Source organism: Pseudomonas sp. Tn43 (genome assembly GCF_014192635.1).
Classification (GTDB): Bacteria; Pseudomonadota; Gammaproteobacteria; order Pseudomonadales; family Pseudomonadaceae; genus Aquipseudomonas.
In genome coordinates this window covers 229,977-287,647 of record NZ_JACHYG010000001.1, presented here as the reverse complement: position 1 = coordinate 287,647, position 57,671 = coordinate 229,977, and the positions used below count along the sequence as shown (strand labels likewise).

The window sequence follows — 57,671 nt, the reverse complement described above, 5'->3', positions numbered from 1 at the left end:
CCCGCGTTTACCGATCTGCGCATTGGCTTCGAAGTGACGATGTATTTCGCCAACCGTTGATTTGATTGCCCGGTCAGCCGTCGCGTTGGCCGGGCCTGCCTTCTGGAGGCATCCATGCACATCCGCGTTCTCGGTTCCGCCGCTGGCGGCGGTTTTCCGCAATGGAACTGCAACTGCCGTCAATGCGCCGCGATGCGCAACGGCAACCTGCGCGCGCAACGCCGCACGCAGTCCTCCATTGCCCTGAGTGACGACGGTGTGGAGTGGGTGCTCTGCAATGCTTCACCGGACATTCGCGCACAACTTGAAAGCTTTCCAGCCATGCAGCCGGCCCGACGCTTGCGTGACACGGCGATTGCCGGTGTCGTGCTGCTGGACAGTCAGATCGACCATTGCACCGGTCTGTTGAGCTTGCGCGAAGGCTGCCCGCATGCGGTCTGGTGCACCGAGCGGGTTCATCAAGACCTGAGCAGCGGCTTTCCCTTGTTCACCATGCTCAAACACTGGAACGGTGGCTTGCAGTGGCAACCCATCGGACTGGATCGCGAGCCGTTCAGTATCGCGGCCTGCCCACACCTGCAATTTCGCGCGATTGCGTTGGTCAGCAATGCACCGCCGTATTCCCCCAACCGCGGCAACCCGCAGCCGGGCGACACCATCGGCCTGTTCATCGAAGACCTGCGCAGTGGTGCATCGGTTTTCTACGCGCCGGGGCTGGGGCAAATCGACGCCGAGGTCTTGAGCTGGATGCAACGCGCCGATTGCCTGCTGCTGGACGGCACGCTGTGGCGCGACGATGAAATGCGCGTGTGCGAAGTCGGCCAGAGCCTGGGCAGCGAAATGGGTCACCTGCCGCAAAGCGGCCCCGGCGGCATGCTTGACGTGCTGGAGGGCTTCAATCGCCAGCGCAAGGTGCTGATCCACATCAACAACACCAACCCGATCCTCGATGAAGACTCGGCCGAGCGCGCGTTGCTGGAGCGGCGCGGGATTGAAGTGGCTTATGACGGCATGAGTATTGAGCTGTAAGCGGATGGCCCCATCGCGGGCAAGCCCGCTCCCACAAGGATCTGCGGTGTACACAAAACCCTGTGGGAGCGGGCTTGCCCGCGATGAGGCCAGACCAGACACCGCAGAACCCAACGGTTATTCCCCGGAGAACCGCAATGACTGACACGCCCATGACCCCCGCCGAGTTCGAACAGGCGTTGCGCGCCAAAGGCGCCTATTACCACATCCATCACCCCTTCCACCAAGCCATGTACGCCGGGCGTGCCACTCGCGAGCAGATTCAGGGTTGGGTCGCCAATCGCTTCTATTACCAAGTGAACATCCCGCTCAAGGATGCCGCCATCCTCGCCAACTGCCCGGACCGCGACGTGCGCCGGGAATGGCTGCAACGGATCCTCGACCATGACGGCATCCCCGGCAGTGAAGGCGGCATCGAAGCGTGGCTACGATTGGGCGAAGCCGTGGGGCTGGGGCGCGAACAAATTCTCTCGCAAGAACTGGTGCTGCCTGGCGTGCGTTTCGCCGTGGACGCCTACGTCAATTTCGCCCGTCGTGCGTGCTGGCAAGAAGCGGCCAGCAGCTCGCTGACCGAACTGTTCGCACCACAGATTCATCAGTCCCGGCTCGACGCCTGGCCCACCCATTACCCATGGATCGACCCGGCCGGTTACGACTATTTCCGTACACGGCTGAGCCAGGCCCGGCGCGATGTCGAGCATGGTTTGCGCATCACCCTGGCGCACTACGTGACGGTCGAAGGCCAGCAACGCATGCTGGAGATTCTGCAGTTCAAGCTCGATGTGCTGTGGAGCATGCTCGACGCGATGAGCATGGCCTACGAACTGGATCGCCCGCCGTATCACACCGTCACCACCGAGCGGGTCTGGCACCGGGGGATCGTCTTGTGAACCCGATCGAACAGCCACCCGGGCCACCGTTGTGGTTGCTGGCGGAGCTGACCTATCGCTGCCCGTTACAATGCCCGTATTGCTCCAACCCGCTGGATTTCGCCCAACAGGGCCAGGAGTTGAGCACAGAAGAATGGATACGGGTGTTCCGCGAGGCGCGGGAGATGGGCGCTGCGCAACTGGGTTTTTCCGGTGGCGAGCCGTTGGTGCGCCAGGACTTGGCCGAGCTGATCAAGGCCGCGCGGGACATGGGCTACTACACCAATCTGATCACTTCGGGTATCGGCCTGACCGAACAGAAGGTCCGCGACTTCAAAGTCGCCGGGCTGGACCATATCCAGATCAGCTTTCAGGCCGCCGACGAACAGGTGAACAATCTGCTCGCCGGCTCGCGCAAGGCCTTCGCCCAGAAACTGGCCATGGCCCGGGCGGTGAAAGCCCAGGGCTACCCGATGGTGCTGAACTTCGTCACCCATCGGCACAACATCGACCAGATCGCGCAAATCATCGAACTGTGCCTGGAATTGGAGGCGGATTTCGTCGAATTGGCCACGTGCCAGTTCTACGGTTGGGCCGAACTCAACCGCATCGGCCTGTTGCCGACCCGCGAACAATTGCAGCGCGCCGAGAGCATTACCAATGAATACCGCCAGCGGCTTGAGGCCGAGGGCCACCCGTGCAAGCTGATTTTCGTCACCCCGGATTACTACGAAGAACGCCCCAAGACCTGCATGAATGGCTGGGCCAACCTGTTTCTCGACATCACCCCGGACGGCACGGCGTTGCCGTGTCATAGCGCCCGCCAGTTGCCGGTGCAGTTTCCCAACGTGCGCGAGCACAGCATCGCGCACATCTGGAACGATTCCTTGGGTTTCAACCGTTTTCGCGGCGATGACTGGATGAAAGAGCCGTGCCGCTCCTGCGATGAAAAGCACAAGGACCTCGGTGGCTGCCGATGCCAGGCGTTCATGCTCACGGGGGACGCAAGTAACGCTGATCCGGTGTGCAGCAAGTCACCGCACCACGACGTTATTCTCAAGGCCCGGGACGAAGCCGACGCACCGGGACAGGGCATGGAACACCTGACCTTGCGCAATGAAAAGGCTTCGCGGCTGATCTATCGCGGATGAGTGATGAACACAAATCCCCTGAGCGAGCTTCTGTGGCAAGGGGGCTTGCCCCCGTTGGGTCGCGAAGCGGCCCCAAAACCAGACGCTCCGGGACTGCTACGCAGTCCAACGGGGGCAAGCCCCCTCGCCACAAAAGCCCGCTCCCACAGGGATTTTCAGTGAATACAGAATTGGAGGAGCAACCCGCGCTCGCTCGCTATCCATTGGTCTGATTGCATTCGCAGCCGGATGCGTTAGTGTGTTCTTTACCTTTCAAAACAATAAAAACAGGCTTCCAATGAGCCAGAATCTCAGCCAGCTGCGTAAATTCGTTTCGCCTGAAATCATCTTCGGTGCCGGCTGTCGGCACAACGTCGGTAACTACGCCAAGACCTTCGGCGCCCGCAAAGTGCTGGTGGTCAGCGACCCCGGTGTGATTGCCGCCGGTTGGGTCGCCGATGTCGAGGCCAGCCTGCAAGCCTTGGGCATTGATTTCTTTGTGTACAGCGACGTTTCGCCCAACCCACGGATCGAAGAAGTCATGCTCGGTGCCGAGCTGTACCGGGAGAATCACTGCGATGTGATCGTGGCGATCGGCGGCGGCAGCCCGATGGACTGCGGCAAGGGCATTGGCATTGTCGTCGCCCACGGGCGCAACATCCTCGAATTCGAGGGCGTGGACATGTTGCGCATGCCCAGCCCGCCGCTGATCCTGATCCCCACCACCGCCGGCACGTCGGCCGATGTGTCGCAGTTCGTGATCATCTCCAATCAGCAAGAACGCATGAAGTTCTCCATCGTCAGCAAAGCCGCAGTGCCGGACGTGTCGCTGATCGATCCGGAAACCACCCTGAGCATGGACCCGTTCCTGTCGGCCTGTACCGGCATCGATGCATTGGTCCACGCCATTGAAGCCTTTGTCTCCACCGGTCACGGGCCGCTCACCGACCCTCATGCGCTGGAGGCGATGCGGCTGATCAACGGCAATCTGGTGCAAATGATCGCCAACCCAGGCGACATCGCCCTGCGCGAGAAAATCATGCTCGGCAGCATGCAGGCCGGGCTGGCGTTCTCCAACGCGATTCTTGGCGCGGTGCACGCCATGTCCCACAGCCTCGGCGGTTTCCTCGATCTGCCCCACGGCCTGTGCAATGCGGTGTTGGTGGAACACGTGGTGGCGTTCAACTACAGCTCGGCGCCGGAGCGCTTCAAGGTGATTGCCGAGACCTTGGGCATCGATTGCCGGGGTCTCAATCACCGGCAGATCTGCGGGCGGCTGGTCGACCACCTGATCGCCCTCAAACACGCCATCGGCTTCCACGAAACCCTCGGCCTGCACGGGGTGAGTACCGCGGATATCCCGTTCCTGTCGCAACACGCCATGCACGACCCGTGCATCCTGACCAACCCGCGCGAATCCAGTCAGCGCGATGTCGAGGTCGTCTATGGCGAAGCCCTCTGACGAGCAACAACGGGCGCTGACCGGGTTACTGGGGTTAGGCAACCATTCGGCGCGCAAGAGTCATTACCCGGAACTGGCTGCGCGCCTGGATGAGCTGGAAACCGAACGCAACCGCTACAAATGGCTGTTCGAAAACGCGGTCCACGGAATCTTCCAGGCCAGCCTGCTGGAGGGCATGCGCGCTGCCAACCCGGCGCTGGCGCGGATGCTCGGCTATCAGAACCCGCAGGAGGTTCTGTTTTCCCTGACGGACCTGGCGGGCACGCTGTTCGTTGGCGGGGCGCAAGAGCTGGAAAACATCGGCGAAATCCTCCAGCGCGAGCGCAGCCTGCTGGGCTATGAAACTCAGCTGCGACGCAAGGACGGCAGCGTTCTCGATGTGTTGATGAACCTGCTGCTCAAACCGGATCAGGAAGGTTTGGTGGAGGGCTTCGTCGCCGACATCACCGAGCGAAAACTGGCTCAGCAGCGCCTGCAACAACTCAATGACGAACTGGAGCAACGGGTCACCGCGCGCACCAACGAATTGCTGGACGCCGCCGAAGCCTTGCGCGATGCCCGTGATGCCGCCGAAGCGGCCAATCGCAGCAAGGACAAATACCTCGCCGCCGCCAGTCACGACTTGCTGCAACCGCTCAACGCCGCGCGTTTGCTGATCTCGACCTTGCGCGAACGCAAACTGCCCGACGTCGAGCAAGTGCTGGTGGAGCGCACGCATCAGGCGCTGGAAGGGGCGGAAGATTTGCTCACCGATCTGCTGGACATTTCCCGCCTCGATCAGGCTGCGGTGAAGCCGGACATTGCCCTGTACCGCCTCGACGAATTGTTCGCGCCGCTGGTCTCGGAATTTCAATCGGTGGCTGCGGCAGCCGGGTTGAAGCTGCGGGTGCACATGGGCGATTACGCCATTCATACCGATTTGCGCCTGATGACCCGAATCCTGCGCAACTTCCTCAGCAATGCCTGCCGCTACACCGACGAAGGCTGCATTCTGCTGGGGGCACGACGCCGGGGGGATGCGCTGCGTATCGAAGTCTGGGACACCGGGCGCGGCATTCCGGCGGATCGTCTTGAATCGATCTTCCTGGAGTTCAACCAACTGGACGTCGGGCGTGCCGCCGATCGCAAGGGCGTGGGCCTTGGACTGGCGATAGTCGAACGCATCGCCAAGATCCTCGACTACAGAATCAAGGTGCATTCGCGCCCGGGGCGCGGTTCGATGTTCAGCATCGAGGTGCCGATTTCTCAGGAGATTCCACTGCCGATCAGTCAGGCCGCGCCGCAACCGAGCACCGGTAACCCGTTGCCGGGCCGGCGGCTGTTGGTACTGGATAATGAAGTCAGCATTCTTGAAAGCATGAGCGCGTTGCTCGGGCAGTGGGGCTGCGAGGTGATTACCGCCACCGACGAAGCCACCGCGCTGGTGGCCTTGCAGGGACAGGCGCCGGAACTGATTCTGGCCGACTATCACCTGGACCACGGCGTGGTGGGTTGTGAAGTGGTTCGGCATTTGCGCGAGCATTTCAGCCAGAGGATTGCGGCGGTGATCATCACCGCCGACCGCACCGACCAGTGCCGGCGCTCATTGCAGCGCCTCGGAGCGCCTTTGCTGAACAAACCGGTGAAGCCCGGCAAGTTACGCGCGGTGCTGACTCAGCTGTTGACGTAGCGATAGCGCAGGCTGAAACCCAGCCCGGCAGATTGACCTTGCTCCAGCAAACGCAACCCGGGCCGCCCCGGCAAGTGATGGGCGTTGACCGGATGGCTCACCGGTTCGATACAGAAAAACTCCAGGCCTGCGGGGCAGTAAAGCAGGTAGTAGTCGCTGCCGGTGGCCTGGCATTCCAGTTCATAACCCAGCTCGGGTTGCTGGATCAGGCAGTGGCCGTCCCAGGCGCAAAAGCCGTTGTCCACCAGTGTTTCGGGTAATGCCCGGGGCTGGCTGAAGTCCCATTCCTCAGGAATCGAACTGAGCCGGGTCGGCAGTTTTGCGCCGTCGCACAACCAGACCTGTCGCGCCTGCGCCTGCAACTGAGTGCCAGCAGTGCGCGGGAAATAAGGGTGCAAACCGAGCCCATGCCAGGCGGGGTGTTCAGCCAGATGGGTGACCTGCAAATCGATGCTCAGCTTGCCCTCGCTCAGATGGAAACGTTGCCTTGCGCGATAAGCGAAGGGCGTGGTGCTATCGAGTTGCAGGACGATTTCATTGCAGGTGTGGGAGACGATCTGCCACGGCTGTTGCCAGGCGCTGCCATGGATCGGCAGCGGATCGCTGAGGCTGTTGGGCGTCAGCGCGAGCCAGCCATTGGGGCATTCGAAACCGCCTTCGGCGATGCGGTTCGACCATGGCGCCAAGGGATAACAGGCGAGTTTGCCGGGCAGGCCGGTGTTCAAGGCGTGCTGGTCAGTGTGGCGCAACAGCGCCTGGCCGGTGCTGCGTACCGTCCAGTTGACGATGCTCGCCCCGAGTTCGGGGGCGAGGGTGAGGCGGGTGAGTTCGTCTTCCAGTTCGAGGGTGTTGAGGGTCATGATTTTCGCCCTGCGTTGAATGGTTGAAAAGATCGCAGCCTGCGGCAGCTCCTACATTGGAATTGCGCACACCCGTGAAATATCGGAGGAACACAAATTCTGTAGGAGCTGCCGAAGGCTGCGATCTTTTGAGGTCACAACACCAAATGCGGCAACCACAGCGAAATGGCGGGAATGTAGGTCACGGCCATCAGTACCAGAAACAGCACGCCGTAGAACGGCAGCAGCGCTTTCACGGTGCTTTCGATGCTGACCTTGCCCACCGCTGAGCCGACAAACAGTACCGCGCCCACCGGCGGCGTGATCAAGCCGATCCCCAGGTTCACCAGCATGATCATGCCGAACTGCACCGGGTCCACGCCAATGCCCAGAATCACCGGCATCAGAATCGGCGTGAGGATCAGGATCAGTGGCGCCATGTCCATCACCGTGCCGAGCAACAGCAGCATCACGTTGATGCACATCAGGATCACGTAACGGTTGTCCGACAGGGTCAGGAACATCGTGGTGATCTTCGCCGGGATCTGCATCAGCGTCATGATATAGCCGAAGCTGGCGGCAAAACCGATCAGGATCATCACGATCGAGATCGTGCGCACCGTGCGGTGCATCAATTTGGGCAGCTCACTCCACTTGTAGTCGCGGTAGATGAACATGGTGACGAAGAATGACCACAGCACCGCGATCGCCGCCGATTCGGTGGCAGTGAAGATGCCCGAGAGAATCCCGCCCAGAATGATGACCATCGCCATCATGCCCCACATCGCTTCACCGCAGATTTTCAGCGCCTGCTTGAGGGGAATGACTTCGCCCTTGGGGTAGTTGCGCTTTCTGGCGAAAATCAGGCACAGCACCATCAGGCACGCGCTCATCATCAGGCCCGGCACTACGCCGGCCATGAACAGCGAAGCGATCGAAACGGTCCCGCCAGCGGCCAGCGAGTACAGCACTGAGTTATGGCTGGGTGGCGTCAGCAGGGCTTGCACTGAACCGCTGACTGTCACGGCGGTGGAGAAGTCCCGCGGATAGCCGCGACGTTCCATTTCCGGAATCAGCACCGAACCGACCGATGCCGTGTCCGCCACCGAAGAGCCGGAAATCGCCCCGAAGAAGGTCGAGGCCATGATGTTCACCAGCGACAAGCCGCCGCGCACGAACCCCACCAGCACCCCGGCAAATGCCACCAGCCTGCGGGACATGCCGCCCTCGGCCATGATCGCGCCGGCGAGCACGAAGAAAGGAATCGCCAGCAACGAGAATTTGTTCACGCCGCCCGCGACCTGAATCATCAGCGCCTGGAACGGAATGTCGATCCACCACGCACCGATCAGGGCGGAAAGCCCCAGGGCGTAGGCGACCGGCATGCCGATCAGGATCAAAGCGATAAAACTGCCGAGCAAAATCAGAGCGTCCATTTAGGCGGCACCTTCGCTTTCTTCAACCAGGTCGAAACGCACGACCCGACGGTTGCTCTGGTCACCGAGCAAGAGTTTTTCCAGCACAAAAATCAGCGTCAGCACACCGCCTACGGGGATCGGCATGTAGGTGATGCCCACGCGCAAGGTAGGCAAGGCGCTCATGAACTGGTTCCAGGTGGACATGCAGAGCTTGGTGCCCCAGATGGCCATGAACAGGCAAATGGTCGCCATCAACAGTTGCGAAATGAGGCTCATGGTTTTGCGCAGTTCGGGGGCCATACGGTCGGTGAGCATGGCCACGGCCATGTGCGCACCGGCGCGATAACTGGCGGCGGCGCCGATGAAAGTGAAGACCATCATCAGCAAGATCGCGGTGGGCTCTGGCCAGCTGGAACCGGTGCCGAGGATGTAACGGGCGAAGACGCCCCAGGGAATGATCAGGGAGATCGCCAGGACCGACAGGCCGGCGACCCAGATGCAGGTCATGTAAATCCTGTCGTTGATGCGCAGCAGCAGATTCTTCATCGGATTTCACCGTAACCGGGCGCCGCTGACGATTCGCTCGTCAACGGTGCCGGGCCTTTCATGAATACAGGGAGGGTTACTGAACCGCTTCGATGCGCTTGATCAGGTCGGCGTAAGGTGCGCCGTATTTTTCCCGCACCGACGCCGTGGCTTCATGGAAAGGTTTTTTGTCGACGGTAATGAACTCGACGCCGGCAGCCTTGAGTTTTTCTTCGCTGCTGGCCGACTTCGCATCCCACAGAATGCGTTCCTGGGCCTGTGCGGCTTTGGCGGCTTTCTTCACCAGCACTTGCTGGTCGGGGCTGAGTTTTTCCCAGGTGATTTTCGACATCACGATTGGCTCGGGCAGGATCAGGTGCCCGGTCAGGCTGTAGAACTTGGCGTTCTGGTAGTGGTTGTGTTCGAGCAGGGTCGGCGGGTTGTTTTCCGCGCCGTCGATGACCCCGGTCTGCAAGGCACTGAAGATCTCGCCGGTGTCCATCGCGATGCCATTGCCGCCCATGGCATTGATGGTGTCGATGAACATCGGGTTACCTTGCACGCGGATCTTCATGCCTTTGAGGTCGGCGAGGCTGCGTACCGGTTTCTTGGTGTAGATATTGCGCGTGCCGCCGTCCATCCAGGCCAGGGCGACCAGGTTGAATTCGGAGTGGGTGATCTTGTCGAGGATCTCGTCGCCAATCTCACCGTCGATGACTTTGCGCATGTGCGCCTGGTCGCGGAACACGAACGGCATGTTGAACACGTTTACATCCGGCACCACCGGCCCGACGATGCCAAGGCTGACCCGGGCCATCTGAATGGCGCCGACCTGAGCCTGTTCGATGACTTCTTTTTCCGAACCGAGCACACCGCCAGCGAACATCTTGAAAGTCAGCTTGCCGTTGCTGTCGGTGACCAGGGTTTTACCCAGCTGTTCTTCAGCGACCACGGTCGGGTAACCGGCGGGATGAATGTCGGCGAATTTGATTTCCAGCGCCTGGGCGGCGCTGCTGAGGGTGAAGCTGAGTGCTGCAGTAATGGGAAGTGCAGCGGCGAGCAAGGTGCGTTTGAAAGCCATGGGTTGCGTCTCCAGTCTTGTTGTTTTTATTCAAGGCACAGCGATGCAGCAGAGGGTTTACGGCAATACGTTGAACACCGGTTCCGGCAAGCCTTTGGCGCCGGGGGCGAGGGCGAACACGCCGCCGGCCAGCGACTGTTCGTCATGGTCGTCAGCGGGGCGGATCGAGGTCACAAACAGGGTGTCGAGCTGGCTGCCACCGAAGGCGCACATGGTCGGTTTCTTCACCGGCACGGGAAGCGAACGATCCAGTCGGCCATCGGGGGTGAAGCGGTGAATCAGCCCGGCGTCGTTAGCGCAGATCCAATAGCAACCGTCGGCATCCACTGCCGCGCCATCGGGGCGGCCAAGGAAGTGATGCATGTCGACGAACAGCCGACGGTTGGACGGCATGCCGCTGTCGATGTCGTAATCGAAGGCCCAGATCTGCTGCACGTTCGGGTGTGAATCGGAGAGGTACATCGTCTTGCCGTCCGGGCTGAAAGCCAGGCCGTTGGGCACGATGAAACCGCTGAGCCAGGCATCGAGCGGCCCGGCCTGTCCAGCGCTGTAGCGATAAAGCCTGCCGTCGGCGGCGTTGGCGCCCATGTCCAGCACCATGCTGCCGGCCCAGAAACGACCCTGACGATCACAACGGCCATCGTTCAGGCGCATGCCGGGGCGGGCATGATCGACGGGGGCCAATAGTTCGCTGTCGAGGCTGCCATCGTTGTGCGGTTGCAGGTGAAAGAACCCGCTTTCCATGCCGGCGACCCAGCCACCCGCGCTGTGACGAGCGACACAGGCGAGCATTTGCGGGGCTTTCCAGGCGTGAACGTGCCCGCTGTCGGCGCTCCAGCGCTGTAGCCCGCCAGCTGGAATATCGACCCAGTACAGGGCGTTTTCCTCGGGGACCCACACCGGGCTTTCACCGACCGCATTGCGGGCATCGACAATCAATTCGGCTTGCATGGCAACGCATTCCCTTGGTTTGTTAGGGGGATTGGCGAGGGCTCAGTCGCCGAACGGCCCGGCCGCGACAAAGGCGCCACCCTGATAAACCCGGGCCGGATCATCCTCGGCAGGCATGGGTTGGGCTTCGATTTTTTCGCGGAAGACTTCGGACGTGTCCTGTGGCGCAAAAACCAGGTGTGCGGCGAAACGGTTGTCCCACCAGATGGTCTTGTTGTCGGACATGCCGTACACCACGGTGTGGCCGACATTGGGGGTGTACAACGCGCGTTCGAGCAGTCGGGTCATGTCGTCGAAGCTCAGCCAGGTGCTCATCATTCGACGGTTCTGTGGTTCCGGGAACGAAGAGCCGATGCGGATGCTGACGGTTTCGATGCCATAGCGATCGAAGTAGAAACTGGCCATGTCTTCGCCATAGGACTTGGACAAACCGTAATAGCCATCCGGGCGGCGAGGGGAGTGGGCGTCGAGGGTTTCGTCCTGCTTGTAAAAGCCGATGACGTGGTTGGAACTGGCGAAAATCACCCGCTTCACGCCGTGACGGCGGGCCGCTTCGTAGATATGGAACACGCCGCAGATGTTGGCGCCGAGAATCTCCTCGAACGGACGTTCTACCGACACGCCGCCGAAGTGCAGGATGGCGTCCACGCCTTCCACCAGTTGATGCACCGCTTGCTTGTCGGCAAGGTCGCAGGGCACGACTTCTTCGCGATCATCCATGGCTGGCGCCATGTCGGCGATATCCGACAGGCGGAGGACGTTGGCGTAAGGTCGCAGGCGCTCGCGCAGGACTTTACCGAGGCCACCGGCGGCACCGGTCAGGAGCAGGCGATTGAAGGGGGATGTGATCGTCATGTAATTACCTGAACAGAAAATTTATAGTTATTGGTTGTTGTAGGTTGTCGTATGACTTGGTGGAATATTGTTGGGCTTTCTGGCGCTTGTCAACGCGACTTTGGTTGAAATTGACGGAGGGTCATGTTCATCCAGTGAGTGCATTTCGCGACACTCTTTTGTAGCAGCTGGCGAAGCCTGCGTTCGGCTGCGCAGCAGCCGTAAAATCAGGCACTGCGGTCCGTCAGACACACCGATGCATTCAGGGTTTGCGACTGCTTCGCAGCCGAACGCAGCCTCGCGAGCTCGACAGCTGCTACAGCTGAACGCAGGCGTCGCGCCTTACAACAACGAAATCGGGTAACTGATAAAGATGCGGTTCTCATCGAATTCATTGGTACTGAAATCGCGGCGGATGGTCGCGTTGCGCCATTTGACGTTGAGGCTCTTCAGCGCGCCGCTTTGCACGGTGTAGGCCAGTTCCGATTCACGGCCCCATTCCTTGCCATCGCTGATCGCCCCGGTGTGCACGTTATCGCCGCTGATGTAGCGGTTCATCAGCGTCAGGCCGGGAATGCCGAGGGCGACGAAGTTGTAGTCATGGCGCACCTGCCAGGAGCGTTCCCTGGCGTTGTCATAGCTGGCGTTGTAGCTGTCGTTGGCCAACGTGCCGCCGCTGGTGCCGTTGACGCGCATCCAGGCGCTGTCACCGCTGAGTTTTTGCAGGCCGACATAGAAGGTGTTGCCGCCGTATTTGGCCGAGAGCAAGGCAAACGCGGTTTTGTTGTCGAGGTCACCGGCCAGGGCGTTGCCGTCTTCCTTGCCGATGAAGTAACCGAGGTTGGCGCCCAGGGTCCAGTCGCCGAGGGGCTGGCTGTGGCTCAGGTTGAAATACTGCTGCTGATAAATGTCGCTGAGTTCCGCGTACCAGACACCGACCTGAGTGCGCTTTTCATTGAACGCATATTCGCCGCCGCCAAAGTTGAAGCGATCGGAGGTGAACGCGCCTCTGCCGTTCATCGACATATCTTCCATGCTCGCGTCATTGCGCGGGCTGTTGCCGCGGAACTGGCCGCCGTAGAGCGTCAGGCCGCTGAGTTCGGTGGAGGTGACCTGGCCGCCGCGAAAGGTTTGCGGCAGCGAGCGACCATCATCGGAGCGCAGGATCGGCAGCACCGGCATCCATTCCCCGACCTTCAATTCGGTTTTCGACACCTTGGCTTTCAGCGCCACGCCCAGACGGCCGAAATTGTCCGCGGGGCGGCCGTCATCATGAATCGGCAACAACTGCGTACCGCCCGTACCCTTACCGCCGTCGAGCTTCTGCGAGTACAGACCGAGCACATCCACGCCGAAACCGACGGGGCCGGGGGTGAATCCGGATCTGGCGTCGAGGATGAAGTTTTGCGTCCACTCTTCAGCCTTGCCCTGGGCATTGTTCGGGTTGGTGAAGTTGCGATTGATGTAAGCGTTACGCAGGTTCAGCGTGGCCTTGGCGTCATCGACGAAACCTTCGGCCTGGCTAGTCATGGGCAGGACGAAGGCCAGGCTGCTGCAACCGATCAGGCTGAGCGTATGGCGACGGACGAAGGTGGGGCGAGGGGTGCTGGCGAAGGAATTGCGGGCGAGTCTGCTCACGATAACGCTCCGTTGTTTTTTTGTTGTTTTTATTTTTGTTATACGTCGTCGTACAACATTGGCGGCGATTATTTGCGAGGCGTTGAGGGAATGTCAATCACAAGTTATACGATGACTTGTCCCTTCAGTATTGACTGTCACCAAGCCGCAAGACGACCGTAGGAAGTTTCGTTTTCCCCTGTCGCCCCGATCCAGAGCGGATGCTAGTCTTGAGCAACGCTGTTGTCAGGGAGCCCTCATGGGCAATCACAAGATCGAGATTCGTCGCAGTAACGTCGAAAAAATTCTGCTGGGGGCCGAAAAAGTCTTTGCCGAAAAAGGTTTCGGCAGCACGGCCATGGCCGACATCGCTGCCGAAGTGCAATTGCCGCGTTCCAACCTGCATTACTACTTCAGCACCAAGAGCGAGCTGTACAGCGCGGTCTTGCTGGGTTTGCTGGAAGTGTGGAAGCAGGATGCCTTGTGCTTCGAGATGTTCGATGACCCGCGAGTGGTGCTCAGCAGTTACATCCGCGCCAAGATGAACCATTCCCGCAGCCGACCGTACGGCTCGAAAGTCTGGGCCAACGAAATCATCCACGGTGCGCCGACGCTGGGTGAGAAACTGGACGCCAGCCTGTACGACTGGGCCAAGATGAAAGAAGCGAAAATTCGCCAGTGGGTGGAGGACAAACGCATCCTGCCGGTGGAGCCTTCCTGCCTGCTGTACATGATCTGGGCCTCGACCCAGCATTACGCCGACTTTGATCACCAAGTGAATATTCTTAATGATCACCAGCCGCTGTCGGACTTGCAGTTCGAGCGGGCGGTGCAGACGGTGACCAGCGTGATCTTGCGAGGGATCGGGTTGGAGCCGTAACCAGATCGTTCCCACGCTCTGCGTGGGAATGCCTCAATGGACGCTCTGCGTCCGCTCTTGGGACGCGGAGCGTCCCGGGCTGCATTCCCGCGGAGCATGGGAACGATCGGTTAGACGGTGGTGTGGTACGGATTCCTCGGATCATGGTTCCAGTCCAGAAACGGCTTGCCGTTCTCCATCGGCACCATCTCGATGCAATCTTGCACCGGGCACGTGATCTGGCACAGATTGCAGCCCACGCACTCATCATCGATCACTTCATATTTATGCGTCCCGTCCGCCTGCTTAAGGCTCGCAATCGCCTGGTGCGAGGTGTCTTCGCAAGCGATGTGGCAGCGTCCGCAGCCGATACACGCTTGCTGATCAATCTTCGCAATCACCTGGTAGTTGATGTCCAGGTACTTCCAGTCCGTGGTATTGCCCACCGCTCGCCCGGAAAATTCCGACACGCTGGCGTAGCCCTGACTGTCCATCCAGCGGGACAAACCGTCTTTCATCTCCTCGACAATCCGGAAACCATGCAGCATCGCCGCTGTGCACACCTGCACCGAACCGCTGCCCAATGCGATGAATTCCGCCGCATCGCGCCAGCTGCCGATGCCACCGATACCCGAGATCGGCAGGCCCTGGGTCTGTGGATCGCGAGCGATTTCGGCGACCATGTTCAAGGCAATCGGCTTGACCGCCGAGCCGCAATAGCCCCCATGGGTGCTTTGGCTGCCCACGACAGGGTTGGCGACCATGCGTTCCAGATTGACGCTGGTGATCGAGTTGATGGTGTTGATCAGCGACACCGCATCGGCCCCGCCCCGGTAAGCGGCACGGGCGGCGACACGGATGTCGGTGATGTTCGGCGTGAGTTTGACGATCACCGGCAATGAGCAATACGTCTTGCACCAGCGGGTGACCTGTTCGACATACTCCGGCACCTGGCCGACCGCCGCGCCCATGCCCCGTTCCGGCATGCCGTGGGGGCAGCCGAAATTCAGTTCGATGCCATCGGCTCCGGTGGCTTGCACCAGCGGCAGGATGTTTTTCCACGAGTCTTCGACGCAGGGCACCATCAGCGACACGATCAACGCGCGATCCGGCCAGTCCTTTTTGACCTGGGTGATTTCCCGCAGGTTGATCTCCAGCGAACGGTCGGTGATCAGTTCAATGTTGTTGAAACCAAGCACCTCCCGATTGGCCCCGAAGTGCGCCGAGTAGCGTGACGATACGTTGACCGCCGCCGGGTCTTCACCCAGGGTTTTCCAGACCACACCGCCCCAGCCGGCTTCGAACGCGCGAACCACGTTGTAGGCTTTATCGGTCGGTGGCGCAGAGGCCAGCCAGAACGGATTGGGGGCTTTGATGCCGGCGAAGACAATCGAGAGATCGGCCATTTACGCAGCCTCCACGTTAAGCATGAGTTGGGCGTTGATGGCCTCGGCGGCCAGCTTGCCGTGCTGCACGGCCTGCACGGTGAGGTCCTGATCGAGGCTGGTGCAATCGCCGCCGGCATACACGCCGGGAATGCTGGTGCGCAGCTGTTCGTCGACGAGGATGCGGTCGCCCTGACGCTTGAGTTCACGGGCCAGCGGATCGGCGAGGGCGCTGTTGTCGAAGGTTTGGCCGATGGCTTTGAAGATCGCGTCGGCGGCCAGTTCGAAGGTTTCGCCGGTGGTTTGCAGTCGACCTTCCACCAAACGGGTGCGGGCAAAGCGCATGCCGCGCACCTGGCCTTTCTCATCGAGCAGGACTTCGTCGGGTTGTGCCCACGTCAGCAGCCGCACCTGATTGGCCTTGGCAATGTCCTGTTCGTGCCCGGTGGCGCCCATGTCCTCGACGCCGCGACGGTACACCAGATTCACGTCGCGTGCGCCGAGGCGAGCCATTTGCACGGCCATGTCGATGGCGGTATTGCCGGCACCGAGGACAATGCAGTGCTCGGCCAGCGGCAGTTGCGTCAGGTCATCGGCCTGGCGCAATTCGCGAATGTACTCGGTGGCGGCGAGCAGGCCGGGGGCCTCCTCATGGGCCAGTCCCAATTGTTTGCTGGCGGCCAGGCCGAGGCCGAGGAACACCGCGTCGAATTGCTGATGCAGTTCGCTAAGGGTCAGGTTTTCGCCGAGTTTCTGGCCGTGGCGGATTTCGATCCCGCCAATCCCCATCAGGAATTCGAGCTCCTTCTGCGCGTAATCGTCCACCAGTTTGTACTTGGCGATCCCGTATTCGTTGAGGCCGCCAGCCTTTTCCCGGGCCTCGAAAATCACCACGTCATGGCCGTGCATGGCGCTGCGGTGCGCACACGACAAACCCGCCGGGCCGGCACCGACCACGGCGATGCGCTTGCCGGTCGAGGCGGCACGCTGGAACGGGTGTTCGCTGAAATGGGCATTGTCCACGGCATAGCGTTGCAGCAGGCCGATCAGCACCGGTGCGCATTCCTGGGCGTTGTTGCGCACGCAGGCCTGCTGGCAAAGAATCTCCGTCGGGCAGACCCGGGCGCAACTGCCGCCGAGGATGTTCGCCGAGAGGATTTTTTGCGCCGCGCCCTGCACGTTTTCCTGATGGATATTGCGGATGAACGACGGAATATCGATGTCGCTCGGGCAGGCATTCACGCAGGGCGCGTCGTAGCAATACAGACAGCGCGAGGCTTCCAGATGGGCCTGACGGTCGTTGAGCGGCGGCGCCAGATCGGTGAAATGGCCGGCGAGGGCGGCCGCGTCCTCATGGGGATGCGGGAGGTGGTTCAAAGTCTTGATCACGGTGGTGGCCTCACGGTTATTTGAGGTTCTGCCTCTGATGGGCTGATCGTTCCCACGCTCTGCGTGGGAATGCCTCAAGGGACGCTCCGCGTTCCAATGGGACGCAGAGCGTCCCGGGCTGCATTACCACGCAAAGCGTGGGAACGATCGTGGGTACGGCTCAGCGTTTCACTGCCGTCGGCTTATTCATCTCAGCCCGCTTGCTCAGCAAATCGAACACCGCCGGATACGCCGGCCGTTCGACGTACCGACCGGCACCACGCTCGGCGCGCAAATCGCCATCGGCCCACACCACGCGACCCTGGCTGACGGTGTGGCTCGGCACGCCGCGTACGGTCTTGCCTTCGAAGATGTTGAAGTCGACTTGCTGGTGATGGGTCTTGGCTGAAATCGTCCGCGTACCTTGCGGATCCCACAGCACCAGGTCGGCGTCGGCACCCACACGAATCGCACCCTTGCGCGGGTAGAGGTTGAAGATTTTCGCGGTGTTGGTAGAGGTGAGGGCAACAAAATGCTGCATCGACAAACGCCCGGTGTTGACCCCTTCATCCCAGAGCACCGCCATGCGGTCTTCGATCCCGGCGGTGCCGTTCGGGATTTTGCTGAAGTCGTCACGGCCGGCGGCTTTTTGCTCGGCGCAGAAGCAGCAATGGTCGGTGGCGGTGGTGTGCAGGTTGCCCGCTTGCAGGCCGTGCCAAAGCGCCTCTTGATGGCCGCGAGGACGGAAGGGCGGGCTCATCACGTAACCGGCGGCGGTCTGCCAATCCGGGTGTTGATAAACGCTGTCGTCCAGCAGCAGATGCCCGGCCAGTACTTCGCCATAAACCGGTTGGCCCTTGGCGCGAGCGTAGGTGATTTCGTCGAGGGCTTCCTTGGTCGAGACGTGCACCAGATACAACGGCGTACCGAGGGTTTCGGCGATGCGGATCGCCCGGCTCGCGGCTTCACCTTCCACCTGCGAAGGGCGCGACAGGGGATGCGCTTCCGGCCCGGTCAGGCCCTGGGCCATCAACTTGCGTTGCAGGTGATAGACCAGCTCGCCGTTTTCCGCGTGCACGGTCGGTACTGCACCTAATTCCAGACACCGCTCGAAACTCGCCACCAACGTATCGTCGGCGGCCATGATCGCGTTCTTGTAGGCCATGAAATGCTTGAAGCTGTTGACCCCGTGATGGCTGACCAGCTCGGCCATTTCTTCGCGGACCTGCTCGCTCCACCAAGTGATGGCGACATGGAAACCGTAGTCAGATGCCGACTTTTCGGCCCAGCCGCGCCATTGATGAAAGGCTTCCATCAACGATTGCTGCGGGTTGGGAATCACGAAGTCGATGATCGAGGTGGTACCGCCCGCAAGCCCCGCCGCGGTGCCGCTGAAAAAGTCTTCGCTGGCCACCGTGCCCATGAAGGGCAGCTGCATATGCGTGTGCGGGTCGATGCCGCCGGGCATCAGGTATTGGCCGCTGCCGTCGAGTACTTCGGCATCGGCGGGAACATCGAGGTTTTCACCGATGGCTTTGATCACACCGTCGGCGCAATAGACGTCGGCGCGATAACTTTCATCATGGGTAATAACGGTGGCGCCACGGATCAACAGAGACATTCCGAGTTCCTCGCAGGCATTGACCGACTGATGCCGGTTCTAAATGTTTTATATGAAGCAGACGCCAATCGGTGTATTCCTGTCAGCGCTGTCAAGAATAAACGCTAGCTGCAGTTTGTCGATTGAGCAAGAATATTTTTTATAAGCTTATAGCTTGCTTAACCTATTGAAAATTAATGATTAAAACTGAAAATCACCAAAATGGTGAGGGCTCTCCCCATTTTGACGCACTTGACAGGTTCTAAATATGGTCAAGATTTTCTATGTGAAATCAGCCGCTTGTGGATGGTCTATGGTTGAGGCGCAGTATTGAAAAAAGATCGATGCACCAGATTGAGTCCTGACTGTTCGGACAACTTGCCTGACATTCGGCCTGAGTGACTTGGCAACTTCCGCGGATTCAATGGTTAGATAAATAAAACTGATTAACATCAGTTGGTTAGCGAAAATTTATGGCTCGACCCGATGCGTAAGCGGGGCACCCGGCACGTTTATTGATGCCGCCGCTGACACCTTGGCCGGTCCATGAACGTTGTCAGTTTCTCCGGCCATCGTCGGCTGGCGCACGTTGTGCCAGCCCCTGATGAGCAAAAATAATCAAAAGAACAGTGGAGCGGCCATGCAACAGATCAGATCGCAAGTGACCGAGCGCGACGGCTTGTTTGAGCTTGAAGCCGGCAGCGACGTGCTCGACAGTCCCCGTTACAACCACGACATGGCACCGACCAAGGTGCACGAGCGAACCTGGAACAAATGGCACATCACCGCGCTGTGGGTCGGCATGGCGATCTGCGTGCCGACCTACACCCTCGGCGGCGTGCTCACCGCTTATTTCGGCCTGAGCGTCGGTGAAGCGCTGCTGGCGATACTGTTTGCCAACATCATCGTGCTGATCCCGCTGACCCTGAACGCCTTCCCCGGCACCAAGTACGGGATTCCGTTTCCGGTGTTGCTGCGCTCCTCCTTCGGCATCCTCGGTTCCAACATTCCGTGTCTGATTCGTGCCCTGGTGGCGTGCGGCTGGTTCGGCATTCAAACGATGTTCGGCGGGCTGGCGATTCACCTGTTTCTCGGGTCAGTGTTCGATGACTGGAAAGCCCTCGGCGGCACCGGTGAAGTGATCGGCTTCATGCTGTTCTGGGCCTTGAACCTGTGGGTGGTGATTCGCGGCGCGGACTCAATCAAATGGCTGGAAACCCTTTCGGCACCGTTGTTGGTATTGGTGGGCGTGGGGTTGCTGGTATGGGCGATGCCGAACGTATCGATGAGTGAATTGATGGCGATCCCGGCCAAGCGTCCGGAAGGGGCCAGTGTGGTGAGTTACTTTGCCGCGGGGCTGACCGCCATGGTCGGGTTCTGGGCGACTTTGTCGCTGAACATTCCGGACTTCAGCCGCTACGCGAAAAGCCAGAAGGATCAGATCGTCGGGCAGATTATAGGCTTGCCCCTGACCATGTTCCTGTTCGCCTCCCTTGGTGTGGTGATGACGGCCGCGTCGGTAAAACTGGTGGGCGTCACCGTCTCTGATCCGGTCACCCTGATCGGCCATATCCAGAGCCCGGTCTGGGTCGCACTGGCCATGGCGCTGATCATCATCGCCACGTTGTCGACCAACACCGCGGCTAACATTGTTTCGCCGACCAACGATTTCCAGAACGTTGCGCCCAAGGTCATCAACCGCACCAAAGCGGTGATGCTCACGGGTTTGGTCGGGTTGGCGCTGATGGCTCATGAATTGTTGAAAAAACTGGGGTTGATCGTCTCGGATTTGAGCCTGGAGACGGTGTATTCCAACTGGTTGCTGGGCTATTCGAGCCTGCTGGGCCCGATCGCCGGGATCATGGTGGTGGACTATTTCCTGATCAAGAAACAGCAACTGGATTTGGCCGGCCTCTACCGTGATGACGTTTACCCGGCGTGGAACTGGTTCGGTTTTATCGCGTTCGGCGTGCCAGTGGCGTTGACCCTGCTATCGCTGGGCAGCGATGCGTTCAGCTGGTTCTACAGCTACGGCTGGTTCACCGGCTCGGTCCTGGGTGGGCTGATTTATTACGGATTGAGTGTGATGCGACCGAGTCCGACTGCTGTGAAATCGGCGGTGTGAGTTTGATCGTTCCCACGCTCTGCGTGGGAATGCAGCCCGGGATGCTCCGCGTCCCAGAAGCGGACGCAGAGCGTCCATGGATGAATTCCCACGCAGAGCGTGGGAACTATCAGAAGAAACCTATAACAACTGCCTGAGGAGATCACCATGAACGCGGCCATAGACGTTCTGCAATCCACCCATCAGCACATCAACCGCGACCGTCTGTGGCAGTCGCTCATGGACCTGGCCAAACTAGGTGCCACGGTCAAGGGCGGCGTCTGCCGGCTGGCCCTGACCGATCTCGACCGCCAGGCCCGGGACATCTTCGTGAACTGGTGCGAGGAGGCCGGCTGCACCGTCAGCATCGACGCCGTCGGCAATATCTTCGCCCGCCGTCCGGGCCGCAATCCGAACCTGCCACCGGTAATGACCGGCAGCCACATCGACACCCAACCCACGGGCGGCAAGTTCGATGGCTGCTTTGGCGTACTGGCCGGGGTCGAAGTCTTGCGTACCCTCAATGACTTGGGTGTGGAAACCGAAGCACCGCTGGAAGTGGTGGTCTGGACCAACGAAGAAGGCTCGCGCTTCGCTCCCTGCATGATGGGCTCCGGCGTGTTCGCGGAAAAATTCACCCTCGAAGAAACCCTGGCCAAGGTCGATGCCCAGGGCGTGACCGTCGGCGAAGCCCTGAACGCCATTGGCTATGCCGGGCCGCGCAAGGTCAGCGGCCATGCCGTCGGCGCGTATTTCGAAGCTCACATCGAGCAAGGCCCGATTCTTGAAGACGAGCACAAAACCATTGGCGTAGTGATGGGCGCGCTGGGGCAAAAATGGTTCGACCTGAAACTGCGCGGCGTCGAAGCCCACGCCGGTCCGACGCCAATGCACCTGCGCAAGGACGCTCTGGTCGGCGCCGCGATAATCGTCGGCGCGGTCAATCGCGCCGCCCTCGGCCACCAACCCCACGCCTGCGGCACCGTCGGCTGCCTGCAAGCCTACCCCGGCTCACGCAACGTGATTCCCGGTGAAGTGCGCATGACCCTGGATTTCCGTCATCTGGAGCCGGCTCGACTCGATTCAATGATCGCCGAGGTTCGCGAAGTCATCGAAACCACCTGCGAGGAACACGGCCTGACCTTCGAACTGACCCCCACCGCCGACTTCCCGCCGCTGTACTTCGACAAGGGCTGCGTCGAAGCGGTGCGCGGCGCCGCTCAAGGGTTGGGTTTGTCGCACATGGACATCGTCAGCGGAGCCGGGCACGACGCAATCTTTCTCGCCGAACTCGGCCCGGCCGGGATGATCTTCGTACCTTGCGAGGGCGGCATCAGCCACAACGAAATCGAAAACGCCACCCCCGATGATTTGGCCGCCGGGTGTGCGGTGTTGTTGCGGGCGATGCTGGCGGCTTCGCAGGCGATTGCCAGCGGCAAGCAAGCGGCTTGAGTCATCGGTTGGCGGGATGCTCAACGGCGGGTTTGCAATGCTTTGAACATCAGCATCCCCGCCAGCATGGCGATGACGAATATCCAGGCCTGCCAATGCCCCGTGGGTAGCAACACCAGCGCCGGGCCGGGGCAGATGCCGGCAATGCCCCAACCGACTCCGAAGAGCAGGCTGCCCCCGATCAGACGCCGATCCAGTTCTCGGCTGATGGGCAACTGCATAGGCGCCCCCAGCAAGGACCTCGGCTGTTTCATGGCCCAATGAAACGGCCCCCAGGCCACGGCAATGGCCCCGATCATGACCAGCGCGAGGGATGGATCCCACACACCGGCAATGTCCAGGAAACCCAGCACTTTGGCCGGGTTTGCCATGCCAGCCAGCAACAGGCCGATGCCAAACAGCAGGCCAGCGAGGAATGCGATCAGTTTGCGCATGTTCAAAACCCCAGCAAATGACGCAGGACGAACACCGTCACGAAACCGGCGAACATGAAGCTCAATGTCGCCGCAATGGAGCGTGGCGACAGTCGCGAGATACCGCACACGCCGTGGCCACTGGTGCAGCCGGAGCCATAACGAGTGCCGACGCCGACGCACAATCCGGCGACGATCAGGCCCAGGGCACCGGTTTTGAATTCGATGGCCGGCCACACCTGAAACAAAGCCCACAACAACGGTGCCGCCAATAGGCCGAGCAGGAACAGGGCTTTTTCGCCCCGTCCCGAATCATTGCGCTCAAGCAGGCTGCCGATCAGCCCGCTGATTCCGGCAACGCGTCCGTTGGCCACAACCATGACGCTGGCCGCCAGACCGATCAGTACACCTCCGGCTAAAGCGGACCACGGGGTGAAGTGAAGCGAATCAAGCATCATGGCAACTCTCCAGACGGGCAAAGAACGGCACTAAACCACTCTTTTTTGTTTGAGCATAGGGCTGCTTTTGGGTACCCGCGTCACAAAACCGAATCCTCAATCGTCATCCTGTTGAATCCCTCAAATTACGGAGCAACACGATGTCGTCCAACACCCAACCGGTCAATCTGCTGCAGTCCATTCCTCAGGTTTTCGAAAGCCTGACCCAGGTTCATGCCACCCTTGTCAGACATGACCTGGACCCGACCCTCAAACACCTGCTGCACCTGCGTGCCTCGCAGATTAACCAATGCGGTTTCTGCGTGAAGATGCACACCCGCGAGGCGCGCGAGGCCAATGAAACCAACGAGCGCCTGGATCGCCTGATTGTCTGGCGCCATGTCAGCGATTTCAGCGCCTCGGAACGCGCCGCACTGGCCTGGACCGAAGCCCTGACCGTACTCGATGAGAAGACCGATTACGCCAGCCTGCGCGGCGACTTGCGCGAGCATTTCAACGACGCGCAGATCGGTGCCTTGACGGCCGAGATCGGCATGATCAACCTGTGGAACCGTTTGCAGGTGTCGAGGCACTGATCGATGAACTCCGCTGAAAACGCCGCCGCTGTATTCGAGCAGCGCCGGCCCTTTTTGCTTGGTCTGGCGTATCGCATTCTCGGCTCGCGCACCGAAGCCGAGGATGTGGTGCAAGAGCTGTTCATCAAATGGCTGGAGGCCGATTGGGCTTCCATTGCCACGCCAGCCGCCTGGCTCACCACAGCCTGCACCCGGCACTGCATTGACCTGCTGCGTTCGGCGCACGCGTCACGGGTCGATTACATCGGCACCTGGCTGCCAGAGCCGATTCACACCACCCATCAGCATTCACCCGAGCACCTGCATGAACTGGCCTCGTCATTGTCCACCGCGTTCCTGCTCTTGCTGGAACGGCTGACTCCCAAAGAGCGCGCCGCGTACCTGCTTTACGAAATTTTCGACCTGGATTACGCGCAAGTCGCCGAGACGATCGGGGTTCAGGAAGCGGCTTGTCGCAAATTGGTATCCCGAGCCAAGGCCGGTCTGGGTAACGGGCAAATCCGCTATCAACCGGAGCCGGCGCGTCAGGACCAATTGCTGAGCGCCTTCCGCAGCGCCATCGCCAGCGGCTCAACCGCATCCCTGACCGCGCTGCTGGCCGAAGACGTCGAACTCTACGCCGACGGCGGCGGCAAGGCCTCGGCCATCCGCGAAACCCTTTTGGGCACCAACAGTGTGCTGGATTTCATCGGTCAGTCGCTGCATGCCTACTGGCAGACGTATGAATGGCTGCCCACGCAAATCAATGGCGCTCAAGGCGTGATCATCAAAGCTGACGGCGAACTCGTCGCGTCGCTGAGTTTTGGTTTTGACGCAGCGGGGCAGGTGAACCGGATTTTCATCATGCGTAATCCGGATAAGTTGGCGGGGTTGGAGGCGGGGTTCGACGTGCGGTAATGCATCGACCCGAAAAGATCGCAGCCTGCGGCAGCTCCTACATTGACCGAGTACACCCGTGATCATGCGGATACATGCATTCCCCGTAGGAGCTGGCGAAGCCTGCGATCTTTTGATCTTCCGATTTGTCAGGCGAAAAGATCGCAGCCTGCGGCAGCTCCTACATTGATCGGGTACACCCGTGATCATGCGGATGTACCCAATTCCTGTAGGAGCTGGCGAAGCCTGCGATCTTTTGATCTTGAGCTTTCAAATCCAAATGGCATCCCACAACGGATAATCACCCACCCGTTTCACCAATCCCGCGCGCAAGGGATTCATGATGATGTAACGCGCTGCATCCTTGATGTCTTCATCGCGACGCAAAGCCCGATCGTAATATCCTCGTTGCCATAATCGGCCTTGGCTGCGACGCACAAGATTGATCGATCGGCTGCTTCTGGATTTGATGCGGCACATCAGCTCGGCCAAGGTCCCGTGCTGGAGCTCCAATAACCAATGCAGATGATCCGGCATCACTACCCATGCCAACGAGTTGACCATCGAGGCTTGATCGGCACAGCGCAGTTGGTCGACCAGAAGCCGTCCCATCCGCCAATCTGCGAATACCGGCTCTCGTTGATGAACGACGACGGTCAGTAGATAAATACGACCAGATTCGGAAAATCGAGCCTTGCGCAGGCGACATCCTTTTGCAGCAATAGCCATTCCTTGGCCTCCATGAGGTGTGTTGTCAGATAAACGTTAGTCGTTAGTTTGAGTGGAGCGGATGAAAGCGTTTTCGGAGTATTTCGAAGCCGCCGAAAAGATCGCAGCCTGCGGCAGCTCCTACGTTGACCGAGCACGCACGTCATCACGCGGGTGTACGCAACCGTGACTGGGTACACCGCGTGATCACGCGGATGTACGCCCTCCCGTAGGAGCTGGCGAAGCCTGCGATCTTTTTATCTTCTGGTCCCGACACCCGCTTGATTCGCACTATCAGAGCCACCAATGGTCGTAATCTTCACAGGGCCGCGCGTAACTGCGCCCCCCGCAACCGTGGAGCTCCAATGAGCCAGGACGTCCTGACCACCGAAACCAATCGCCGCCAGTTGCAGCAGATCATCGCCGGTCTTTCCGACGGAGTGATTCTGCTGGAGCTCGACCAGACGATCCTGTGGGCCAATGACGCCGCGCTGACCATGCACGGGGTCAGCCGGATCGGTGAGCTGGGCGCCAATGCCAAGGAATATGCGAAGCGGTTTGCCTTGCGCTATCGCAACCATCATCCGGTTGCGCCGCAGAATTATCCGATCAGCCGCGTTGCCCGCGGCGAGGTGTTCAGCGAAGTACTGGTTGAATTGACGCCAGTCAAAAACGACGAGCGCACGTGGGTCCACAGGGTGCGTAGCATGGTACTGACCGACCGCGTCGGCGAGCCGGAGTCGTTGGTGCTGATCATGAATGACGTCACCGAATGGGCCAGCGCCGAGCAACGTTTCGAAAAGACCTTCAATGCCAACCCGGCCCCGGCGGTGATCTGTCGCCTCAGCGATTTGCGCTACATCAAAGTCAATCAGGGCTTCCTGGAAATGACCGGTTATGCCCGTGAGCAAGTAATCGGCGCTTCGACCTATGAACTGGATGTGCTGGAGCGGGCTGAAAACAAGGAACTGGCCAAGCAGCGTTTGCGTGACGGGGTAACCATTGCGCAAATGCAGGCCGAACTGCAATTGCCCGACGGTGGCAGCAAACAGGTGATCGTTGCCGGGCAACCACTGGAGCTCAACGACGAAGCTTGCATGCTGTTTTCCTTCGTCGACATGGAGCTGCGGCACAAGGCTGAAATTGCCCTGCGCCAGAGTGAGGAACGGTTTGCCAAAGCCTTTCGCCTCACCCCGGTGCCGATCCTGATATGCAGCGCCGACGATCAAGTGGTAATGGATGTTAACGAAGCCTTTCTCGATACCCTCGCGTGCCCGAGTGAAGAGGTGCTCGGCAAAACCGTGGCGCAGCTTGGTTTCATCGATGATGCAGGCGCTCGCACGCAATTGTTTGCGGCCCTGGAGAAAAACGGCAGCGTGGATCGCGTCGATGTCCGAGTGCGCAGGAAAGAGGCCGGGCTGATCGATTGTGCAATTTCGGCAGACACCGTGAACATTCAGGACAGTCTTTGCTACCTGCTGGTGTTGATGGACATCACGGAGCGCAAACGCACCGAGCTGGAATTGGTGTCGGCCATTGAAGAGGTGATGAAAGATGCCTCCTGGTTCAGCCGCACGCTGATCGAAAAACTCGCCAACGTGAAGAATGTCAATTCACCGCAGTTGCCCACGGTGTCGTTCACCCAACTGACCGCGCGAGAGCGCGATGTGCTCGGTTTGATCTGTGAAGGCCTGGCCGACAAGGAAATCGCCGCACGCCTGAAACTGGCGCCTAATACGGTGCGCAATCATGTTTCGACGGTGTATTCCAAACTCGACGTGCACAGCCGCAGTGAGGCGATTGTATGGGCTCGCGAACGGGGTCTGTTCTCCAGCGAGAGGCGGCCCAAGGGGCAACGTTAAGATGCAAATGCACTAGTTGGGATGGTGCATTTTGGTGTTCTGCTCAGGGGCTGTTTTTTTTAGGCTGTGAAGGTGCGATACGTGGCTTCGGGTCGGTATCGCGTCCTCTTCGATGCAGCTAAAGGAACAGCCACATGGGTAAAAACAATTCAAGCATTGAGGCGATTTCAGGTCGTCGCCAAGGTGAAGCGGGATGAATCATCTGGCGCAATTGCGTATGCAACTGGAGCGCAGTTTTTTGCCGTTGGCCTGTGAGTGTGCGCTCACCGGGGATAATTCGTTGACGGTGAAGCTTTATCATCCAGCGACGGGGCAGGTGGATCTGGTGGTCAGCGGGTTGAACATGGCGAACCTCAGGACGCCGGAGGCGGTGACGGCGTTGATTGAAGAGTTACGGTATGAGCTTGAGAGCATTGGCCTGCATCGGTCCAGTGCGTTGTAGGCGCAGGCTTGTTTCCCGCTGCTTTTCCTGGCATTGGCGGCTGGCTGGGCTATAAGGAATGCGAGGTATTTCTTTTCTGTGACGGGGTCGCCTTTGTGCGGTGTGGTTTTTGTGTCGCGGAAAATGTCGATTACTTACCGCGGGTCAGCCTATGAACAGTCTTGGGATACGTATTTTTTCGCCACTGTCACTCTTACTTTGCGCGGCAATTCTGGGTGGTTGCGCGAGTCCGCCGCCACCGCCACCCGCTGCGCCACCACCGCCACCGGTTCGCACCTGTCAGACCTCCGAAAACACCGATGTACAGGGTGACATGAGGGCTGAAGGGCAGGTGACGCGGACCACCACCCTGACCCGTTGCGTCACTCAGTAAGCAATGGCGTGTACCGCCAGTTGCCTATTGCGCGACTGGCGTGTGTGGCCCGAGCGGCGATTCAGACTTCTTCGATCCTGACCCACCGCGACTCGCGCGCCGCCAGACGCATCGCTGTCGCCAGGCGTTCGACTTCCCATGCCTGCTCGAAATCTGTCCCGTCCTGACCGAGGCCGGCCAGCGCCATCACCAACTCATGCACTTCCAAAGTCTTGAGTTCGTTGTAACCCAACTGATGGCCCGGTGCCGGGCTGAAGGCGGCATAACCCGGTAGATCCGGCCCTGCCAGCAGCCGTTGGAAACCACCTTGCCCTGCGCGATACATCCGCAGTTCGTTCAAGCGTTCCTGATCGAACGCCAAAGTGCCCCGGGTGCCGCTGATTTCAAAACTCAGATGATTCTTGTAACCGTGTTTGAGCCAACTGCTGCTGAACGTGCCTCGCGCGCCGTTGGCGAACCGCAGCAACGCGTGGACCTGATCGTCGACCGCGACCTCGCGTCGTTCCTGGCCTCCTAACGTAACGGGGCGTTGCGCATGCACGGTCTGGGTGTCCGCGCACACCGCCTCGATTTCGCCCAGCAGATGACGGGCCATGGCCAGCAAGTGACTGCCCAGGTCCGCCAAGGCACCGCCGGCGTAATCAGCGTCACAACGCCAGGACCAGGGTGAAGCGGGATCGGCCAGGAAGTCTTCGCTGAATTCGCCCTGGAAACTGATGATCTGTCCCAACGCTCCGCTTTGAATCAAATCCCGAGCGAGGCCGATGATCGGGTTGTGTTGATAGTTGTAGCCGACCCGCGTCACCACGCCCGCGGCTTTAGCGGCCAGACGCATGGCGCTGGCCTGTTCGAGGTTCACCGCCAGCGGCTTTTCGCAATACACCGGCTTGCCGGCGGCGAGGGCGGCCATGGCCATGGGGTAGTGCAGATGATTGGGCGTGGTGATGGCGATCAGATTGACCTTGGGGTCATTGATCAGCTGTTGCCAGTCGCTGTGGGCGGCATCGAAGCCCCACGCGTCGGCGCAATGTCGGGCGCGCTGCGGATCGGCGTCGGCGAGGGCGGCGAGATTGAGCTTCAGCGGCAATTCAAAAACGGCGCTGACATTACGAAAGGCCAAGGCGTGGGCGCGGCCCATGAAACCTGTGCCGATAAGTCCGATACCGAGTTCGCGCATAGCCGGGTCCTTTGGGTTTTTATTTTCAGGAGGGCTATTTATGGAATAAATATTCCCGATATGCAAATTATGGAATAAATATTCTTGTGTTGGCTCCGGCACTGCCTGATCCCACTGTAGGAGCTGCCGAAGGCTGCGATCTTTTGATCTTTAACGATTCAACTGACGCCATAGATCAAAAGATCGCAGCCTTCGGCAGCTCCTACACGGGGTTGGTGTGCTCGCGTGAGAAGCAAAAAAGGCAGCCACTTGGCTGCCTTCGGTTTATTCGCAGAACCCAATCAGGACAAAAACCCACCATCCACATTCAACGAAACCCCAGTCGTGTAGCTCGACGCCTCACTGGCCAGGTACAGCACCGCGCCAGCCATTTCACTCGGGTCCGCTACACGCTTGAGCGGAATCTGCTGCAGCGCCGTTTGCAATATGGCGTCGTTTTTCACCAGCGCCGAAGCGAACTTGGTGTCGGTCAGACCCGGCAGCAGGGCATTGCAACGGATGCCGAATGGCGCGCATTCCTTGGCGAAGACTTTGGTCATGTTGATCACCGCTGCCTTGGTCACCGAGTAGATGCCCTGGAAGATCCCCGGCGAAACACCATTGATCGAAGCGACGTTGATGATGCTGCCGCCACCGTGTTCGCGCATCAGCTTGCCGGCTTCCACCGACATGAAGAAGTAGCCGCGAATGTTCACGTCGACGGTTTTCTGGAAGGCGCTCAGGTCGGTGTCCAGTACGTTGCAGAACTGCGGGTTGGTCGCCGCGTTGTTGACCAGAATATCCAGGCGCCCGAACTGTTCGCGGATGCCGGCGAAGACCTGGGTGATCTGCTCCATTTCACCAATGTGGCAGGCGATGGCGGTGGCTTTGCCGCCGGCGGCGATGATCGCGTCGGCAACATGCTGGCAACCGTCGAGCTTGCGGCTCGAAACGATCACATGGGCGCCTTGTTGCGCCAGCAGTTTGGCGATGGCTTCACCGATGCCGCGGCTGGCGCCGGAGACGAAAGCGATCTTGCCGTCGAGGTCGAACAACTGAGTCTTGGACATGATTTTTCCTTGTTATGGAGCCCGATCAGCGGCCGCGATCAGAGGCTGGATTTCTGGATGACTTGCAGGCTCATCTGCTCCAGCAGTTTGTTCATGTGAATGAACTGCGCGAAGCGTTTGTCCTGGGTCTGACCATGGAAGAAGCGGTAGTAGATCTGCTGCACGATGCCGGCCAGACGGAACAGGCCATAGGTGTAGTAGAAGTCGAAATTGTCGATCTGGATGCCCGCGCGTTCGGCGTAGTAATCGACGAATTCACGGCGGGTCAGCATGCCGGGAGCGTGGCTCGGCTGACGGCGCATCAATTGCACCGGCGCCGGGTCGTCGGCTTCGATCCAGTAGGCGAGGGTGTTGCCCAGGTCCATCAGCGGGTCGCCGAGGGTGGTCAGCTCCCAATCCAGCACGCCGATGATCTGCATCGGGTTCTCAGGGTCGAGGATCACATTGTCGAAGCGGTAATCGTTATGGACGATGCTCGACGTCGGGTGGTCGGCCGGCATCTTGTCATTGAGCCAGGCTTTCACCGCTTCCCACTTCGGTGCGTCCGGGGTCAGGGCTTTTTCGTAGCGCTCGCTCCAGCCTTTGATTTGCCGCGCGACGTAACCTTCGGGCTTGCCGAGGTCGCCCAGGCCACAGGCCTTGTAATCGACCCGGTGCAGTTCCACGAATTTGTCGATAAAGCTTTTGCACAGGGCTTCGGTCTTCGCAGAATCAAGGCCCAGTTCCGGTGGCAGTTCGGAGCGCAGGATGATCCCCTTGACCCGTTCCATCACATAAAACTCGGCGCCGATCACTGACTCGTCGGTGCAGTGCACATAGGCTTTGGGGCAATAGGGAAAGCCATCTCGCAGCTGATTGAGAATACGAAATTCGCGGCCCATGTCGTGGGCGGACTTGGCCTTGTGACCGAACGGTGGCCGACGCAGGACGAATTCCTGTTCGGGGTATTCCAGCAGGTAAGTCAGGTTCGACGCACCGCCCGGAAACTGGCTGATTTTCGGCAAGCCGCTCAGGCCCGGAATGTGCGCCTTGAGGTATGGATCGATCAGGCTGGCATCGAGTTCTTCGCCGGAGCGGATACGGGTGGACTGGTCAGTAAGCGCCATGCTTATCCCTTCTGCTTATTTTGGAGGCCAGACATCATTGGCTAATCTAATGGTGCGCCGGGATGGCCACAAGCGCGGCACGGTCTTATAGGTTAGCGTGTTGCCGGACAATCAGCGTTCCTGATGTGCGCGAACCGGCTCGGCGGACTATGGTTCAGGAAAGTCGCTTCCAGGAAGGAGATTCGACATGGGCTGTCCGCAAGTTTGCGCCACCGCGACCCTGCAATGCAGTTTCGGCGCGGCACCGGCGGTACTCAACGTGCTGCCGGTGAATCGCACGCTGACCGGGGGCATGCCGGCGGCGAACATCATGGATCACATCCCGTTGGTGAACATCATGCCGTTCGGTACATGCATGAGCATGGCCAATCCCATGGTTGCGGCCGCCACCGCCGCGGCGCTTGGCGTATTGACGCCGATGCCCTGCATTCCGGCCACCGCCACCCCGTGGATCCCCGGCGGCGCGCCGACCCTGCTGTTGGGCGGCATGCCGGCCATCGATGCCAACAGCACCCTGATGTGCAACTGGGCAGGGGTAATAAAAATCGTGATGCCGGGACAAATGCAGATGCTCATTCCCTGACCGCACACAATCCTTGTAGCAGCTGTCGAGCCGCGGCGAGGCTGCGTTCGGCTGCGGAGCAGTCGTAAAACCAGAGATTGCGGTGCGTCAGGTAGACCGCATTAGCCGGGTTCACGACTGCTCCGCAGCCGAACGCAGCCTCGCTGGGGCTCGACAGCTGCTACAGGGGTCAGGTCTGCTCGGGATAACTCCAGCGCCTGAACCACCAGCGAATCCTGGAAATCGGCTTGCCCTCGGCATCCAGCGGTCGCCCATCGCTGGCAAAACCCTGTTCCGGTTCGAGCAACTGACCATTGAGGTATCGAGCCTCGACGGCGGGTTTGCCGTTGGGATGAAAGCGCTGATACCGGCCCTCGCGCACGCCATCGCGGTAAAACTCCGCCTCCGCCAGTTGCCCGTCGGGAAAGTAATTGAACGCCTCCCCATGCAGCAGCCCTCGGCGGTAGGTCGCCTTGCGCTGCAGCCAGCCTTGCGGCGCATAGAAACTCGCGACCCCCTGCAGCTTGTCCCGGACAAACGGCAACTGCGCCGAGACCTTGCCGTTAGGGTGATAGAGCAGGGTAGTGCCCTGCAGTTCGCCCTGGCTGTAGTGCAAATCGGCCTGCGCGCGCCCGTCATCCTTGATGTGCAACGCACCGTCGAGCTGGCCATCGAGCAAGCGGCCTTTGAGCTGTTTATCGTTCTGCTGCAAATCCAGCGGCGTGATGGCCATGGGTTCTCCTTGTCAGTTGACCTGCACCAGACCACCCTTGATCGTCAGCATGCCGCCACCGTCCACGGTCTGCGACGCGGCGCCTTTGTTGGTCAGGCTGATCCCGGCATCGTTGGTCATGGTCGTGCCCGCCTTGTTCTCCAACGAAGTGCCGGCCTGATTGCTCAGGGACGTACCGGCCTTTTGGCTGATCGAGGTGCTGGCCTCGGCCGCCAGATCCGCGCCACTCTTGATCGCAAAACTGCCACCGCTTTGCAGGGTCAGGGTACCGGTCACCTTGATGGTCAAATTGCCGTCCACCGTCAGGCTGTAATCGCCGGTGACCTTGTGCGTGTAGTTGCCACCGGTGCTATGGGTCTGGTCCGCGCCCACGGTCACCGTGCGACTGTCCTTCACATCCAGAGTGTCGCTGCCCGTCTGAATGGTCACGCTGCGTTTGCCTTTCTCCAGGGTCACGGTCTCGTCGCCTTCTTTCACCGTGCGAGTGCGGGCGTTCTGTACGGTCAGGGTTTCGTCATGGCCGACCGTGGCGGTGGTGTCGTTGAGCACATTGATCTTCAGATCTTTCTGCGCCTGCAGAAACACTTCTTCGGCGTCCTTCTTGTCCTCGAATCGCAGCTCGTTGAAACCGCCACCGCCTTTGGACGATTGAGTCTTGATCCCGGACTGGGTCTGATTCGCTGGCAACGCATAGGGCAGGGCATTGTCGCCGTTGTAGACGCAACCGGTCACCAGCGGCCGATCCGGATCGCCATCGATAAACGTCACGATCACTTCCTGGCCGATCCGTGGCACGAACTGCATGCCAAAACCCTTGCCGCTCCAGGGCAACACCACCCGCACCCAGCAGGAACTGGCTTCGTCGTTCTTGCCATCGCGATCCCACGGGAACTGCAACTTGATCCGGCCGTATTCGTCGGTCCAGATTTCTTCGCCGGACTTGCCGACGACGATGGCGGTTTGCGTGTGCATTCGCGGCTTGGGTGTGGTTCTCACCGGGCGAAAAGGTGTGGCCTTGGGGATGGCTTCGAAGCGATTGCGATAACTGTCATGGCTGGCTTCGTGAGTCACCGCCGTTACCACCCAATCGATATTCAACGTCGAATCATCGTGCCCTGCGAGCGTGAACCAGTGCCCGGGCACCAGCCAGCGGCAGTCGCTTTCGCCGACAAAACGCTTCTCCTGACTGCGCAAGCCGTCGACCCGCTGCTTGGTCAACGCATCACCCCGGGCCTTGGCGTTATAGCCGCCCGGATGCTCGTACATCGAACGCGGCCCGGCCACCGCCTCGGCCTGGCCGTAAAGCGAAGTGGTCGGCGTGGTGAACTCGTAATCCGTTGCCCGGTACACCCCGGCCACCGCCTGCACGCAGACCTGGCCGGAGCGAATGCCGTGCAGTTCTCGCTCAACCAACTGCTGGCCGAGATAGTTCACCTTGGGTCCGTTGGGGATCGGCACAAAGGCATCGTTGCTATCTCCAAGCACCAGTGTGTGCTTGCCGTCCTCGTGGGTGAAAAACCAGAAAATCCCTTCCTCTTCCAGCAACCGTGAAACGAAGGCGAAATCGGTTTCGCCGTACTGCACGCAGTACTCGCGCGGGGTGTAACTGCCGCTGAGTGATAGCTTGAAGTCGGTGAAGGCGTGGGCGTTGAAAATGGTGGTGACGATGTCTGAGGTGCTGAGGTTCTGGAACACCCGGTTGTTGCTGGCCAGGGTCAGCCACCAAAGCCATGGCCGCAGAACAAGCTGATAGCGCTCGGCAGTGGCGTCGGCGGGGAGTTGGCGGATTTCGGCGATCAGCGCGTCCATTGGACGGGTCAGGGCGTCGTTGTGCAGGGTGGCGGTGACGTGGGTGGCGACGGCGGTGGTCAGGGTGAGGGAGGCGCCGTCGTTGAGGCCGTTGAGGGTTTGCGTGCCTAGCGCATTGAGGGCTTCTTCGCCGGACAGCGACTCAGGGTAAAGCGCCGACAGCGAAGTGGCGGTGAGGGAGAGGCTGGTGTTGCTGTCGGTGGTACGGGGCATCGTTTAACCTTGGTTTTTGGTTATTGAAATGCAGCCGTTGAAAAAAATGTTGGTCAGCCAAACGTGCCAAACTCATTAATCGCATGAACTTCATCGGGCTCAGTCGTTGAGATGGATGCCATTTATCCAATAGCCGTAAGTCATTCCGATCCAGGTCTGGCAGTTTGAACAGGGCGGCTTTAGATGAGGCAGATAATTATGGTGCTTCTTGTAGGGGCCGTCGTCTGGATAGAAAGCCATGAGGAACAGCCGATCTACGCGTTCGTCATAGGCCAAGGCGATAGAGACAGCATTTGCTTCCGCGCAGTTAGCCAAGGGCCTCCGCAATGGGTTGTCGCCGCTACTGATGGCTGGACTGGCAATGTATTCGCTCAATCGATGCAAACGCCGATACGCCATTTCTGTATCGAGTGTTTCGTGTTGTTTTTTTTGTTTATCAAGCCGGGTGATACCTCCTGCTTCTCCGTTGTAGCCGAAGTAATAGACTCCAGAGTCCCGTGAGTAAGCGATGCACAAATCAGCATAGGCCCTGACCCAGACGTTGCCTCTATCATTGGTTTGCTCTTTGGCAGGGTCTTCCGCTCGTTGTTGTGCCGCTATATCGATAACGTGAGCTATAAACTGTTCATCCGAATAGTCACTGTGTATAGGCATTTGCTTTCTCCAAAATAGGAGTAAAACGATCGATTTACTCCGGAAAAGGGGACAGATTTTGAGTAAAAATAAATCTGTCCCCTTTTGGTCCTTTTTGTATTTACCAATAGGCGGTAAAGGCCGGAAGCGTGGGGAAACCGGCGGGTGCATCCGCCACATCGCTGCCCGCGACCATTTTCGCTGTCCCGGCAGTGGTGCCTGGGTAATAGAAGGTGTAGGGCACCGTCACTGTTGCTACGCCCAATTTTTTCTTGTGATCCAGACTGTACGAACCTTCGTCGGCCTGAATATTGATAATGACTTTGCACGTCGCGCTATTGGCGATCAGAAAGTCATGACAGGTTTGACAGGGAAATGCGTTTTGCGCCAGGTAGATAATGTTGGCACCTCCTCTTGCATTGAAGGCCAGCATTTCAGCGTGCTCACAGGGCTTTTTTTTATTTCCCGTTCCATAGGTTGTTTTGTCCTGTTTCCAGGTGGGGGGCGTTTTATTTATAGCCGTTAACGTGTGAAGTACCACTTGAACTGTCATGTCTGCTCTCTCGAAATTCAGTGTTCGAAACAGGGGGCTTTTGACTTATTCCAAAACCCACTCCGCCAACTTCCCCGTCACCTGCGTCATCAACACATTCTCAACATCCCTCGCACCCGCCGCACTGCACTTGGCCAACACCGCCTGCACAATCCCGGCATCAAACTCAAACTGTTTCCCGGTCGCGGCCTTATATCGCCCGCGCAATTTTTCCAGTTTCGCCAGCACAATCCCTTCCAGCGTCGCCTCATCCAGCGGCCGATACGCCACCACCGTCATGCGCGCGAGAAACGCTGGCCGAAACGCTTTCAGCAACACTTTGTGCAACGCTTCGTTGAACGTATCGGTGCCCAGTTGCGCGACGGGCGTATCGAGCAGCAACTCAGCGCCAACGTTGCTGGTGGCGAGCATCACAGTGTTCTTGAAGTCCACCACCAGCCCGGTGCCGTCCTCCATCACGCCTTTGTCGAAAACGTTGTAGAAGGCTTCGAGCACATCCGGGTGTGCCTTTTCTATTTCATCCAGCAGCACCACGGAATAGGGTTTGCGCCGCACCGCTTCGGTGAGCACGCCGCCGCTGCCATAACCGACGTAGCCGGGCGGGGCGCCTTTGAGTTGGCTGACGGTGTGGGCTTCCTGGTATTCAGAAAGGTTGATGCTGATGAGGTTGCGTTCGCCGCCGTAGAGCGCGTCGGCCAACGCATAAGCGGTTTCGGTTTTGCCCACGCCTGTAGGGCCGACCAGCAGGAATACGCCGACCGGTTTTTGTGGGTCGGTGAGGCCGGCGCGGTAGGCTTGCAGGCGTTGGGCGATGGTGTTCAGCGCGGTGCTTTGGCCCATGACCCGTTGGCCCATGCGCTGGCCGAGGGTGCGGACGGCGTGGGCTTCGTCGGCGAGCATTTTGCCCACTGGAATGCCGGTCCAGCCGGCGATGACGGCGGCGACGGTTTTGGCGTCGACCTGTTCCGGCACCAGCGGATCGTCCTGGCGAATGGCGTCCAGACCGGCCTCCAGGCGTACCAGTTCAGCGGCCAGATGATCGATGCGGCTGTCGGTGGCTTCGTCCGGTTTGTCGTTATCGGCGCGCTCGCTCAAGGTGAGCAGCTCGCGGCGGGTTTGCAGCAGTTCGCGCACGGCAATCCGTTCTTCGTTCCAACGGGTTTCCAGGTCGCGGATGGCTTGCACGTTACCGACGGATTCGGTTTCCAGCAGGGTGATGCGTTCGCGGTGATCGAGCCCGGTGGCTTGTTCGCGACGCAGGCGTTCGACTTCATCCTTGAGGCTGTTCTGGCGATGGCGCAGGCTTTCCAGCGGCGGTGGTACATCGTGCTGACCGAGGGCGACCCTGGCGCAGGCGGTGTCGAGCACGCTGATGGCCTTGTCCGGCAACTGGCGCCCGGAGATGTAGCGATGGGACAGTTTCACCGCTTCGTGAATCGCCGCGTCGAGCACCTGCACGCCGTGGTGCTGTTCCAGTTTCGCGGCCACGCCACGGAGCATTTCCACGGCGGTGGTTTCGTCCGGTTCCTCGACCTGCACCAACTGAAAACGCCGGGCGAGGGCCGGGTCTTTTTCGAAGTATTTTTTGTACTCAAGCCAGGTTGTGGCGGCGAGGGTGCGCAACTCGCCACGGGCCAGCGCTGGCTTGAGCAGATTGGCTGCGTCGCTTCCGCCTTCCGCGCCGCCCGCGCCAATCAGGGTGTGGGCTTCGTCGATAAACAGAATGATCGGTTTGTCGGCGCTGCGTACCGCATCGATCACGCCTTTGAGCCGCTGTTCGAACTCGCCTTTGACCCCGGCGCCGGCCTGCAACAAACCGAGGTCGAGTACCCGCAGGCTGACGTCCTGCAGCGACGGCGGTACATCGCCAGCGGCAATGCGCAACGCCAGGCCTTCGACCACGGCCGTCTTGCCCACCCCCGGCGCGCCGACCAGGATCGGGTTGTTCTGCCGACGCCTGAGCAGGATGTCGATGCACTGGCGAATCTCGCCGTCGCGCCCGACGATGGGGTCGATGCGCCCGGCGTGGGCGTCGGCGGTAAGGTCCTGGGTGAACTGATCGAGCACCGAATCCTGTTTCGGCTGCGATCTTCCAGCGGCATTGACAGGCCGCGTGCCGCCGACGTGTTCGCGAGAGTTTTCGGTCCACTCCAGCAGGTTACTGCGCAAGGCTTCCCGCGGAATTTTCAATAGCGACGAGGCGCTATTGAGCAGCAGGCTGCGGCGTTCATCGCGGTCGAGCAAGGCCAGCAGCAGCAAGCCGGACCGGATGCTGTCCAGACCGAGCACACTGGCCTGAACCACCGCGTCTTCGAGCAGGCCGATGGTTTGCGCCGAGAGCGCCGGGGTGCGGGTGCTGCCGGATTTGAACAGTTCCAGGGCCTTGTTGATTTCCGCCGTCAGGGCATCACGCTCCAGGCCAAAGCGCGGCAGCAGCCAGGCGAAGTCACCGCCCTCGATATCCAGTAACTCAAGCAGCAGGTGTTCGATTTCGACGTAATGATGACCCCGTTGCAGGCAGCGTTGCGCGGCGCGTTCGAGGGCGCGGCGGTTGTCCGGGTTGAGGCGTCCGATCAGGCTGGCCAGTTCCATGTTCAGGTGATCTCCAGCTGACGAAGGCGGGTTTCGATCTGTTGCACGGCGAGGCTGGCCTGGCGTTGCAGGCCACCGTTCCAGCTGAGCAAGGGCGGGGCCTGGTGCCCGAGTTTCATCGGGCTGGCACCGCGCACCAACAGCACCAGGGTGCAGTCCAGATCGGGGCCGAAATACAGCGCGCTGAGGCTGGCCAGTGCCGGATGGGATTCGCCATCGGGCAGAAACCGCGCCGCCTGCGCCGAGGTCAGCGGGCCGAGGGTCAGGCGGATGCCGGCGTGTTCATCCCAGACCCGGGTGCCGGCCACGGCGCTGCGGCCCAATTGCAGGTTGCGGCCTCCCGGTTGCAGGCGGCTGCGACTGGCAGGCGGGATTTCCCGCCAGGCACCTTCATAGGCGCTGAGTGCCACTGGCAATTCGAAGTGCTCGCGCACGATCGCGGCGAAGCCGGCGAGGGAGCGACGACCGTCGGCAAATAGCGCGCTGCACGCCAGTACGGCGGAATCGGGAAGGGCCTGACGTTCCTGCAAGGCTTTGGGCAACAATCCGGTCAGCGCCCGCAGTTGCGCCTGCACCGGGGACGCGCCGGGGGCCGTGAAGCCAATGGCAATTCGGTGTTTGCGCATCACCTTGTACAGCAGACTGAGCAAGCGATGCTGGAACAGATCGAGGAACTCGGCCGGTGCATGATCCTTGGCGCGTGCCCGTTGTTGCAGCCATTCCTGATAGGCGTAGGGCAGGGGACCGTCGGGTCCGCCAAGACCAAACACCGGTGTGCTGAGCATCGGTGGCTGGCCGGGTTCCTGGGTCAGGCTTTCGATTTGGCTGGCGGAAAAAAGCGCCGTCAACGGCCCGCGCAGGCGCAGGGCTTCCGCTTGAGGCGCGGTGCCGCTGCCCAGGGATTCGGCTTGCGGGTGTTCGCGTTCCAGCAGCAGCAATGCCTGCAACAATTCGAACGCCTGCGGCTCGCGCCGCAGCTTCTGACTCAGGCTCGGACTCAGAGGCTCAGTGGCATGCCGGCTTGGGGTTGCCATGTCTTGACCTCCTTGTCTGACTGGACCAAAACCGTGCGCACAAAGCGATTGGCCGTGGCATAGAGTGAAAAGAACTGCGCCAGCACCGCTGAAAACAACACGGCGCTGCTGCCGACGAAATGCTGCGGATCGAGTCGCAACTGAACTTCCAGCCCATTGCGCCAGCCGCGCCAGGCATCTTCGCCGACATGGGCGATCACCCGTTCACAGCCAAGGCCGAGCAAGCCTTCGATTTGCCGCAGAGCGCTGGCCTCGTCGCGCAGGTTGTGCAACTGGAGGATTTCCTTGAGGGCATCCAGCGCCTGCGGCCCCTCGACCAATGACAAATGATTGAGGGTCAGTTGCGACACCAGCCGCCAGCGGGATTCGCCATCCAGTCGCGGCAAACTCTGTGGGCTGGGCGAATTACGCAGACGAGCCCAGGCCACGGGACCGGGTCGTTCGAAGCCCAGTGGCGTTCCGGCCGGAAGGCTCTGGGCCAGGTGTCGGTTGGTGCACAGCAGTTCGGCGGTCAGGCTGTATTCGGTGGCCTCGGACACTGGGTCGAGCCGGGTGTCCACCAGGCTCACCATCAGGTCGGTGCCCAGACGATTCGCAGTCATGCCGCTGACCCGTCGCGCGTGCCAGTAGCATTGCTTTTCACCGCCGATATGCTGGCTGCCGTAATAAGCGGGAACGCGCAACACACCCTGACTGGAACTGGCACGCATCGCCCGGATGCTGTGAATCTCGACGCTGTTTTCCCGATGACTGTCGGCCACCAGGCGGTACTCGCTGCGGGTGCCGTCCGGGCGCAGGGGCTCCGAGGTTCGTGGAAACAGATTGATCACCGGCGTACAGCCCAAGGCGAAATCGCTGGCCTGAAGGTGCAGGCGGTTGGCCGGGGCGCGGTCGAAGACGATGTACAGGTAAAGCGTCTGGCTGTCGCTGCTGGCGCCGGCCAAGGGGATATCGAAGAAACTGAATTTGTCCGCAAAGGCGAAATATTCGGCGAGCAGGCGCATGCCCGGATGCACGCCGTCTTCGTCCGGCAACAGCATTTCGTCGTTGGCAAAACCGACGATGCCTGGCAGCCCCGCCAACACTTTCGGCACGCTGCCGACGGGGCCGGCCAGCACCTTCACGGCGTGAGCGCCGAGCAGGTCATACAGGCAGGCGTTGATCACCGGGGAGGCGGCAAGATGCACGCGCAGCTGTTGGATCGCCAACGTTGACCATTGGCTTTCACCCAGGCAACGCAGGCTCAGGCGCAGGGCCGAGCGCGCTTGCGCCACACCGGTCAGGGCCTGGGCTTCATCGCTGCCCAGCAACAGCGCTTCATTGATTTCCAGCGGCCACAAGCGAACCGCGGCGCTGGTGCGAAAATGGATGCTTTCACCTTTGCTTGTGGTGACGAACAGCGGCGTGTCCCTGGGCAACGGGTAACCGCTGGCGAGGTTGCCTTTGCTTGGGTCCGGCTCGAACTGCACGATCGCGCAGGAGGGCAACGGCCGCATGGCCAATGGGTAAAGCTGTTCGAGCAAGGCATCGCTGAATTCGGCGTAATCGTCATCGAGCCGCCGTTGCAGGCGCGCCGCGAGCAAGGCGAAACCTTCGAGCAGGCGTTCGACATGCGGGTCGGGGCATTCCCCCGGGGACAGTTCCAGGCGTCTGGCGACCTTGGGGTAACGCTCGGCGAAAAGGCTCCCGGCGTGCCGCAGCCAGGTCAGTTCGCGCTGGTAGTAATCGAGCAGTTGCGGGTCAATCGAGTCGCTCATGACGCACCTCAAGGCCATCGCCGGCCTTCTCGATGACAAATGCCACGGGCCAATGCTGCTGGCCACTGCGCAACTCGCCCAGTAGCCGAATGCTCAGTTGCTGCGGATGGCCGGGGACCGGATTGACCTGAACCTCGCCCAGTTGCAGGCGCGGTTCGAAGTGGGTGATGGCCTCGCGCACTTCCCGCGCCAACTGACGACGGTCATCGCTGCGCTGCTGTTGCAAGGCGGTCCAGTCAGCGATGCCGTAGTCGAGAATGCTCGGCGGGGAGGTCAGTGGACGTTGGCCGCGTCGGGTGTTGAACAGGCGCAGCAATTCCGTGTGCACCGACTCGAGCAGCCCCTGGCGATCGAACACCTGCACGGTGTCGACCTCGCTTGAAGCGAGGCGCTCGAACAACGGTGGGAGCATGCCGGTGCCTGCCATGGCCGACGCGTCCGCTTACTTGACGAGCTTGTTGGCGGCCATGTCCCAGGTCGAGGCGGCCGTGCCTTCCTTGGTGCCGTCGTCTTTCTGGGCAGTGAGCTCCCACTTGATCTTGGTGAAATTCAGCGACAGGGTTTCCACCGGTTTGCCACCGGTACCGCCACTGACGCTGACGTTGGACAGCACGACGTTAGTCAGGGTGTAGATGATGAATGGCATCAGCTTTCCGCTGCCTTCGGCGGCGTTGCGACCAATGGTGATTTTGGCTTCCGGGATCGGTTTGCCGGCGCAGCAATATTCGTTGAGAGAGGGCGTCGAGCTGTCGACGAATTTGGTCAGGGTGAACTCGCCGATGTGCGGCTTACCGGAGGTCCGTTCCGAGTTGCTGACGTCGTTGGTCACCTGCATCGCCACGTTGTGGCTGTACGACATGACTTCGATCTTGTCCTTGTAACCCTCGAGCAGGCTATCGCCTTTGATGTCGCCGCCGAGGTCGAGAATGATTGCATCCATCGCATGAGACTCCTGAAAGTTAATAGTAGGCCAATGCCCTGTAGGAGCTGCCGCAGGCTGCGATCTTTTGATCTTGATCTTTCGCTCACGACTCAATTGTCCGGGGAAAGATCGCAGCCTCGTTGCACTCGGCAGCTCCTACATGGTGTTCGGCATTACATGGGGCTAGCGGTCAGGCGGCGACCGGTGGCGGCAGTGTCGCGACCAGGCGGATCGACGCGGTCAGCTCTTCGAGCTGGAAGTGCGGCCGCAGGAACACCGTGGCCTTGTAGGCACCCGGTTTGCCGGCAACCTCCGTCACATCCACCCGGGCTTCACGCAACGGGTACTGCGCCTTGATCTCTTGCGGCGCGTTGTCGTTGATCAGCACGTAGTCGGCGATCCAGTTGTTGAGGTAGGTCTGCACGTTATCGCGGGTCATGAAACTGCCGACCTTGTCGCGCATGATCACCTTCAGGTAGTGGGCGAAACGCGAGGCCGCGAGCACGTATGGCAACATCGCCGAGATCCGCGCGTTGGCGTTCGCCTCGTTGGTGTTGTAGAGCTTGGACTTGTTGGTGGTCTGGCCGCCGAAGAACACTGCCACGTCGCTGTTTTTCTTGTGGCACAGAGCGATAAAACCGAGGTCGTTGAGTTCTTTCTCGCGACGGTCGGTGATCGCCACTTCGGTCGGGCATTTGAGCGACAGATCGCCAGAGGTGGTGCGGAAGGTATGGGCCGGCAGGCCTTCCACCGCGCCACCGCCTTCGGCACCGCGAATCGCCGCGCACCAGCCGTACTTGGCGAAAGCTTCGGTGATTCGCTGCGACAAGGCCCACGCGGCATTGCCCCACAGGTATTTGCTGTGGTCGCTGCCATTGACGTCTTCGACGTAGTTGATGCCTTCCACCGGCGACGTGTCAGGGCCATAAGGCAGACGCAGCAGGAAGTGCGGCAGCACCAGGGACACATAACGCGAATCTTCGCTTTCGCGGAACGAGCGCCACTTGATCAGCTCCTGGCTCTCGAAGACTTTCGACAGGTCACGGGGCACGGCCAGTTCGGTGAAGCTGTTCATGTCGAACAGCCGAGGGCTGGCGGCGGCAATGAACGGCGCGTGAGCGGCCGCGGCGACGTTCGAGAGTTTCTCCAGCAGGCCGATGTCTTGCGGGTGCCGGCCGAAGGTGTAGTCACCCACCAGCAGGCTGAACGGGTGGCCGCCGAAGGTGCCGTATTCCTCTTCGTAGATCTTCTTGAACAGTGCGCTCTGGTCGAACTCGACGGCTTTTTCCAGATCGTTCTGCAGCTCTTTCTGGGTCACGTTGAGCAACCGCAGTTTCAGCCGGGAACTGGTTTCGGTGTTCTGCACCAGCAAGTGCAGGCCGCGCCAGGAGGCTTCGAGTTTTTGCAGGTCCGGGTGGTGCAACACTTCGTTGAGTTGAGCACTGATCAGTTCGTCGATCTGGCTGATGCGGTCGTTGATCATCGCCACGGTGTCCTTGTCGATGGCCATGCCTTCGTCGAGTACCTGGGTGGCGAATTCCGCGAGCATGTCGCGGGCGTAATCCTGCTGGCTGTCGTCATGGGCCATGCGGCCTTTGGCGATGATTTCATCGAGCAGAGACAAGGTCTGGGCGGTACTGTCGCTGGCTTGGCTCTGGGCGGTGGATGAGGCGGGCATGGCAGATTCTCCCTAAATGGATGAACGATCAGGCTTGCGGTTCGGCCGGTACTTCTGCATCGCCAGCGGGGGCGGGGGGAGCGGCTTCCGGGCGGGCCGACTTGATCTCTTGCAGGCCCTCGGTGTTGGCAATGACGTCGCGCAACAGCTTGTCCAGATCATCGTTGCCATCGAGCTTGGTCAGCAGATCGCGCAGACGCTGACGGGCTTCAAACAGACGCCGCAGCGGCGTGACCTGCTCAACCACCTTGACCGGATCGAAGTCGTCGATGTGTTTGAAGTTGAGCTCGATGTTGAGTTTGCTGTCGTCGCCGCTGAGGGTATTGGTGACCTGCAAGGTGGCGCGCGGGCCGATCGAGGCGAGCACTTCGTTGAAGTTGTCGCGGTCGATTTCGGTGAAGCGCCGTTCATTCAGTTTCGGGAGTGGCTCCAGAGGCTTGCCGGAGAGGTCGGCAAGAATGCCGACCACCAATGGCAATTCTTTCTTCTCGATGGCATTGCCGATTTCGACGTCGTAGGTGATTTGCACGCGGGGCGGGCGGACCCTGTCGAGCTTGTGCTGAGTACTTTCTGCCATGGTGGCTGACTCCGATGCATGAGGCGGGCGCAATGCATCGGGAGGCCCGTTTCATCGCATTCCCTTACTGGACCGTAGGTTAGAAAGGGAGGGCAGAGGACCTGTCATTCCTTTGACGAACCTTCCACATTCGTCGTGCTGACCGAACTATCCAAGACGCTAGAACAGGTCTATAAAAAAGCAAACAAAAAGCATTTTTGGACCGTATCCAGAAAAGGAAAATTCATTTTGTACGCACGTTTTTTTTCTGTGGTTCTGCTCCTGTCACTCGCCGGGTGTTCGTTGTTCGGGCCTCGTGTCGACCTCGATAACCTGACGCTGGACGTCGCGCCCCGCGCCAACGATGACACGCCGATCGCGGTGGATTTCATTGCGGTGAATGACGCGGATCTGCTCAAGCAATTGTCGGGCATTACCGCCCGCCAGTGGTTCGCCGAACGCGAGCAGTTTCAGCGCGACTATCGGCAGCTGATGACGGTCTGGGGACTGGAGCTGGTGCCCGGCCAATTCATCGACAAACAACCCTTCCCGCTGGAGGGCAAGCGGGCGGCTGGACTTTTAGTCTTCGCCAGCTATAACACTCCCGGAGCACACCGGTTAAGGCTGGACGATCAGAGCAACGCCTGGCTCAAGTTCGACAGTCGCGAGATGACGCTGGTCAGCGACCCTCCGAACTGAACACAGGATTGTGGCGAGGGGGCTTGCCCCCGTTTGAGTGCGTAGCACTCACAAGATTGTTGGTGCATCAGCGATTTTTGGGCCGCTTCGCAGCCCAACGGGGGGCAAGCCCCCTCGCCACACAGCTCGCTCCCACAGGGGTTGTGGTGTTCAAGTCAGGCCGCCCATTTTTGTGCGGCAATAAGTGATGTCGAAGGGAGTCGTATGAGTCTGCTACCTGACGCGGTTTGCTGGCATGAGGGCATGCAGTTATTGCCCCAGCATTTTCAGTTGCAAGGGCTGCGGGCCGAGGCGCTGGTGGCGCATTTTGCCCAGGCCTGTAATCCATGGTTCTGGGGCGTGACTCGCGTCGAGTTCGATCCTTCGGCACTGAGCGCCGGACTGGTACGACTGATCAATTTACAGGCGACCTTGCCGGACGGTTTGCCGATCAATCTGCAGGCCGGTGTGGGGCCGATACTGGAGCTTGACGTCAGCGAGGCGATCGACGCCACGGACAACGCCACCGTCACCGTTTACCTGGCGATCAGTCCACTGTGGCGCGCCGGGCAGTTGCTGCCGCTCAAGGGCCGATTGCAATCGGTGGTCGGCGATGCGTTGCCGGATCTCACGAGCGGCGAGTACCCCGAATCGATCACGGTCTGGCGTCCGAACCCGCGCTTGTGCACGCAACTGAACAAGGCGGATTCCATTTGTCTGCCACTGCTGAGAATTCGCAAGGAGGGCGGCGGCTTTCTTCAATTGCCTTACACCCCGCCGACCCCGTGCCTGTTGCCCGAGTCGGCACTGGGGCGGCGTGTGGCCGGGCTGTGTGCCCGGGCGCGGGAGAAATGCATGTTCCTCGCCGGTCGTTTGCGCCAGGCGCAGCAGGCCGGCAATCAAGACGATGCGCTGGAAATTCGCCGCCAGTTGACGGCGCTCTGGGCGCGGCTGCCGGAAGTCGAAGGCCTGCTGAACAGTCGAGTAGCGACGCCTCAGGCACTGTATGGCTTGCTGCTCGGGCTGGCCGGCGCCTGGTCGGCACTTGATCCATTGGCCGGTGTTCCGGCGTTCGCTCCACTGGATTTTCTGGAGTTGCAGCGCGGCTATGAAGCGGTACTCGACTGGCTTGAAAAAACCCTCGAACTGATCCGCGCCGGATACCGCAGCCTGGCGTTCGAATGCAATGAACAAACGTTCTCGATTCAACTGCCCGACGATCAGCCGAGCCAACGGCTGGTCATCGGTTTGCGCATGCCCAACGGTGCCAGCGAGCAAGCCGCGAGCGAATGGCTGCGCGGGGCGATCATTGCCTCGCAGCCGCACATCGCGTTGCTCAGTCGCCAGCGCATGAGCGGTTTGCCCCATCAGGTCATGAGTCGCAACGAGCAAGTGGCCTACAGCGTCGGCGACGATACGCGGCTGTTCGTGGTGACGGCCGAAGGCCCATGGTTCGACGGGCAGTTGCCGTTGCTGATTGCCGCCCCGGCTTCCAGGCTGACCAGCAGTCCATGGCAAGTGGTGTTGTTTGTCGCCCAGGCGAGTGAAAGTGCTTGATCAAGGAAGGAACGTCCTATGTCTGAGGGCAATGTCGGGTCGGGAACACGAGGCCTCCATGAAGCGCCGCTGAGCAGTGCTTTTCGCCAGGCCTGGCAGCAATGGTCCCAGGACTGGAACCAGTTGCCCAAGGACAGCGAGGACGAAGCGCTGGTGGAGGCGGTGGTCGAACTCTCCACGCAAATCTCCCAGCGACTGTGGCGAACCGCATTCGCCAAAGTCGGTGACGCCGCCACCGAGCAGGTCAAGGCGCTGGTCTATGCCTTTGTCGCGCTGGTCGATGAAACCTTGCTGTTTACGCCCTGGCCCGGCCAATCGGCCTGGCAGGAAAAACCCCTGGAGTCGAGGTTGTACGCCAGCCGTCAGGCCGGTGAGCGGATACCGTTGGCGATCAAGGAACTGCTGGACGAGCAAATCCCCACCACCCGCGATCTGGCCAACGTCTATTTGCAGTGTCTGGTGCTGGGGTTTGAGGGGCGTCTGCGCGGCGAACCGAATCAGGCCCAGCATGAAAAATGGCGTCTGGCGCTGTTCACTTTTGCCTGGCAGCACGAGGCGGATTATGCCGACGTCAGTGCCCGACTCGAACAACCTTCGGCCGCGCCGCCACTGCAAATGCCAGTGCGCCTTTCGTTGCCCGACGGTTTTCGCCTGGGCCTGGGGATTGTCGCGATGGTCCTGCTACTGACCGGGTTGGGGCAGTTGTTCTGGCGTGACATTCGTCTGGAGCTCGAACCGGTGTTGCAACTGACCGATTCGGTGTCCGCCTCGGAGCAAGACTCATGAGCACGCTGGGGATTATCGGCCTCGTGATCGCCGTTCTGTTGCTGCTGACGATTGTCGGGGTGGCGGTCTGGTGGTTGCGCACGCAAAGCGGTGCGGCGATTCGCAGTTTTTACCTGGCGGTGCGGCACATGGAGCAGGAGCAGGGCGCCCAGGACCGCTACCAGATTCCGTGGCTGCTGATGCTCGGCAACGAAACCCAGGGCACGCAGTTGTGTACTCAGTGGCGCTTGCAGCCCACCGACAAACCGGCCTGGTTCGGCCGCTGGTGGTCGGACCCTGAAGGGGCGGTGTTGGTGGTGCCACAGGCGCTGTTTTTGCCCGATGAAGGCATGCACCTTCAACGCGGCGGCTGGTGGCGGTTGCTGGGACTAATCCTGCGCTTGCGCAGCCAACGTCCGTTGGACGGAGTGATCTGGACGGTGCCGGTCAGTCGGCTAGGCAACGTCGAGCATGCCACGACACTGGGGTTGGCGGCGCGTCGACGCTTCATCGATCTGTTGCAACGGTTCGGGCTGAGCCTGCCGGTGTACGTGGTGATTACTGGCATGGAAGAGTTGCCGGGGTTTCAGGAGCTGATCACCGCGCTGCCGGTCGAGGCCCGCGAACGCACGCTGGGCTGGTCGTCGCCCCACGGACCCGATGCAGTCTGGCAAGCGCAATGGAGCGATCAGGCGCTGGATCAAATGATTCGGGCCCTGGCGGAATCGATCATCGAAATCGGCGCTTTGTCCGGGCAACTGAGCACTGAGCTGTATGGCTTGCCGGAACGTTTCGAAGCCTTGCGGCGCCACCTGCAATCGTTGTTGGAGCCGGTTTTCCAGGGCAATGCGCAAGGTGAGGCGCCGCGCTTTCGCGGTATTTATTTCACGGCCAATCAGCCCTCGGAAGACAGCACCGACGGCTTTTCGGCCTATGACACCGGGTTGCAGCAGAGTGCTTTCGCCCGGCAATTGTGGCAGCGGCGAGTGGTCGCCGAGCGCGGTCTGGCCCAGGTGGTGCCGCGTTTGTTACGCCTGCGTCAACGCTGGCAACGCGTGACTGGCGGGGTGGCGCTGGTGGTCGCGGTGGTGTGGGGCGTGGGCATGCTGTGGGTCTGGCAGGATTCGGTCAAGGAGGCTCAGGAACTCTCGCGCTTGCTGCAAGGGGCGCAGAAAAACTACGCAGCGGTCACCGATGAATCTCATCGGCTGGAGTCGACCCGGCGCAACGTCCAGGGTTTCTGGCGGGTGCTGGAAAAGGCACCGGGCTGGAGCTTCACCTCCGTGGTATTTCCGACGTCCTGGTTCTCTTCGCTGGATGCCCAAGTGGCGAGCGAGTTGCGCCTGACCGCCCAGCGCCATTGGTTGCTGCCGTTGCACGACCTGTTGAACGCGGAGCTGGCGCAACTCAAGACCCTGCGCAACACCGAACGACGGGGCAACGTCGAAAGCGAAGACCCGGCTCAATGGCAAAACTACGTCAAGGCCAAGGATCTGGTGGAGCGCGCGCTGAATCTGGAACAGCAGAACCAGTGGTTCAGTCAGGCGCTGAATAACCACAAGGCACCCCTTGAAGACTTGGTGTTATTGAGCAACAACGCATTGTCGCTGAACCTCAATGTCGGCACGTTGCACCGCGCCGGTTTTTACAACCGGGCGTTGTTCGATGCTGATGGCAGCGACTTGCGCCCGCTGGATCTGACCGTCGAGCGCCCGCTGATCGAGGACAATTTTCTCGGGTTGATGGAACGCTGGCTGGATCAGTATTTCCTGGCCGACAATTTCGTGCGTCAGGCCGGTTATCTCAAGCTGCATCTGGAACGGCTGGAAGCCGGCAGTGGCAATTCCCTCACCGAGCTCGAAGATTTGCGGGCATTGATCGATGACCTGCAAACGGTGATCGGCTTGACCAATTCGGCGTGGGGACGGGGCAAGGGTCAGGACCTGGTGCCTGGCTATCGCGAGTTGCTGGACAACGTGCGCAAAAGCGCCTTGCTTGGGCCGCAACCGGAACAGCAGTTGGACATGCAGGCGGCCAAGCTGCAACAGAGTTTTCGCGATCAGTGGATTGTCCAGGCCGGCTCCCGGGACAATTTATTGATTCAGCAAGGCAGCGGGCAACTGGTCTTGCAGGAGCATGTGGTGCAACTCAACAACGCGGTGCAGGCGCTGTTCAAGCGTGACTTTGTGGCCATCGCCTTACAGGCGGATCGCTCCGAAGCCCCGAATGGGCAAGGGCAGGGCGTTGATGGCGACGACCTCGACAGTGCGTTGAACTATTTCGCCAGTTACAAGAGTTACGCCGCCGAAGAGTTGCCACGCATTCCCCCGGCGTATCGCGCGGCCTTGTTGCAAGCGGCCGAAGGCGCAGTGGTCAAGGCCATGTTGTCGAGCCTGCGCGAGCACAATGCTCAGGTCCATGGCGGAGTTTTCAATGTGCAGGCCTCCCAGGCGATTGCTTTGCAAAAAGCCTTTATCGAGGTGCGTCGCAGTGACCTGGCCACGCGTTTTCAAACGGCCTTGAACCGCCGCGCCCTGGCAGAAATCGCCAGCGGCCTCGACGAAATCGTCGCCCAGCCGCTGTTCAGCGGTCGCGCCGAAATCAGCCAGTGGGACGGCTCGAAAAACCTCGGCCTGCAACTGTATGGCGCCCACGATGTGCAGGATTTAAAACTGAGCCTCAAGCAGCAATTCAACACCATGCTCGGCATCACCGAGCGCCGCACCTCGGCACTGGAATGGCTCAAAGTCCAGCAACAGAACCTCTCGGCGCTGGATTATGAGCGCGTCACGCAGTTCAATGCGCTCAACGACGAACTGTTCAAGTACAAGGAGCAGAACCCCGCCAGTTCGCCGGCGCAGATCGAGCAATTGGTCAGCCGCGACTTCATCGAAATGGACGCCACGTCCTGCGGCCAGATCCTGCAAACCGCCAACCTGACCGCCGGGCGCGGAACACTGGCGTTGCGGGCGGTGGATCTGCAACAAACCGCCATGCAACGCTGTCAGTTCCTGCAACAGCAACAGGCAGCGGCGGCATGGAACGACCTGGCCAATTATTTCAATCAGTACCTGGCGGAGCGCTTTCCGTTTGCCAATGGCCTTCAAGCCGCCGACGCCGATCCGGCCAGGGTTCAGCATCTACTGGAGCTGATCGACAAGCGTTTGCCGGTGGCTCAGGCCGGATTGCTGCTGAGCCAGACCCCGGAACGCCTGGCCGCCGAAGACTTCCTCAATCGTCTGAAGCAAGCCAGCACCTGGTTGGGGCCGATGTTTATACGCGACAAGAGCGGTGTGCTGGGGTTGGAGGTTGACGTGCGCTGGCGCACCGATAGAGAGGAGGAGCGCGGTGCCGACCAGGTGATCGCCTGGAGCTTGAATGCCGGCAATCAACAGCTCAGCTATCCCGGTGAGCCGCAGCCGAACCTGCGCTGGATGGTCGGCCAACCGATCCGGCTGACCTTGCGTTGGGCCCGAAATGGCTACCAGCGCCCGGCCAGCGATCCGTTGCAGCCGAGCCTGGTGGTGCGGGATCTGGAAGCGGGCTGGGAGTACAGCGGGCCGTGGTCGTTACTGCGCTTGATGCGCTCGCACGTGTCAGTGCAGCGCCAGCCAAACATGGACTACACGGATTTTCCGTTGACCTTGCGCCTGCCCGTGACGACGCAGTCCAGCACTACCACCGCCGAGCAAACCCTGATGTTCGTGCGCCTGTCGTTGATGACCCAGGGCTCGAAATTGCCGCTGTCCATTCAGCCCTTGCCAACCCGCGCCCCACGCTCACCATTCATGGTGACGCGATCGACCGCAGGCATTGCAGCCCATGACATCGAATCCCAAAAGGAGGGCCTGTGAATCAACCTTCAACGCCGTTGCCGGAACTGATCAGCCAACTGCTCGAGCCGATCAGCGAGCAGGCGCCCTGTGGCCAGGATTTGCGTTACGAGCCTGAGTTCGACCGCTTGCGCGAACTGCGCCGTGAAGACGACACCAGTTTGCCCACGGGGGTGTGGCAGTCGTCGATCAAGCGTGCCCAATGGCCGGAACTGGAAAAACTGACCACCAGCCTGTTGCTCGAACGCAGCAAGGATTTGATGCTCAGCGCCTGGCTGGGTGAGGCCTGGCTGCATCAGGACGGGCTCGAAGGTTTGCCGGGCAGCCTGGCGCTGGTGGCCGGGTTATGCGAACGCTATCCCGAGCACTTGCATCCCCAGGCGGAGGATGGCGATCAGTCATGGCGGGTGATTCCGCTCGAATGGCTGGCTCGACGCTACGCTGAAGTATTGCTGACCCGCGTGCCGTTGTTCGCGCCGCGCAACAGTGAATTCGATAATTTCTGTCTGGATAGCTGGCGCCGGTTGCAACTGCAACAGGTACAAACCAGCGACACTAAAACGGCCAAGACCTCGGCGGAGAACGCGCGCAACGAACAGAAAAAACTCACCGAACAGATTCGCGCCACCCCATTGGCATTCTGGTTGCGCAGCCAGGGCACGCTGCTGCTCAGCCAGCAGCACCTGCAACGTCTGGAGGTATGGAGCGACGCTTATCTCGGCGATCAGGCCCCGGGCTTCAAGGCGTTGCAGGATGTGATCGAAGCGTTGTTGACGCTGGTTCAGGAGTTCATCGCCATGCACCCACGAAAACCGACCCCGGCGCCTGTCGAAATTCCAGCGGTGGCGGCATCGAGCCCGGCTGACGTGCCGCCCGTCATTGCGGCGCCTCAGGTGTTCAGCGAGCCGGCGAATCGTGAGGAAGCTTACCGGCAATTACTGTTGATCGCCGAGTACCTGGCGCGCACCGAACCCCACAGCCCGGTGCCCTATTTGATCAAACGGGGCGTGGAGTGGGGCAACAAGCCCCTGAGTGAGCTGCTTGGCGAACTGATCAGCGCCGATGCCGAATCCCGGCGACTCTGGACGCTATTGGGCGTCCTTTAGGCATCCTTTATTGAATGTTCCGGGCAGCTGTCGACGGCGGCGGCAAAGCAATGGGGGTCAGGACCGGTTGCCCGGCAAAAAACGCCGTCAGGTTTTTGCCGACCAGTTCCACGGTGCCTTGGGTGGCCTCCGGCGACAACCCGGCGACATGGGGGGTCAGAACCACGTTGGCCAGCCCCTTGAGGGCGTCCGGCACGTGGGGTTCGTTATCGAAGACATCCAGCGCGGCGCCAGCGATCCGTCGTTGTTCCAGCGCGCTGATCAGGTCAGCCGTAACGATCACGCTGGCCCGCGCGATGTTGACGATAAATCCGTTAGGCCCTAAAGCGTCGAGTACCTGCCTGTTGATCAAGTGCTGAGTACCGAGCCCGCCAGGCGCGGCAACGATCAGAAAATCCGAATGGCGTGCCAGTTCGGTCGGCGTCGAGCAAAAGCTGTAGGGCACGTCGCTGCGATGCTGGCGATTGTGGTAACTCACTCGCATATCGAAGCCGTTGGCGGCACGTTTGGCGATAGCGAGGCCGACGGCACCGAGGCCGAGGATGCCCAGGCGTTTGCCGGCCAGGGAAGGACGCATGATTTTCGGCCACTCGCCCCGACGAACGGCAGCATCGGCCCGAGGAATATCGCGCACCAGGGCCAGCAGTAACGCCATGGCGTGGTCGGCGACGGAAGAGGCATTGACGCCGGCCCCGTTGGTGACAGTGATGCCCCGGTCGGCAGCGGCTTGCAGGTCGACGTGTTCGTAACCGGCACCGATTACACAGATAATTTTGAGATTGGGCAGGGCGGCCATTTCGTCGGCACGCAGGCCCAATGGACCGCGCGTCAGCACTGCATCGATCTGGCTGCCCTGGCGGGCAATGGCAGCGGCGCGCTCGGCCGGGGTCGGGGCCAGGATCAAATGAAACCCCTGATGTTCGAGGATCGGCAGGTATTCGTTGATGGTTTCAACCAGTACCAGAACAGTTGCGGTCATGCTGGGCTCCTGTGGGCAGCGGAATGTCGGGGGGTGAACGTCGCTTCAGGTTGTCTGACTCCAAGGCAATGGCCAGGGAGGCTCCCGGTGTCCGGAGCTGGCGAAGCCTGCGATCCTTCTAATGACAACACTAGATCAGAGCGGGGCAGATGGAGAGGATTTGTCCGCAATGAAATAGTGTGTTGCAGCTATCGGCCGCGTCCCTGTAGCAGCTGTCGAGCTTGCGAGGCGGCGTTCGGCTGCGCAGCAGCCGTAAAATCAGGCGCTGCGGTCCGTCAGGTCCAGAGTTTACGACTGCTTCGCAGCCGAACGCAGCCTCGCAAGCTCGACAGCTGCTACAGCGAACGCAGGGGAACGCAAGTTGCCTTAACACTAGCCGCATCTGATCTGCATAACCATTGCTCAGCTAAGTCTTTGCTTCTGTTGCTTAATCCCGGACAATCGCGCCCCTGTTTCGGTCAGGGCGCTGCCTGTCGGGTTTTCCGACTCGTCCTGACCGGGTGGCAAGTGACCGGAAAGCGGAGATCCGACCGGATGAATGATCAGGCCAATAGCGTCGACGAACGCTATGTAACGGCGACACCAGCGAGCCTAGAAAGCTGGAATCGCCACGACACCACCTGGATGCTGGGCCTGTTTGGCACGGCAATCGGGGCGGGTACCCTGTTTTTGCCGATCAATGCGGGGCTGGGCGGCTTCTGGCCGCTGCTGATCCTCGCGGTACTGGCATTTCCTATGACGTTTTATGCCCACCGTGGCCTGACCCGCTTTGTGTTGTCTGGCCGTGAAGGCGCTGACATCACCGAAGTGGTGGAAGAACACTTCGGCATCAAGGCCGGCGCGTTGATCACCTTGCTGTATTTCTTCGCGATCTTCCCGATCCTGCTGATTTACAGCGTAGCCCTGACCAACACCGTGGGCAGTTTCCTCGAACATCAACTGCACATCATGCCGCCACCGCGCGCCGTGTTGTCGTTCGTATTGATTCTCGGCCTGTTGGCAGTGGTGCGTTGCGGGGAGCAGGTGATCGTCAAGGCCATGAGCCTGATGGTCTATCCGTTCATCGTTGCGCTGCTGTTTTTGGCGGTGTTCCTGATTCCGCACTGGAATGGCGGCATCCTCAGCACTGCCTCCACGCTGCCTGAGCCGTCGGCGCTGCTGCACACCCTGTGGCTGGCGATTCCGGTGATGGTGTTCTCGTTCAACCATTCGCCGATCATTTCGGCGTTCGCGGTGGACCAGAAACGTCGCTACGGCGCGCATGCCGAGGAACGCAGCTCGCAGATCCTGTCCCGCGCCCACCTCTTGATGGTGGTGATGGTGCTGTTTTTCGTCTTCAGCTGCGTGCTGACCCTGTCGCCGGCGCAACTGGCGGATGCCAAGGCGCAGAACCTGTCGATCCTGTCGTACCTGGCCAACCACTTCAGCAACCCGACCATCGCGTTCGCGGCGCCGTTGATTGCCTTCGTGGCCATCTCCAAGTCGTTCCTGGGCCATTACATTGGCGCCAGCGAAGGCTTGAAGGGCCTGATCGTCAAGAGCGGCAAACGCCCGGCACCGAAGACCCTGGACCGCATGACTGCGGCGTTCATGCTGGTAGTGTGCTGGATCGTTGCGACCCTGAACCCGAGCATTCTCGGCATGATCGAAACCCTCGGTGGGCCAATTATCGCGGCGATCCTGTTCCTGATGCCGATGTACGCCGTGCGCAAGGTTCCGGCGATGGCACGTTTTCGTGGTCAAGCCTCTAACGTCTTTGTGACGGCAGTGGGCCTGGTGGCGATTTCGGCGTTGATCTACTCCCTGACTGCCTGACCACCACTCTGATCGTTCCCACGCCGAGCGTGGGAACGATCATCTATAACGCGGTCTTCCTGAAGGCATAAAAAAACGCCGCTCATCTCACGATGGGCGGCGTTTTTTATTGCCTTGTAACGTTAAGCTTGAACGACCGGGATGTTGGCGTTCGCAGCAGCTTCACGGAACTCGGCGATCTGGTCGAAAGACAGGTAGCGGTAAACGTCGGCCGCCATGCTGTCGATCTTGCCAGCGTATTCCATGTACTCCTCGACGGTCGGCAGGCGACCCAGGATGGACGCAACGGACGCCAGCTCGGCCGAAGCCAGGTAGACGTTCGCGCCGTCACCCAGACGGTTCGGGAAGTTACGGGTCGATGTCGACACAACAGTCGAGTTCGGCTCTACACGTGCCTGGTTACCCATGCACAGCGAGCAGCCCGGCATTTCCATGCGTGCGCCGGCCTTGCCGTAGATGCCGTAGTAGCCTTCTTCGGTCAGCTGGTGAGCGTCCATTTTGGTCGGTGGCGACAGCCACAGACGGGTTGGCAGCTGACCCTTGACCTGATCCAGCAGCTTACCGGCCGCGCGGAAGTGACCGATGTTGGTCATGCACGAACCGATGAACACTTCGTCGATCTTCTCGCCAGCAACGCTGGAGAGCAGGCGGGCGTCGTCCGGGTCGTTCGGCGCGCAGAGCACAGGCTCCTTGACGTCGGCCAGGTCGATCTCGATGACTTCGGCGTATTCGGCGTCCTTGTCCGCTTCCAGCAGCTCAGGGTTGGCCAGCCAGGCTTCCATCGCTTGAGCGCGACGCTCCAGGGTACGCGCATCGCCGTAGCCTTCGCCGATCATCCAGCGCAGCAGGGTGATGTTCGACTTCAGGTACTCAGCGATCGATTCCTTGGACAGCTTGATGGTGCAACCGGCAGCCGAACGTTCGGCCGAGGCGTCGGACAGTTCGAATGCTTGCTCGACGGTCAGGGTTTCCAGACCTTCGATCTCCAGGATGCGGCCGGAGAAGGCGTTCTTCTTGCCCTTCTTCTCGACAGTCAGCAGACCTTTCTGGATGGCGTAGTAAGGGATGGCATGAACCAGGTCACGCAGGGTGACGCCCGGTTGCAGTTTGCCCTTGAAGCGCACCAGGATCGACTCAGGCATGTCCAGCGGCATGACGCCGGTGGCCGCTGCGAACGCGACCAGGCCGGAACCGGCCGGGAACGAGATGCCGATCGGGAAACGGGTGTGGGAGTCACCACCGGTACCCACGGTGTCCGGCAGCAGCATGCGGTTCAGCCACGAGTGGATGATGCCGTCGCCCGGACGCAGGGAAACGCCGCCGCGGGTCATGATGAAGTCAGGCAGGGTGTGGTGGGTGGTCACGTCGATCGGCTTCGGATAAGCCGCGGTGTGGCAGAAGGACTGCATCACCAGATCGGTCGAGAAGCCCAGGCACGCCAGGTCTTTCAGTTCGTCACGGGTCATTGGACCGGTGGTGTCCTGGGAACCTACGGTGGTCATCTTCGGTTCGCAGTAGGTGCCCGGACGGATACCGGTCACGCCGCAAGCCTTGCCGACCATTTTCTGCGCCAGGGTGTAGCCCTTGGTGCTTTCAGCCGGTGCTTCAGGCTTCTTGAACAGGTTCGAAGGTGGCAGGCCCAGCTCGGCGCGAGCCTTTTCGGTCAGGCCGCGGCCGATGATCAGCGGAATACGGCCGCCAGCACGAACTTCGTCCAACAGGACCGGCGTCTTCATTTCGAAGGTGGTCAGGACTTCGTCGGTGCCGTGCTTGCAGACTTTGCCAGCATGCGGGTACAGGTCGATCACGTCGCCCATGTGCATGTTGGAAACGTCGAATTCGATTGGCAGTGCGCCGGCATCTTCCATGGTGTTGTAGAAGATTGGAGCGATTTTGCTGCCGAAGCAGAAACCGCCGGCACGCTTGTTCGGCACGTAAGGAACGTCGTCGCCGAAGAACCACAATACGGAGTTGGTCGCCGATTTACGCGAAGAACCGGTACCCACCACGTCGCCGACGTAGGCGATCGGGAAGCCGGCATTGCGCATTTCTTCGATCTGCTTCATCGGGCCGGTAACGCCTTGTGCGTCAGGCACGATGCCGTCGCGAGCCATTTTCAGCATGGCCAGGGCGTGCAGCGGGATGTCCGGGCGGGACCAGGCATCTGGAGCAGGGGACAGGTCGTCGGTGTTGGTTTCGCCGGTGACCTTGAACACGCGCAGGCTGATCTTGTCGGCCAGGGTCGGACGCTTAACGAACCACTCGCCGTCAGCCCAGGATTGCAGGACGCCTTGAGCGTGGACGTTACCGTTCTTGGCTTTTTCCGCGACGTCGTGGAAAGCATCGAACATCAGCAGGGTGTGCTTGAGTTCTTCGGCCGCGACGGCGGCCAGTTCGGCGTCGTCCAGCAGGTTGACCAGGGTCACGATGTTGTAGCCGCCCTGCATGGTGCCGAGCAGTTCAACCGCGCGCTTCTTGTCGATCAGAGGGGATTTGGCTTCGCCCTTGGCGATGGCAGACAGGAAGCCGGCCTTGACATAGGCTGCTTCGTCCACGCCAGGCGGAACGCGATTGGTGATCAGGTCAACGAGGAAGGCTTCTTCGCCAGCCGGGGGATTTTTCAGCAGCTCGACCAGGCCTGCAGTTTGTTCGGCGTTAAGCGGCT

General features: G+C 60.4%; 49 protein-coding genes (2 of these 49 cut by a window edge). 20 read left to right on the top strand and 29 right to left on the bottom strand.

From position 1 onward, the window contains the following. From pqqA to FHW68_RS01185, 6 genes are all read left to right on the top strand, one after another. On the top strand, positions 1-60 hold the 3' portion of the coding sequence (gene pqqA, locus FHW68_RS01210; RefSeq protein WP_010455123.1) for a pyrroloquinoline quinone precursor peptide PqqA. 12 nt of this gene lie to the left of the window's left edge; the window shows 60 of its 72 coding nt (coding positions 13-72); its start codon lies beyond the left edge, outside the window; the stop codon is at positions 58-60. A 54-nt stretch (positions 61-114) separates the two neighbouring features. Next, positions 115-1,029: a pyrroloquinoline quinone biosynthesis protein PqqB gene (pqqB, locus tag FHW68_RS01205; protein ID WP_095634801.1), complete on the top strand. Its 915-nt coding sequence runs from the start codon at positions 115-117 to the stop codon at positions 1,027-1,029. Between the two features lie 137 nt (positions 1,030-1,166). Further along, positions 1,167-1,919 (top strand): pyrroloquinoline-quinone synthase PqqC, encoded by a 753-nt coding sequence (gene pqqC, locus FHW68_RS01200; protein ID WP_095634802.1) that lies wholly within the window; start codon positions 1,167-1,169, stop codon positions 1,917-1,919. Continuing rightward, positions 1,916-3,049 carry a pyrroloquinoline quinone biosynthesis protein PqqE gene (pqqE, locus tag FHW68_RS01195; RefSeq protein ID WP_183678237.1) on the top strand — a complete coding sequence of 378 codons (1,134 nt, stop codon included), beginning with the start codon at positions 1,916-1,918 and terminating at the stop codon, positions 3,047-3,049. Before pqqC ends, pqqE begins: the two co-directional genes overlap by 4 nt. Before the next feature lie 277 nt (positions 3,050-3,326). Continuing rightward, positions 3,327-4,490 (top strand): alcohol dehydrogenase-like regulatory protein ErcA, encoded by a 1,164-nt coding sequence (gene ercA / locus FHW68_RS01190; protein ID WP_095634804.1) that lies wholly within the window; start codon positions 3,327-3,329, stop codon positions 4,488-4,490. Beyond that, positions 4,474-6,159: a NahK/ErcS family hybrid sensor histidine kinase/response regulator gene (locus FHW68_RS01185; RefSeq protein WP_095634805.1), complete on the top strand. Its 1,686-nt coding sequence runs from the start codon at positions 4,474-4,476 to the stop codon at positions 6,157-6,159. The genes ercA and FHW68_RS01185 overlap by 17 nt, the downstream gene beginning before the upstream one ends. Here FHW68_RS01185 and FHW68_RS01180 read toward each other — a convergent pair. From FHW68_RS01180 to FHW68_RS01150, 7 genes are all read right to left on the bottom strand, one after another. Beyond that, positions 6,144-7,019: an aldose 1-epimerase gene (locus FHW68_RS01180; protein ID WP_183678235.1), complete on the bottom strand. Its 876-nt coding sequence runs from the start codon at positions 7,017-7,019 to the stop codon at positions 6,144-6,146. The genes FHW68_RS01185 and FHW68_RS01180 overlap by 16 nt on opposite strands. A gap of 134 nt (positions 7,020-7,153) precedes the next feature. Beyond that, a complete protein-coding gene (locus tag FHW68_RS01175; protein ID WP_095634807.1) occupies positions 7,154-8,434 on the bottom strand; it encodes a TRAP transporter large permease in 1,281 nt (426 codons plus the stop codon). Then, the gene (locus FHW68_RS01170) at positions 8,435-8,962 is read right to left on the bottom strand and encodes a TRAP transporter small permease (RefSeq protein ID WP_095634808.1); all 528 of its coding nucleotides are present in this window, start codon (positions 8,960-8,962) and stop codon (positions 8,435-8,437) included. A 76-nt stretch (positions 8,963-9,038) separates the two neighbouring features. Beyond that, on the bottom strand, positions 9,039-10,022 hold the full coding sequence (locus FHW68_RS01165; protein ID WP_095634809.1) for a TRAP transporter substrate-binding protein: 984 nt from the start codon (positions 10,020-10,022) through the stop codon (positions 9,039-9,041). 57 nt (positions 10,023-10,079) lie between these two features. After that, positions 10,080-10,973 carry an SMP-30/gluconolactonase/LRE family protein gene (locus FHW68_RS01160; protein ID WP_183678233.1) on the bottom strand — a complete coding sequence of 298 codons (894 nt, stop codon included), beginning with the start codon at positions 10,971-10,973 and terminating at the stop codon, positions 10,080-10,082. Between the two features lie 42 nt (positions 10,974-11,015). After that, positions 11,016-11,828: an NAD(P)-dependent oxidoreductase gene (locus tag FHW68_RS01155; protein ID WP_095634811.1), complete on the bottom strand. Its 813-nt coding sequence runs from the start codon at positions 11,826-11,828 to the stop codon at positions 11,016-11,018. 321 nt (positions 11,829-12,149) lie between these two features. Next, a complete protein-coding gene (locus FHW68_RS01150) occupies positions 12,150-13,445 on the bottom strand; it encodes an OprD family porin (RefSeq protein ID WP_183678231.1) in 1,296 nt (431 codons plus the stop codon). A gap of 238 nt (positions 13,446-13,683) precedes the next feature. On the opposite strand from FHW68_RS01150, the gene FHW68_RS01145 reads away from it, so the two are divergent. Further along, positions 13,684-14,304, top strand: coding sequence for a TetR/AcrR family transcriptional regulator (locus FHW68_RS01145; protein ID WP_095634813.1), 621 nt, complete (start codon positions 13,684-13,686; stop codon positions 14,302-14,304). A gap of 110 nt (positions 14,305-14,414) precedes the next feature. On the opposite strand, the gene preA is transcribed toward FHW68_RS01145, so the two are convergent. The 3 genes from preA to hydA form a co-directional block, all read right to left on the bottom strand. Then, a complete protein-coding gene (gene preA / locus FHW68_RS01140) occupies positions 14,415-15,689 on the bottom strand; it encodes an NAD-dependent dihydropyrimidine dehydrogenase subunit PreA (RefSeq protein WP_095634814.1) in 1,275 nt (424 codons plus the stop codon). Continuing rightward, positions 15,690-17,057, bottom strand: coding sequence for an NAD(P)-dependent oxidoreductase (locus FHW68_RS01135; protein ID WP_183678229.1), 1,368 nt, complete (start codon positions 17,055-17,057; stop codon positions 15,690-15,692). 160 nt (positions 17,058-17,217) lie between these two features. After that, positions 17,218-18,657 (bottom strand): dihydropyrimidinase, encoded by a 1,440-nt coding sequence (gene hydA / locus FHW68_RS01130; protein ID WP_183678227.1) that lies wholly within the window; start codon positions 18,655-18,657, stop codon positions 17,218-17,220. Between the two features lie 619 nt (positions 18,658-19,276). On the opposite strand from hydA, the gene FHW68_RS01125 reads away from it, so the two are divergent. Both FHW68_RS01125 and FHW68_RS01120 read left to right on the top strand, forming a co-directional pair. Continuing rightward, entirely contained in the window at positions 19,277-20,761 is a 1,485-nt protein-coding gene (locus FHW68_RS01125; protein ID WP_095634817.1) for an NCS1 family nucleobase:cation symporter-1, read from the top strand. A 147-nt stretch (positions 20,762-20,908) separates the two neighbouring features. Then, the gene (locus FHW68_RS01120) at positions 20,909-22,192 is read left to right on the top strand and encodes a Zn-dependent hydrolase (protein WP_183678225.1); all 1,284 of its coding nucleotides are present in this window, start codon (positions 20,909-20,911) and stop codon (positions 22,190-22,192) included. A gap of 20 nt (positions 22,193-22,212) precedes the next feature. Here the strand turns inward: FHW68_RS01120 and FHW68_RS01115 are convergent, their stop codons facing one another. After that, a complete protein-coding gene (locus FHW68_RS01115; protein WP_183678223.1) occupies positions 22,213-22,626 on the bottom strand; it encodes a DUF6691 family protein in 414 nt (137 codons plus the stop codon). Between the two features lie 2 nt (positions 22,627-22,628). Next, entirely contained in the window at positions 22,629-23,063 is a 435-nt protein-coding gene (locus tag FHW68_RS01110) for a YeeE/YedE family protein (RefSeq protein WP_183678221.1), read from the bottom strand. 140 nt (positions 23,064-23,203) lie between these two features. Between FHW68_RS01110 and FHW68_RS01105 the strand changes: the two genes are divergently transcribed. Beyond that, a complete protein-coding gene (locus FHW68_RS01105; RefSeq protein ID WP_095634998.1) occupies positions 23,204-23,638 on the top strand; it encodes a carboxymuconolactone decarboxylase family protein in 435 nt (144 codons plus the stop codon). A 3-nt stretch (positions 23,639-23,641) separates the two neighbouring features. After that, complete coding sequence (gene sigJ, locus FHW68_RS01100) at positions 23,642-24,535, top strand: RNA polymerase sigma factor SigJ (RefSeq protein WP_183678218.1); 894 nt, start codon at positions 23,642-23,644, stop codon at positions 24,533-24,535. A gap of 249 nt (positions 24,536-24,784) precedes the next feature. Here sigJ and FHW68_RS01095 read toward each other — a convergent pair whose 3' ends face one another. Continuing rightward, positions 24,785-25,243: an REP-associated tyrosine transposase gene (locus FHW68_RS01095; protein WP_183678216.1), complete on the bottom strand. Its 459-nt coding sequence runs from the start codon at positions 25,241-25,243 to the stop codon at positions 24,785-24,787. A gap of 344 nt (positions 25,244-25,587) precedes the next feature. Here FHW68_RS01095 and FHW68_RS01090 point away from each other — a divergent pair, with 344 nt between their 5' ends. Next, entirely contained in the window at positions 25,588-27,084 is a 1,497-nt protein-coding gene (locus tag FHW68_RS01090) for a helix-turn-helix transcriptional regulator (RefSeq protein ID WP_183678214.1), read from the top strand. Positions 27,085-27,277: 193 nt separating this feature from the next. Further along, complete coding sequence (locus tag FHW68_RS01085) at positions 27,278-27,526, top strand: DUF1652 domain-containing protein (protein ID WP_183678212.1); 249 nt, start codon at positions 27,278-27,280, stop codon at positions 27,524-27,526. 434 nt (positions 27,527-27,960) lie between these two features. Here the strand turns inward: FHW68_RS01085 and FHW68_RS01080 are convergent, their stop codons facing one another. The 3 genes from FHW68_RS01080 to FHW68_RS01070 all read right to left on the bottom strand — a co-directional run bounded on the left by FHW68_RS01080 (position 27,961) and on the right by FHW68_RS01070 (position 31,231). Further along, a complete protein-coding gene (locus tag FHW68_RS01080; protein ID WP_183678210.1) occupies positions 27,961-29,076 on the bottom strand; it encodes a Gfo/Idh/MocA family protein in 1,116 nt (371 codons plus the stop codon). A gap of 281 nt (positions 29,077-29,357) precedes the next feature. Further along, entirely contained in the window at positions 29,358-30,125 is a 768-nt protein-coding gene (locus FHW68_RS01075; RefSeq protein WP_095635003.1) for an SDR family oxidoreductase, read from the bottom strand. A 38-nt stretch (positions 30,126-30,163) separates the two neighbouring features. Then, positions 30,164-31,231 carry a phosphotransferase family protein gene (locus FHW68_RS01070; RefSeq protein ID WP_183678208.1) on the bottom strand — a complete coding sequence of 356 codons (1,068 nt, stop codon included), beginning with the start codon at positions 31,229-31,231 and terminating at the stop codon, positions 30,164-30,166. A 187-nt stretch (positions 31,232-31,418) separates the two neighbouring features. On the opposite strand from FHW68_RS01070, the gene FHW68_RS01065 reads away from it, so the two are divergent. Further along, positions 31,419-31,814: a DUF4280 domain-containing protein gene (locus FHW68_RS01065; protein WP_095635005.1), complete on the top strand. Its 396-nt coding sequence runs from the start codon at positions 31,419-31,421 to the stop codon at positions 31,812-31,814. Positions 31,815-31,983: 169 nt separating this feature from the next. Here FHW68_RS01065 and FHW68_RS01060 read toward each other — a convergent pair whose 3' ends face one another. The 11 genes from FHW68_RS01060 to tssB all read right to left on the bottom strand — a co-directional run bounded on the left by FHW68_RS01060 (position 31,984) and on the right by tssB (position 44,294). Then, entirely contained in the window at positions 31,984-32,526 is a 543-nt protein-coding gene (locus FHW68_RS01060) for a toxin-antitoxin system YwqK family antitoxin (protein ID WP_095635006.1), read from the bottom strand. A gap of 12 nt (positions 32,527-32,538) precedes the next feature. Beyond that, positions 32,539-34,548 carry a type VI secretion system tip protein VgrG gene (gene tssI / locus FHW68_RS01055; RefSeq protein ID WP_183678206.1) on the bottom strand — a complete coding sequence of 670 codons (2,010 nt, stop codon included), beginning with the start codon at positions 34,546-34,548 and terminating at the stop codon, positions 32,539-32,541. A gap of 99 nt (positions 34,549-34,647) precedes the next feature. Continuing rightward, positions 34,648-35,202, bottom strand: a complete 555-nt coding sequence (locus tag FHW68_RS01050) for a hypothetical protein (RefSeq protein WP_095635008.1) — start codon at positions 35,200-35,202, stop codon at positions 34,648-34,650. A gap of 100 nt (positions 35,203-35,302) precedes the next feature. Further along, a complete protein-coding gene (locus FHW68_RS01045) occupies positions 35,303-35,734 on the bottom strand; it encodes a hypothetical protein (protein ID WP_143517901.1) in 432 nt (143 codons plus the stop codon). A 45-nt stretch (positions 35,735-35,779) separates the two neighbouring features. Further along, positions 35,780-38,326, bottom strand: a complete 2,547-nt coding sequence (gene tssH / locus FHW68_RS01040) for a type VI secretion system ATPase TssH (RefSeq protein ID WP_183678204.1) — start codon at positions 38,324-38,326, stop codon at positions 35,780-35,782. 2 nt (positions 38,327-38,328) lie between these two features. Further along, on the bottom strand, positions 38,329-39,360 hold the full coding sequence (gene tssG, locus FHW68_RS01035; RefSeq protein ID WP_183678202.1) for a type VI secretion system baseplate subunit TssG: 1,032 nt from the start codon (positions 39,358-39,360) through the stop codon (positions 38,329-38,331). Continuing rightward, positions 39,324-41,117, bottom strand: a complete 1,794-nt coding sequence (gene tssF / locus FHW68_RS01030) for a type VI secretion system baseplate subunit TssF (protein ID WP_183678200.1) — start codon at positions 41,115-41,117, stop codon at positions 39,324-39,326. The genes tssG and tssF overlap by 37 nt, the downstream gene beginning before the upstream one ends. After that, positions 41,101-41,544 (bottom strand): type VI secretion system baseplate subunit TssE, encoded by a 444-nt coding sequence (gene tssE, locus FHW68_RS01025; RefSeq protein ID WP_095635013.1) that lies wholly within the window; start codon positions 41,542-41,544, stop codon positions 41,101-41,103. The genes tssF and tssE overlap by 17 nt, the downstream gene beginning before the upstream one ends. A 15-nt stretch (positions 41,545-41,559) precedes the next feature. After that, positions 41,560-42,057 carry an Hcp family type VI secretion system effector gene (locus FHW68_RS01020; RefSeq protein WP_183678198.1) on the bottom strand — a complete coding sequence of 166 codons (498 nt, stop codon included), beginning with the start codon at positions 42,055-42,057 and terminating at the stop codon, positions 41,560-41,562. Positions 42,058-42,229: 172 nt separating this feature from the next. Next, a complete protein-coding gene (gene tssC, locus FHW68_RS01015) occupies positions 42,230-43,717 on the bottom strand; it encodes a type VI secretion system contractile sheath large subunit (protein WP_183678196.1) in 1,488 nt (495 codons plus the stop codon). 28 nt (positions 43,718-43,745) lie between these two features. Next, complete coding sequence (gene tssB, locus FHW68_RS01010) at positions 43,746-44,294, bottom strand: type VI secretion system contractile sheath small subunit (RefSeq protein ID WP_095635015.1); 549 nt, start codon at positions 44,292-44,294, stop codon at positions 43,746-43,748. Between the two features lie 228 nt (positions 44,295-44,522). Between tssB and FHW68_RS01005 the strand changes: the two genes are divergently transcribed. From FHW68_RS01005 to tssA, 5 genes are all read left to right on the top strand, one after another. Next, on the top strand, positions 44,523-44,972 hold the full coding sequence (locus FHW68_RS01005; protein WP_183678193.1) for a type VI secretion protein: 450 nt from the start codon (positions 44,523-44,525) through the stop codon (positions 44,970-44,972). A 204-nt stretch (positions 44,973-45,176) separates the two neighbouring features. Continuing rightward, positions 45,177-46,508 carry a type VI secretion system baseplate subunit TssK gene (gene tssK / locus FHW68_RS01000; RefSeq protein WP_183678191.1) on the top strand — a complete coding sequence of 444 codons (1,332 nt, stop codon included), beginning with the start codon at positions 45,177-45,179 and terminating at the stop codon, positions 46,506-46,508. 18 nt (positions 46,509-46,526) lie between these two features. After that, positions 46,527-47,294, top strand: coding sequence for a DotU family type IV/VI secretion system protein (locus tag FHW68_RS00995; RefSeq protein WP_095635018.1), 768 nt, complete (start codon positions 46,527-46,529; stop codon positions 47,292-47,294). Further along, positions 47,291-51,127, top strand: a complete 3,837-nt coding sequence (locus FHW68_RS00990) for a type VI secretion protein IcmF/TssM N-terminal domain-containing protein (protein WP_183678189.1) — start codon at positions 47,291-47,293, stop codon at positions 51,125-51,127. The genes FHW68_RS00995 and FHW68_RS00990 overlap by 4 nt, the downstream gene beginning before the upstream one ends. Beyond that, entirely contained in the window at positions 51,124-52,212 is a 1,089-nt protein-coding gene (gene tssA, locus FHW68_RS00985; protein WP_183678187.1) for a type VI secretion system protein TssA, read from the top strand. The genes FHW68_RS00990 and tssA overlap by 4 nt, the downstream gene beginning before the upstream one ends. A 7-nt stretch (positions 52,213-52,219) precedes the next feature. On the opposite strand, the gene FHW68_RS00980 is transcribed toward tssA, so the two are convergent. Beyond that, complete coding sequence (locus FHW68_RS00980) at positions 52,220-53,191, bottom strand: 2-hydroxyacid dehydrogenase (RefSeq protein ID WP_095635021.1); 972 nt, start codon at positions 53,189-53,191, stop codon at positions 52,220-52,222. A 534-nt stretch (positions 53,192-53,725) separates the two neighbouring features. Between FHW68_RS00980 and FHW68_RS00975 the strand changes: the two genes are divergently transcribed. Continuing rightward, the gene (locus FHW68_RS00975) at positions 53,726-55,006 is read left to right on the top strand and encodes a serine/threonine transporter (protein ID WP_095635022.1); all 1,281 of its coding nucleotides are present in this window, start codon (positions 53,726-53,728) and stop codon (positions 55,004-55,006) included. Between the two features lie 122 nt (positions 55,007-55,128). On the opposite strand, the gene acnB is transcribed toward FHW68_RS00975, so the two are convergent. Beyond that, positions 55,129-57,671: the 3' portion of a bifunctional aconitate hydratase 2/2-methylisocitrate dehydratase gene (gene acnB / locus FHW68_RS00970; RefSeq protein WP_095635023.1), read on the bottom strand. It continues 58 nt past the right edge of the window; 2,543 of the gene's 2,601 nt are visible here — the last part of the coding sequence; its start codon lies beyond the right edge, outside the window; it ends in the stop codon at positions 55,129-55,131.

Bases quoted from the DNA above. Each gene is read 5' to 3' on its own strand.
- FHW68_RS01095 (WP_183678216.1), bottom strand. From the start codon at position 25,243: ATGGCTATTGCTGCAAAAGGATGTCGCCTGCGCAAGGCTCGATTTTCC.
- FHW68_RS01065 (WP_095635005.1), top strand. From the start codon at position 31,419: ATGGGCTGTCCGCAAGTTTGCGCCACCGCGACCCTGCAATGCAGTTTC.
- tssC (WP_183678196.1), bottom strand. From the start codon at position 43,717: ATGCCCGCCTCATCCACCGCCCAGAGCCAAGCCAGCGACAGTACCGCC.
- FHW68_RS01155 (WP_095634811.1), bottom strand. From the start codon at position 11,828: ATGACGATCACATCCCCCTTCAATCGCCTGCTCCTGACCGGTGCCGCC.
- FHW68_RS01145 (WP_095634813.1), top strand. From the start codon at position 13,684: ATGGGCAATCACAAGATCGAGATTCGTCGCAGTAACGTCGAAAAAATT.
- FHW68_RS01050 (WP_095635008.1), bottom strand. From the start codon at position 35,202: ATGCCTATACACAGTGACTATTCGGATGAACAGTTTATAGCTCACGTT.
- tssI (WP_183678206.1), bottom strand. From the start codon at position 34,548: ATGCCCCGTACCACCGACAGCAACACCAGCCTCTCCCTCACCGCCACT.
- FHW68_RS01090 (WP_183678214.1), top strand. From the start codon at position 25,588: ATGAGCCAGGACGTCCTGACCACCGAAACCAATCGCCGCCAGTTGCAG.
- FHW68_RS01165 (WP_095634809.1), bottom strand. From the start codon at position 10,022: ATGGCTTTCAAACGCACCTTGCTCGCCGCTGCACTTCCCATTACTGCA.
- FHW68_RS01125 (WP_095634817.1), top strand. From the start codon at position 19,277: ATGCAACAGATCAGATCGCAAGTGACCGAGCGCGACGGCTTGTTTGAG.
- tssE (WP_095635013.1), bottom strand. From the start codon at position 41,544: ATGGCAGGCACCGGCATGCTCCCACCGTTGTTCGAGCGCCTCGCTTCA.
- tssG (WP_183678202.1), bottom strand. From the start codon at position 39,360: ATGGCAACCCCAAGCCGGCATGCCACTGAGCCTCTGAGTCCGAGCCTG.
- FHW68_RS00980 (WP_095635021.1), bottom strand. From the start codon at position 53,191: ATGACCGCAACTGTTCTGGTACTGGTTGAAACCATCAACGAATACCTG.
- FHW68_RS01070 (WP_183678208.1), bottom strand. From the start codon at position 31,231: ATGGCGCTTACTGACCAGTCCACCCGTATCCGCTCCGGCGAAGAACTC.
- FHW68_RS01115 (WP_183678223.1), bottom strand. From the start codon at position 22,626: ATGCGCAAACTGATCGCATTCCTCGCTGGCCTGCTGTTTGGCATCGGC.
- tssH (WP_183678204.1), bottom strand. From the start codon at position 38,326: ATGGAACTGGCCAGCCTGATCGGACGCCTCAACCCGGACAACCGCCGC.
- pqqB (WP_095634801.1), top strand. From the start codon at position 115: ATGCACATCCGCGTTCTCGGTTCCGCCGCTGGCGGCGGTTTTCCGCAA.
- FHW68_RS00975 (WP_095635022.1), top strand. From the start codon at position 53,726: ATGAATGATCAGGCCAATAGCGTCGACGAACGCTATGTAACGGCGACA.
- FHW68_RS01120 (WP_183678225.1), top strand. From the start codon at position 20,909: ATGAACGCGGCCATAGACGTTCTGCAATCCACCCATCAGCACATCAAC.
- tssK (WP_183678191.1), top strand. From the start codon at position 45,177: ATGAGTCTGCTACCTGACGCGGTTTGCTGGCATGAGGGCATGCAGTTA.
- pqqC (WP_095634802.1), top strand. From the start codon at position 1,167: ATGACTGACACGCCCATGACCCCCGCCGAGTTCGAACAGGCGTTGCGC.
- FHW68_RS01075 (WP_095635003.1), bottom strand. From the start codon at position 30,125: ATGTCCAAGACTCAGTTGTTCGACCTCGACGGCAAGATCGCTTTCGTC.
- FHW68_RS01110 (WP_183678221.1), bottom strand. From the start codon at position 23,063: ATGATGCTTGATTCGCTTCACTTCACCCCGTGGTCCGCTTTAGCCGGA.
- FHW68_RS00990 (WP_183678189.1), top strand. From the start codon at position 47,291: ATGAGCACGCTGGGGATTATCGGCCTCGTGATCGCCGTTCTGTTGCTG.
- sigJ (WP_183678218.1), top strand. From the start codon at position 23,642: ATGAACTCCGCTGAAAACGCCGCCGCTGTATTCGAGCAGCGCCGGCCC.
- FHW68_RS01170 (WP_095634808.1), bottom strand. From the start codon at position 8,962: ATGAAGAATCTGCTGCTGCGCATCAACGACAGGATTTACATGACCTGC.
- FHW68_RS01080 (WP_183678210.1), bottom strand. From the start codon at position 29,076: ATGCGCGAACTCGGTATCGGACTTATCGGCACAGGTTTCATGGGCCGC.
- FHW68_RS00995 (WP_095635018.1), top strand. From the start codon at position 46,527: ATGTCTGAGGGCAATGTCGGGTCGGGAACACGAGGCCTCCATGAAGCG.
- FHW68_RS01175 (WP_095634807.1), bottom strand. From the start codon at position 8,434: ATGGACGCTCTGATTTTGCTCGGCAGTTTTATCGCTTTGATCCTGATC.
- FHW68_RS01020 (WP_183678198.1), bottom strand. From the start codon at position 42,057: ATGGATGCAATCATTCTCGACCTCGGCGGCGACATCAAAGGCGATAGC.
- FHW68_RS01185 (WP_095634805.1), top strand. From the start codon at position 4,474: ATGGCGAAGCCCTCTGACGAGCAACAACGGGCGCTGACCGGGTTACTG.
- FHW68_RS01180 (WP_183678235.1), bottom strand. From the start codon at position 7,019: ATGACCCTCAACACCCTCGAACTGGAAGACGAACTCACCCGCCTCACC.
- preA (WP_095634814.1), bottom strand. From the start codon at position 15,689: ATGGCCGATCTCTCGATTGTCTTCGCCGGCATCAAAGCCCCCAATCCG.
- tssB (WP_095635015.1), bottom strand. From the start codon at position 44,294: ATGGCAGAAAGTACTCAGCACAAGCTCGACAGGGTCCGCCCGCCCCGC.
- FHW68_RS01105 (WP_095634998.1), top strand. From the start codon at position 23,204: ATGTCGTCCAACACCCAACCGGTCAATCTGCTGCAGTCCATTCCTCAG.
- FHW68_RS01060 (WP_095635006.1), bottom strand. From the start codon at position 32,526: ATGGCCATCACGCCGCTGGATTTGCAGCAGAACGATAAACAGCTCAAA.
- hydA (WP_183678227.1), bottom strand. From the start codon at position 18,657: ATGTCTCTGTTGATCCGTGGCGCCACCGTTATTACCCATGATGAAAGT.
- ercA (WP_095634804.1), top strand. From the start codon at position 3,327: ATGAGCCAGAATCTCAGCCAGCTGCGTAAATTCGTTTCGCCTGAAATC.
- FHW68_RS01085 (WP_183678212.1), top strand. From the start codon at position 27,278: ATGAATCATCTGGCGCAATTGCGTATGCAACTGGAGCGCAGTTTTTTG.
- tssF (WP_183678200.1), bottom strand. From the start codon at position 41,117: ATGAGCGACTCGATTGACCCGCAACTGCTCGATTACTACCAGCGCGAA.
- FHW68_RS01045 (WP_143517901.1), bottom strand. From the start codon at position 35,734: ATGACAGTTCAAGTGGTACTTCACACGTTAACGGCTATAAATAAAACG.
- FHW68_RS01160 (WP_183678233.1), bottom strand. From the start codon at position 10,973: ATGCAAGCCGAATTGATTGTCGATGCCCGCAATGCGGTCGGTGAAAGC.